This is a genomic window from Nocardia paucivorans NBRC 100373, from assembly GCF_000308675.1.
In the GTDB taxonomy this organism is placed as follows: Bacteria; Actinomycetota; Actinomycetes; order Mycobacteriales; family Mycobacteriaceae; genus Nocardia; species Nocardia paucivorans.
The window spans coordinates 57672-115342 of the sequence record NZ_BAGE01000057.1; the positions used below are offsets into that span (position 1 = coordinate 57672).

59 protein-coding genes (2 of these 59 cut by a window edge) are annotated in these 57671 nt (G+C 65.0%); 21 read left to right on the plus strand and 38 right to left on the minus strand.

The features are described 5' to 3' along the window. On the minus strand, positions 1-146 hold the 5' portion of the coding sequence (locus ON32_RS20825; RefSeq protein WP_217998086.1) for a TetR/AcrR family transcriptional regulator. Its footprint begins 472 nt before the window's first position; only the first 146 of its 618 coding nucleotides appear in the window; the start codon lies at positions 144-146; its stop codon lies beyond the left edge, outside the window. A gap of 62 nt (positions 147-208) precedes the next feature. Between ON32_RS20825 and ON32_RS20830 the strand changes: the two genes are divergently transcribed. After that, complete coding sequence (locus ON32_RS20830; RefSeq protein WP_174361655.1) at positions 209-640, plus strand: hypothetical protein; 432 nt, start codon at positions 209-211, stop codon at positions 638-640. A gap of 120 nt (positions 641-760) precedes the next feature. Here ON32_RS20830 and ON32_RS20835 read toward each other — a convergent pair whose 3' ends face one another. Both ON32_RS20835 and ON32_RS20840 read right to left on the minus strand, forming a co-directional pair. After that, entirely contained in the window at positions 761-1219 is a 459-nt protein-coding gene (locus tag ON32_RS20835) for a hypothetical protein (RefSeq protein WP_157224272.1), read from the minus strand. A gap of 377 nt (positions 1220-1596) precedes the next feature. Then, positions 1597-1812 carry a hypothetical protein gene (locus tag ON32_RS20840; protein WP_040792667.1) on the minus strand — a complete coding sequence of 72 codons (216 nt, stop codon included), beginning with the start codon at positions 1810-1812 and terminating at the stop codon, positions 1597-1599. Positions 1813-2034: 222 nt separating this feature from the next. Here ON32_RS20840 and ON32_RS20845 point away from each other — a divergent pair, with 222 nt between their 5' ends. Next, on the plus strand, positions 2035-2751 hold the full coding sequence (locus tag ON32_RS20845; RefSeq protein ID WP_040792668.1) for a DUF8020 domain-containing protein: 717 nt from the start codon (positions 2035-2037) through the stop codon (positions 2749-2751). Between the two features lie 73 nt (positions 2752-2824). Here ON32_RS20845 and ON32_RS20850 read toward each other — a convergent pair whose 3' ends face one another. Then, positions 2825-3424 (minus strand): sigma-70 family RNA polymerase sigma factor, encoded by a 600-nt coding sequence (locus ON32_RS20850; RefSeq protein WP_245551209.1) that lies wholly within the window; start codon positions 3422-3424, stop codon positions 2825-2827. Positions 3425-3616: 192 nt separating this feature from the next. After that, complete coding sequence (locus ON32_RS27290) at positions 3617-4309, minus strand: hypothetical protein (RefSeq protein ID WP_157224273.1); 693 nt, start codon at positions 4307-4309, stop codon at positions 3617-3619. 557 nt (positions 4310-4866) lie between these two features. Between ON32_RS27290 and rox the strand changes: the two genes are divergently transcribed. Both rox and ON32_RS20870 read left to right on the plus strand, forming a co-directional pair. Then, the gene (gene rox / locus ON32_RS20865; RefSeq protein ID WP_040792670.1) at positions 4867-6297 is read left to right on the plus strand and encodes a rifampin monooxygenase; all 1431 of its coding nucleotides are present in this window, start codon (positions 4867-4869) and stop codon (positions 6295-6297) included. 88 nt (positions 6298-6385) lie between these two features. After that, a complete protein-coding gene (locus ON32_RS20870; RefSeq protein WP_217998087.1) occupies positions 6386-7024 on the plus strand; it encodes a putative DNA-mimic protein in 639 nt (212 codons plus the stop codon). Between the two features lie 99 nt (positions 7025-7123). Here ON32_RS20870 and ON32_RS20875 read toward each other — a convergent pair whose 3' ends face one another. After that, positions 7124-7576: a hypothetical protein gene (locus ON32_RS20875; protein WP_040792672.1), complete on the minus strand. Its 453-nt coding sequence runs from the start codon at positions 7574-7576 to the stop codon at positions 7124-7126. Positions 7577-7917: 341 nt separating this feature from the next. On the opposite strand from ON32_RS20875, the gene ON32_RS29050 reads away from it, so the two are divergent. From ON32_RS29050 to ON32_RS20895, 4 genes are all read left to right on the plus strand, one after another. After that, positions 7918-8631, plus strand: a complete 714-nt coding sequence (locus tag ON32_RS29050) for an IQM protein middle domain-containing protein (RefSeq protein WP_157224274.1) — start codon at positions 7918-7920, stop codon at positions 8629-8631. A gap of 8 nt (positions 8632-8639) precedes the next feature. Then, positions 8640-9239: a hypothetical protein gene (locus ON32_RS20885; RefSeq protein ID WP_040792674.1), complete on the plus strand. Its 600-nt coding sequence runs from the start codon at positions 8640-8642 to the stop codon at positions 9237-9239. 175 nt (positions 9240-9414) lie between these two features. Continuing rightward, positions 9415-10698: a TetR/AcrR family transcriptional regulator gene (locus ON32_RS20890; protein ID WP_040792675.1), complete on the plus strand. Its 1284-nt coding sequence runs from the start codon at positions 9415-9417 to the stop codon at positions 10696-10698. A 13-nt stretch (positions 10699-10711) separates the two neighbouring features. Beyond that, complete coding sequence (locus ON32_RS20895) at positions 10712-10945, plus strand: oxygenase MpaB family protein (protein WP_306307663.1); 234 nt, start codon at positions 10712-10714, stop codon at positions 10943-10945. Positions 10946-10969: 24 nt separating this feature from the next. Here ON32_RS20895 and ON32_RS20900 read toward each other — a convergent pair whose 3' ends face one another. From ON32_RS20900 to mftA, 7 genes are all read right to left on the minus strand, one after another. Further along, a complete protein-coding gene (locus ON32_RS20900) occupies positions 10970-12409 on the minus strand; it encodes an ABC1 kinase family protein (protein ID WP_083874693.1) in 1440 nt (479 codons plus the stop codon). Next, positions 12406-12705, minus strand: coding sequence for an ATP-binding cassette domain-containing protein (locus ON32_RS20905; RefSeq protein ID WP_245551199.1), 300 nt, complete (start codon positions 12703-12705; stop codon positions 12406-12408). Before ON32_RS20905 ends, ON32_RS20900 begins: the two co-directional genes overlap by 4 nt. A 192-nt stretch (positions 12706-12897) precedes the next feature. Beyond that, on the minus strand, positions 12898-13251 hold the full coding sequence (locus ON32_RS20910; RefSeq protein WP_157224275.1) for a beta-ketoacyl synthase N-terminal-like domain-containing protein: 354 nt from the start codon (positions 13249-13251) through the stop codon (positions 12898-12900). Positions 13252-14023: 772 nt separating this feature from the next. Beyond that, positions 14024-15508 carry a mycofactocin dehydrogenase MftG gene (gene mftG / locus ON32_RS20920; RefSeq protein WP_040792680.1) on the minus strand — a complete coding sequence of 495 codons (1485 nt, stop codon included), beginning with the start codon at positions 15506-15508 and terminating at the stop codon, positions 14024-14026. A gap of 16 nt (positions 15509-15524) precedes the next feature. Continuing rightward, positions 15525-16925 carry a mycofactocin biosynthesis glycosyltransferase MftF gene (mftF, locus tag ON32_RS20925; RefSeq protein WP_040792681.1) on the minus strand — a complete coding sequence of 467 codons (1401 nt, stop codon included), beginning with the start codon at positions 16923-16925 and terminating at the stop codon, positions 15525-15527. Between the two features lie 228 nt (positions 16926-17153). Continuing rightward, a complete protein-coding gene (gene mftC / locus ON32_RS20930; protein ID WP_083874694.1) occupies positions 17154-18659 on the minus strand; it encodes a mycofactocin radical SAM maturase in 1506 nt (501 codons plus the stop codon). 13 nt (positions 18660-18672) lie between these two features. After that, entirely contained in the window at positions 18673-18768 is a 96-nt protein-coding gene (gene mftA, locus ON32_RS28140; RefSeq protein ID WP_373284344.1) for a mycofactocin precursor MftA, read from the minus strand. 314 nt (positions 18769-19082) lie between these two features. On the opposite strand from mftA, the gene mftR2 reads away from it, so the two are divergent. The 3 genes from mftR2 (at position 19083) to ON32_RS20945 (ending at position 21827) form a co-directional block, all read left to right on the plus strand. Beyond that, positions 19083-19706, plus strand: a complete 624-nt coding sequence (gene mftR2 / locus ON32_RS20935) for a mycofactocin system transcriptional regulator MftR2 (RefSeq protein WP_051133541.1) — start codon at positions 19083-19085, stop codon at positions 19704-19706. Between the two features lie 58 nt (positions 19707-19764). After that, positions 19765-20820: a ferredoxin--NADP reductase gene (locus tag ON32_RS20940; RefSeq protein ID WP_040792682.1), complete on the plus strand. Its 1056-nt coding sequence runs from the start codon at positions 19765-19767 to the stop codon at positions 20818-20820. 758 nt (positions 20821-21578) lie between these two features. After that, complete coding sequence (locus tag ON32_RS20945) at positions 21579-21827, plus strand: hypothetical protein (RefSeq protein ID WP_157224277.1); 249 nt, start codon at positions 21579-21581, stop codon at positions 21825-21827. Positions 21828-22029: 202 nt separating this feature from the next. Here the strand turns inward: ON32_RS20945 and ON32_RS20950 are convergent, their stop codons facing one another. After that, complete coding sequence (locus tag ON32_RS20950) at positions 22030-22797, minus strand: glutamate racemase (protein WP_040792684.1); 768 nt, start codon at positions 22795-22797, stop codon at positions 22030-22032. A 9-nt stretch (positions 22798-22806) separates the two neighbouring features. Beyond that, positions 22807-24003: an NAD(P)/FAD-dependent oxidoreductase gene (locus tag ON32_RS20955; protein WP_040792787.1), complete on the minus strand. Its 1197-nt coding sequence runs from the start codon at positions 24001-24003 to the stop codon at positions 22807-22809. Positions 24004-24238: 235 nt separating this feature from the next. On the opposite strand from ON32_RS20955, the gene ON32_RS20960 reads away from it, so the two are divergent. From ON32_RS20960 to ON32_RS20970, 3 genes are all read left to right on the plus strand, one after another. Next, positions 24239-24595, plus strand: coding sequence for an SPW repeat domain-containing protein (locus tag ON32_RS20960; RefSeq protein ID WP_040792788.1), 357 nt, complete (start codon positions 24239-24241; stop codon positions 24593-24595). Beyond that, positions 24595-25206, plus strand: coding sequence for a TetR/AcrR family transcriptional regulator (locus ON32_RS20965; RefSeq protein WP_040792685.1), 612 nt, complete (start codon positions 24595-24597; stop codon positions 25204-25206). Before ON32_RS20960 ends, ON32_RS20965 begins: the two co-directional genes overlap by 1 nt. Positions 25207-25335: 129 nt before the next feature. Next, positions 25336-27210, plus strand: a complete 1875-nt coding sequence (locus tag ON32_RS20970; protein WP_040792686.1) for a hypothetical protein — start codon at positions 25336-25338, stop codon at positions 27208-27210. Positions 27211-27318: 108 nt separating this feature from the next. Here the strand turns inward: ON32_RS20970 and tuf are convergent, their stop codons facing one another. The 6 genes from tuf to ON32_RS21000 all read right to left on the minus strand — a co-directional run bounded on the left by tuf (position 27319) and on the right by ON32_RS21000 (position 33228). Then, on the minus strand, positions 27319-28509 hold the full coding sequence (gene tuf / locus ON32_RS20975) for an elongation factor Tu (RefSeq protein ID WP_040792687.1): 1191 nt from the start codon (positions 28507-28509) through the stop codon (positions 27319-27321). A gap of 84 nt (positions 28510-28593) precedes the next feature. Then, positions 28594-30696 (minus strand): elongation factor G, encoded by a 2103-nt coding sequence (gene fusA, locus ON32_RS20980; protein ID WP_040792688.1) that lies wholly within the window; start codon positions 30694-30696, stop codon positions 28594-28596. Positions 30697-30914: 218 nt separating this feature from the next. Next, the gene (rpsG, locus tag ON32_RS20985) at positions 30915-31385 is read right to left on the minus strand and encodes a 30S ribosomal protein S7 (protein WP_040722238.1); all 471 of its coding nucleotides are present in this window, start codon (positions 31383-31385) and stop codon (positions 30915-30917) included. A 1-nt stretch (position 31386) separates the two neighbouring features. Further along, positions 31387-31761 (minus strand): 30S ribosomal protein S12, encoded by a 375-nt coding sequence (gene rpsL / locus ON32_RS20990; RefSeq protein WP_011211612.1) that lies wholly within the window; start codon positions 31759-31761, stop codon positions 31387-31389. 361 nt (positions 31762-32122) lie between these two features. Continuing rightward, on the minus strand, positions 32123-32689 hold the full coding sequence (locus ON32_RS20995) for a DUF3558 domain-containing protein (RefSeq protein ID WP_040792689.1): 567 nt from the start codon (positions 32687-32689) through the stop codon (positions 32123-32125). Between the two features lie 8 nt (positions 32690-32697). Then, positions 32698-33228 carry a DUF3558 domain-containing protein gene (locus ON32_RS21000; RefSeq protein ID WP_051133527.1) on the minus strand — a complete coding sequence of 177 codons (531 nt, stop codon included), beginning with the start codon at positions 33226-33228 and terminating at the stop codon, positions 32698-32700. A 360-nt stretch (positions 33229-33588) separates the two neighbouring features. Between ON32_RS21000 and ON32_RS21005 the strand changes: the two genes are divergently transcribed. Continuing rightward, the gene (locus tag ON32_RS21005) at positions 33589-33816 is read left to right on the plus strand and encodes a hypothetical protein (protein WP_157224278.1); all 228 of its coding nucleotides are present in this window, start codon (positions 33589-33591) and stop codon (positions 33814-33816) included. A 28-nt stretch (positions 33817-33844) separates the two neighbouring features. Here ON32_RS21005 and hppD read toward each other — a convergent pair whose 3' ends face one another. Further along, on the minus strand, positions 33845-35044 hold the full coding sequence (gene hppD, locus ON32_RS21010; RefSeq protein ID WP_040792692.1) for a 4-hydroxyphenylpyruvate dioxygenase: 1200 nt from the start codon (positions 35042-35044) through the stop codon (positions 33845-33847). A 126-nt stretch (positions 35045-35170) separates the two neighbouring features. Between hppD and ON32_RS21015 the strand changes: the two genes are divergently transcribed. Then, the gene (locus tag ON32_RS21015) at positions 35171-35698 is read left to right on the plus strand and encodes an Lrp/AsnC family transcriptional regulator (RefSeq protein WP_040792693.1); all 528 of its coding nucleotides are present in this window, start codon (positions 35171-35173) and stop codon (positions 35696-35698) included. A 29-nt stretch (positions 35699-35727) separates the two neighbouring features. Here ON32_RS21015 and ON32_RS21020 read toward each other — a convergent pair whose 3' ends face one another. Then, a complete protein-coding gene (locus tag ON32_RS21020) occupies positions 35728-36702 on the minus strand; it encodes an NADPH:quinone oxidoreductase family protein (protein ID WP_040792694.1) in 975 nt (324 codons plus the stop codon). Positions 36703-37026: 324 nt separating this feature from the next. Between ON32_RS21020 and ON32_RS21025 the strand changes: the two genes are divergently transcribed. Continuing rightward, positions 37027-37803: an acyl-[acyl-carrier-protein] thioesterase gene (locus ON32_RS21025; protein ID WP_040792695.1), complete on the plus strand. Its 777-nt coding sequence runs from the start codon at positions 37027-37029 to the stop codon at positions 37801-37803. 92 nt (positions 37804-37895) lie between these two features. Here ON32_RS21025 and ON32_RS21030 read toward each other — a convergent pair whose 3' ends face one another. Further along, positions 37896-39572 carry an FAD-dependent oxidoreductase gene (locus ON32_RS21030; protein ID WP_040792696.1) on the minus strand — a complete coding sequence of 559 codons (1677 nt, stop codon included), beginning with the start codon at positions 39570-39572 and terminating at the stop codon, positions 37896-37898. A 174-nt stretch (positions 39573-39746) separates the two neighbouring features. On the opposite strand from ON32_RS21030, the gene ON32_RS21035 reads away from it, so the two are divergent. Continuing rightward, positions 39747-40238, plus strand: a complete 492-nt coding sequence (locus ON32_RS21035; protein WP_040792697.1) for a SixA phosphatase family protein — start codon at positions 39747-39749, stop codon at positions 40236-40238. A 65-nt stretch (positions 40239-40303) separates the two neighbouring features. Here ON32_RS21035 and ON32_RS21040 read toward each other — a convergent pair whose 3' ends face one another. Continuing rightward, the gene (locus ON32_RS21040) at positions 40304-40504 is read right to left on the minus strand and encodes a hypothetical protein (protein ID WP_040792789.1); all 201 of its coding nucleotides are present in this window, start codon (positions 40502-40504) and stop codon (positions 40304-40306) included. Between the two features lie 184 nt (positions 40505-40688). Between ON32_RS21040 and ON32_RS21045 the strand changes: the two genes are divergently transcribed. From ON32_RS21045 to ON32_RS21055, 3 genes are all read left to right on the plus strand, one after another. Continuing rightward, complete coding sequence (locus tag ON32_RS21045) at positions 40689-41144, plus strand: MerR family transcriptional regulator (protein ID WP_245551200.1); 456 nt, start codon at positions 40689-40691, stop codon at positions 41142-41144. 176 nt (positions 41145-41320) lie between these two features. Continuing rightward, positions 41321-41635 carry a GNAT family N-acetyltransferase gene (locus ON32_RS21050; RefSeq protein WP_040792698.1) on the plus strand — a complete coding sequence of 105 codons (315 nt, stop codon included), beginning with the start codon at positions 41321-41323 and terminating at the stop codon, positions 41633-41635. Next, on the plus strand, positions 41628-42605 hold the full coding sequence (locus ON32_RS21055; protein ID WP_040792699.1) for a pirin family protein: 978 nt from the start codon (positions 41628-41630) through the stop codon (positions 42603-42605). The genes ON32_RS21050 and ON32_RS21055 overlap by 8 nt, the downstream gene beginning before the upstream one ends. On the opposite strand, the gene ON32_RS21060 is transcribed toward ON32_RS21055, so the two are convergent. The 13 genes from ON32_RS21060 to nusG form a co-directional block, all read right to left on the minus strand. Continuing rightward, the gene (locus ON32_RS21060) at positions 42602-43075 is read right to left on the minus strand and encodes an SRPBCC family protein (RefSeq protein ID WP_040792700.1); all 474 of its coding nucleotides are present in this window, start codon (positions 43073-43075) and stop codon (positions 42602-42604) included. The two genes, ON32_RS21055 and ON32_RS21060, sit on opposite strands and share 4 nt — an antisense overlap. Beyond that, positions 43072-43404 carry an ArsR/SmtB family transcription factor gene (locus ON32_RS21065; protein ID WP_040792701.1) on the minus strand — a complete coding sequence of 111 codons (333 nt, stop codon included), beginning with the start codon at positions 43402-43404 and terminating at the stop codon, positions 43072-43074. The genes ON32_RS21060 and ON32_RS21065 overlap by 4 nt, the downstream gene beginning before the upstream one ends. 294 nt (positions 43405-43698) lie before the next feature. Then, positions 43699-44427 (minus strand): hypothetical protein, encoded by a 729-nt coding sequence (locus ON32_RS21070; RefSeq protein ID WP_040792702.1) that lies wholly within the window; start codon positions 44425-44427, stop codon positions 43699-43701. A 233-nt stretch (positions 44428-44660) separates the two neighbouring features. Next, positions 44661-48614: a DNA-directed RNA polymerase subunit beta' gene (locus tag ON32_RS21075; protein ID WP_040792703.1), complete on the minus strand. Its 3954-nt coding sequence runs from the start codon at positions 48612-48614 to the stop codon at positions 44661-44663. A gap of 106 nt (positions 48615-48720) precedes the next feature. Further along, positions 48721-52230, minus strand: a complete 3510-nt coding sequence (rpoB, locus tag ON32_RS21080; RefSeq protein WP_040792704.1) for a DNA-directed RNA polymerase subunit beta — start codon at positions 52228-52230, stop codon at positions 48721-48723. A 607-nt stretch (positions 52231-52837) separates the two neighbouring features. Further along, positions 52838-53905: an ABC transporter ATP-binding protein gene (locus tag ON32_RS21085; RefSeq protein ID WP_085995236.1), complete on the minus strand. Its 1068-nt coding sequence runs from the start codon at positions 53903-53905 to the stop codon at positions 52838-52840. Between the two features lie 257 nt (positions 53906-54162). Beyond that, a complete protein-coding gene (gene rplL / locus ON32_RS21090) occupies positions 54163-54549 on the minus strand; it encodes a 50S ribosomal protein L7/L12 (protein WP_040792705.1) in 387 nt (128 codons plus the stop codon). Between the two features lie 66 nt (positions 54550-54615). Further along, positions 54616-55155, minus strand: coding sequence for a 50S ribosomal protein L10 (rplJ, locus tag ON32_RS21095; RefSeq protein WP_040792706.1), 540 nt, complete (start codon positions 55153-55155; stop codon positions 54616-54618). A 419-nt stretch (positions 55156-55574) separates the two neighbouring features. Continuing rightward, positions 55575-55838, minus strand: a complete 264-nt coding sequence (locus ON32_RS30285) for a hypothetical protein (protein WP_245551201.1) — start codon at positions 55836-55838, stop codon at positions 55575-55577. Between the two features lie 17 nt (positions 55839-55855). Continuing rightward, on the minus strand, positions 55856-56173 hold the full coding sequence (locus ON32_RS30290) for a hypothetical protein (protein ID WP_245551202.1): 318 nt from the start codon (positions 56171-56173) through the stop codon (positions 55856-55858). A gap of 46 nt (positions 56174-56219) precedes the next feature. Next, positions 56220-56933 (minus strand): 50S ribosomal protein L1, encoded by a 714-nt coding sequence (gene rplA / locus ON32_RS21105; RefSeq protein WP_040792707.1) that lies wholly within the window; start codon positions 56931-56933, stop codon positions 56220-56222. 111 nt (positions 56934-57044) lie between these two features. After that, positions 57045-57479 carry a 50S ribosomal protein L11 gene (gene rplK / locus ON32_RS21110; protein ID WP_040792708.1) on the minus strand — a complete coding sequence of 145 codons (435 nt, stop codon included), beginning with the start codon at positions 57477-57479 and terminating at the stop codon, positions 57045-57047. Between the two features lie 82 nt (positions 57480-57561). Then, positions 57562-57671, minus strand: the final stretch of a protein-coding gene (gene nusG, locus ON32_RS21115; protein WP_040792709.1) for a transcription termination/antitermination protein NusG. The gene runs 664 nt beyond the window's last position; only the last 110 of its 774 coding nucleotides appear in the window; the start codon falls outside the window, past its right edge; its stop codon occupies positions 57562-57564.

Genomic DNA, 57671 nt, shown 5'->3' on the forward strand with positions numbered 1-57671 from the left:
GAGTAGACGGCACCGGTGGTCATCCCGGCCCGCTCGGCGATCTCATCGAGCCTGGCCCGGTACCCCTCTCGGGAAATCACCTGGAACGCCGCATCCAACAGAGCTCTCCGGTTACGTTTCTTGGTCTCCGCCCTCGTCATTCTCATAATCGAATTATTACCGTAATCTGATTATTAGAACAGTGATGGCGGCATCCAGGAGGAACCACATGACCGAGAACCGGACCGAGACAACGGAATCCCCACTCCGAAGGATGGGGATCCTCGCCGACGGCGTCGTCAAGGTGATACTCGCCGGCGCGTACACCCTCGGTGCCGTACCACTCGGTCATCGACTCGGCGTGGAAACCTGGGCGATGATCGTCTGCGGCGCGGCCCTGCTGGTCGGAGGCGGATTCGAGATCGGATACTTCCGCCACCGCCCACTACGCACCTACACCCGACTCATGACCGCCTACGACAGCGGCTGGGTACTGGCCACGCTCGTCGGCCTGCTGGTGGTGTGGCGGGGTGGTAGCGCCGGGGGCGAGGTGTGGATCGGATACCAGACGGTGGCCCCGCTCGTGACGGCCGCGCTGCTGGTGGCAGCCGCTCCCGCACAGATGACGTCGAACGTTTCGGCTGGGGGCTCCATGCCCTGACACCCTCGGAAGCCGAAGCGATCGGAGCAGCCGGGAAGATGAGTGACCCGGTGGAACCAATCGGGTGACCCGGCGTCGAGAAGCGTTGGCGATGGTGGCGGACCGGCGCGGCGAGGTCGCTCACACGGTGATATCACCCGAGCACACCGGCGCGGGCAGGGCCAGCAGGCCGTGGTTGACGGCGGAGATGGTGAGCCGCACCCGTCCCGGACCGCTGTTCACCTCGTAGAGCTGGTAGCCGTCGGTTTCTTTCAGGCCGTGCCGGTAGCCGACCCGGTGCACCCCGGTACGGCCGTTGTCGAGGTTGCGCCATTCGATCCGCGCATCGGTGGTGTAACCGAATACGCTTCTGCTGTTCGATGTGAAGGTGAACAGCCCCGGGGCGTCCGTTCTCGTCACCACACTGCCGCCACCGTTGTAGGGCAGATCCACCAGATTCGGGCTGACGCCATAACAGTCCATCGCCACGTACTGACTGCGGGCCATCGTCTCCGCCCGCGCGGGCGCAGCCATTGCGGTGGTGGCGCCGACCGCCAACCCGATAAGAGCGATACCGACCATTGCGCGCTGGATGTGCATCGACCGATCCTTCCGCATTCGCTTCGTATGGACTGTCTTCTGGTCCGGCTACCCGGGAAGCGAATGCCCAACCCTTCGAACGATTCCCACCACCGTCAACGACCGAAAAAATAGCGGGTGATCTCGTTCGGTTCGCGCACGCAGAAACTGTGATGACCCCAGCTCTGCCGCGTCAACCCTTGCTGCACGGCCAGACCGTTGTCCGATGCCCGCCGTTAGGCCGCCTCGACGTCGCCACTCTCGATCACCATGAACGCGCCCTGTGGCGGACGCGGGTCGAACATATGCTCCGCATTATCGGCCGTGGGGCGCTCGAGCACCTCGATTCGCCCGGATGCGGCGGCGAAGAGCGTTCCGCGGTCCCCCTCACCCCGGTCTCACGGCTCCACCACAGGGAAAGCCACACCGTCGCGGTAGAAGGCCACCGTCCGTTCGTAGTCCGCGGTGAAGTACGCGAAACGGAATTTGCCTTCCGACATGGCCGACGCTCCCTTCTGCGGTGGACCGCCTCCCACGGTAGAACCTCGAACCGACTTCAGGTCGAGGGCCGGTTCACCGTAGACCTGCTGTGCCGTGCCACCCGAACGAACCATTTCGGAACCTCCGGCAAGGCCATCAGGTGCCGCCGAGAATCCTTTTCGCTGCGGTAGGAACGAAAACTCCTTCGATCCGGAAGGGGGCATCCCCTCGGGACGAACCCGGGCCGTGAGTGACCGGTATCACGACACCGCGGGGAACCACGACGCCCTCGCCACCGACTTGTGGTCGACAGCGAATCCTCGCTGATAACCACACGATCGGAAGTAGGGACACATATGGTCTTCCGTAAGGGAGCCGCGGTAGCGGCGCTGCTCATCTCCGCTCTGGGAATCACCGCGGGCACCGCGGCGGCCGAACCGGCGCAGGACACCCCCGACCTCCGGTTCCGCGGCACCATCGTCGACGGGTCGGTCGTACTCGACATGGAGGCCGGTTCGGTGGCGGTCACCGACGATCACCTGCGGTTCATCGATCGGCACGGCTCCGCTGTCGCCTCGCTGCCCCTCACCTATATTCGTGGCGGCGCGGCGCTGCCGATCACGGCGCGCCTGGACGGCGACGACTCCGTCACCCTCACCGCCATCACCGACCCGGCCGCCGCCCGACCGATCGACCCCGCCATCGCAGCGGAAATCGAGGAGATCACAGACATCGGGGAGATCACGGACGACAGCAAAGACGCGATGAACGACTTCAGCATGGCGCTGATGACGGCCACCAGCGTCGGCAGCCTGCTCGGCACCGCGATCGGTGGGGGGATCGGCTGTGTGGCCGGCGGGATCATCGGCGCGGTCACCGGCACGGTCGTGACCATCGGTCTGCTCGCCATTCCCGGAGCGATCGGTGGCTGCATCGTCACGGGTGCCGCGCTCGCCGCCATAGGCGCGGTCGCGGGCACGGTGCTGATCGGTCTGCCCGCCCTTCTCGCGGCCGGAACCCAGTTCTGGAACGATACGCACCCCCCGGCGGCGCCCGCTCCGCACGAATCCTGACCCGGTGGTCGTGGTGCCGGCGGGCGGGTTCGCCGGCACCACGACCATCCTCACGTCGAGGCGGGCGGGCCGCTCACCGCGCCACCGGCAGTGCCGCGTCCACCCGCGGCAGCACCCGGATGACCTCGGCTCGATGTTCCGCCTCCTGCCACAGTTCCACCAGTGTCTCCCGGGCCCTGGCCACCCGGGAACGGACGGTGCCGATGGGGCAGTCCGCCGCTTCGGCGGCCTCGGCATAGGACAGTCCGAGGATCTGGGTCAGCACGAACGCCTCGCGCCGGTCGTCCGGCAACCGCCGCAACAGTTGACCGATGGCCACCTCCTCGCCGATATCGCTGCGCATTTCCTCCCGACGGCGATCCATCTCGGTCTGCCAATCACCTCGCCGCACGATCGTGGGCCTCGTGGCGGCGGTGCGGATCCGGTCGACGACCGTCCGGCGGGCGATCGATAACAACCAGACCCGCGCCGATGACCGTCCGGCGAACCGCGGCAGGCTGCCCAGCGCACGCAGGAACGTCTCCTGGGCCAGATCGTCGGCCGACTGAACATCGGTGAGGTGAGCGACGAAACGCCACACTTCGTGTTGGGTGCGGCGCACGAATTCCTCCAGGGCGTCCCGATCACCGGCGGCCGCGGCCAACGCCAATGCGGTCACCTGCTCATCGGATATGGATCCGGGGTGGCGCCGAGCGGGGGAACCGGCAATCGATACGGGATTTCCCGGTATGCGGTGCGGGAATCGGGGGCATATCGAATACATAGGGGTCTCTTCGTTCAGGGGATGCGCACAGGCGACATCCCGTCATATCCGCTGCCGGGTATCCCGCGTTCGGGATCGGTCACGGGCCTTCGGTATCGGGGGTCACGGCGCGCTCGCGGCCGGATGTCGACCGGAGACAGCGTCCGTCGACAGCGCACACCACCTGGTACGTGCGAAATGGTAGGTCCGATGGGCGCCGTCCGCCGACGACGAACTCTGCGAGCGAATTCGTAACCGGGGCGGACCCCGCCGCCCCAAGGAATGACGCAGTAGGTCACCGCTTCGAAGTGGAACGCGATCCCGGCCGGTCGGGCACAGCGATACCGACGGGCCCACGGATTGGAAACGAACGCCCGCCCGGAAGAACAGCGGGGCGAAAGTCCACGCGCAGAACAAACTCAGCAGGGTGAAGAAGGCTCGCTCCCCCCGCCACAACCACACCGCGCAGACCAGCGCGGCCAGACCGTGCGCACCCACCATCGCCGGGGTTGCGGGAAGGTCGGACGCGGACACGTGCACCACGCCGCGGCCGTTGGGCGACGGGGTCACCGAGTACCACATGTGCAATACGCCCTGCGTGGCCGGCAACCCGATGCCGATGGCACACAACCCCACCTGCCGGGCGGCGAACACCCAGGCGCCGCCGGCGACCCCGGCCAGGGCGAGCAGCATTGTCGACGGCGACAGAATGTGCCCCGATGCCGCGGCATGGCCGATGGCCGAGAGCAGGACGCAGACCAGCGCGAAAACCGACGCGCGAACCATCCGGGGCGCGGGAGTGTGCTTCGAGGTCATCGCACCACCCATCGTCGCCTCCACATGCCGAACACGATCAAGTATGGGCTACCGGACCACTCTGCTCTCCCGGGACGGCACGGCGGCCGGCGCAGGGTTCGTGTCGGACGCTCCGATATCGCTCGTCCGGGGGCGGTTGTCGAATACCGCGAGCACACCGGCGGCCGAGTCGGGTGGCCGCGGCACGGTTCGATGCGGGCATACACCGATCCGCGACGCCTGAATTCGGCACCGGATGAGCTTCGGATCCCTACCTCGACGCTGTTCGAAAAATAGCCCATTCCGGAGGGCTACGGTGTTTCGCGCAATGGCCGGTCCTCGATTCATCGGCCGATCTCCGCGGAAATCTCACGCGGCGATCCATATATGTGAAAGACGATAAGCGTTGATTTTCCCCTGCCCCTTTCAAGATATAGCCGGTCCGGGGGCTTGCCGCAAGGCCCGGTACCAGCGGCAGAATGGGCGGCTCGACCCACCGGAATCCCGCGTCACGAGGTGTGATCGCCCAGCCCGGGGTCGTTCGCCGAAATACATAATTTCTGGAATCGGAGGTTTTCATGGTCGATGTGATCATCAGCGGGGGCGGGCCGACCGGAATGATGCTGGCAAGCGAGCTACGGCTCCACGATGTGGACGTACTGGTGTTGGAGAAGAACACCGAACCGAGCCGGTTGGTTCGTTCATTGGGGCTGCATTCGCGCAGTATCGAGATCATGGATCAGCGCGGCCTGCTGGACCGATTCCTCGCGCACGGCCGGCGGCACAACGGCCATCACGGCTTCGCCGGGATCGACAAACCGGCCCCGGTGCCCCTGGACACCACACACGATTACGTCCTCGGCATCCCGCAACCGATCACCGATCGACTGTTGACCGAACGCGCCACCGAACTCGGCGCTCGAATCCGCTGGGGTCACGAGGTGACCGGCGTCGAGCAGGACGAAGAGGGGGTCACCGTCGAACTGGCCGACGGCGCGCGGTTGCGCGCACGTCTGCTCGTCGGCTGCGACGGCGGCCACAGCCTGGTTCGCCGACTGGCGGGTATCGGGTTTCCCGGCGATCCCGCGCGGACGGAATGGCTGCTCGGGGAAATGAAGGTGACCACACCGCCCGACGAATTGGCCGCGGTGGTGGCCGAGGTGCGCGGGACGCACAAGGGTTTCGGGGTCGGCCCCGCCGAGGACGGGTGGTATCGCGCCGTCGTGCCCGCTGCGACCGTCACCGAGGATCGCAGCGCACCACCGACCCTGACGGAATTCCGAACGCAGTTGCGGGCCTACGCGGGTACGGATTTCGGCGTCCATTCACCACGCCGACTGACCCGGTTCACCGACGCCACCCGACTGGCCGAGCGATACCGAGTCGGTCGGGTGTTCCTCGCCGGCGACGCGGCGCACATCCATCCCCCGCTGGGCGGGCAAGGACTCAATCTCGGTATCCAGGACGCGTTCAACCTCGGTTGGAAGCTCGCCGCCGCGGTGAACGGCTGGGCGCCGGAAGGATTGCTGGACAGCTATCACACCGAACGCCGGCCGGTCGCCGCCGACGTACTGAACATCACTCGCGCCCAATCCGTGCTGATCTCCCCCGAACCCGGACCCCAGGCGGTGCGGCGGCTGCTGACCGAGCTGATGGAGTTCGCGGAGGTGAACCGATTCCTGCTCGAGAAGATCGCCGGAACCGGGATTCGTTACGACGTCGGCGCCGGTCACGAACTGCTCGGCAAGCGCCTGCGTGATATCCGCCTGCCGCGGGGGCGGCTCTACGAGCTGATGCGCGCGGGCCGCGGGTTGCTGCTCGACCGGACCGGTGCGCTCTCGGTGGCCGGCTGGGTGGGCCGAATCGACCATATCGTCGACGACGGTGACGAACCGGACGTACCCGCCGTATTGCTGCGACCGGATGGTCACGTGGTCTGGGTGGGCGACAACCAGGATGATCTGCTGAACACCCTGCCGCGCTGGTTCGGGACCGCCGACAACGCCTGATCCGGACGGGTCGGCTCGCAAGTATGTTGGCGTCGAGCGGCTTCGGATGTCATACCGTCTCGCTAACCTGCGGCGCATGGGACTTGCGGTGGCAACACATTTATATGCCGAGGCACTGGCGGAGAACGACGATCCCGAGTATCTCGACGAATTGCGTGAGCATCTCCACGCGCTCGACGAACTACTGGTCGCCGAGAAACTCCCCCGGCATCGGGAGGCGACAACTCGCGGTCCCGAATCCTCTCGGGCGCAGGTGGACAGCGTGCCGTACAGTTTCGTGCATTATCTTCGGCGCGCGTACGCGCGGGCGTACCGGAATCCCGCCGAACCGTTGATACCGCTCGCCGACGGGGAGCATCCGACCGATGATCCGGTGCTCCACGGCTTCGGCGACATATGGGATTGTCACCTTCTCTGCCACTCGGATTGCGAGGGCTACTACGTACCGGTCGATTTCACGGAGGTGCTTTTCCCGGAGGACGAACTGGGTCTGCCCGGAGGGATGGTCGGATCGAGTGTGGCGCTGTTGCGCGAACTCGACTATGTCGCACCGCATCTCGGGATAAACCTTGTCGCCGGCGAATTGACCGATGCCGAAATCGACCGGGTCTATACGGAAAACGGCGATGACGAACATCCGCTGTACCGCGAACGGGAGACGTGGGTGCTCCTCTACGAGGCGGCCCGTGTTTCCGTGGCGAACAGCACCGTCATCACCTTCTGCTGAGTGGCTTGGCGATTCCACCCCTGACCGACCGGACACATCCGGACGGTCAGGGGTGCCGAACGGCCCCTCATCGACGGCGGGCCGACTCGGAGCGATCGCTCATACGGTGACCTCACCCGAGCACACCGGCGCGGGCAGGGTCAGCAGACCGTGGTTGACGGCGGAGACGGTGATCTGCACCCGTCCCGGACCGCTGTTCACCTCGTAGAGCTGGTAGCCGCTGGTGTCGTCCAAGGCGTGCCGATAACCGATCTGGTGCACGCCGCTGCGGCCGTTGTCCAGGTTGCGCCATTCGACCCGCGCGTCGGTGGTGTAGCCGAATATGCTCTTGCTGTCCGAGAGGAAGGTGAAAACACCGGGAACCTCCGTCCGCGTCACCACATTGCCGCCCCCGTTGTAGGGCAGGTCGAGGATGTTCGGGCTGACACCGTAACAGTTCATCGCCACATACTGATAACGGGTTTCCGCTTGCGCGGGTGCGGCGACGGCGGTAACGAGGCCCGTTGCCGATGCCGCGAGGGCGATAGCCGCCATAGCACGTCGAATGCGCATCAATCAATCCCTTCGTACTCTTCTGCCGTACCGATCTCCCGGTTCTCCACCCTCGGCACGAGTCCATATCGAACACAAGCGATTTCACCGCATACATATAAGCGATTTCACCGCCATCAACCCTTATCACAACTCCTTGCCCGGGCGATCTTCTGGCCACCGACGCTCCCGTCATCCGGCAGCGACGAGAGACATCGGCGCGGGATGGACGAACGGTCCGTCGACGAATGTCTTCGCAACGACACCGGATCACATGCGGGAACCGATTCGCGATACCTCGACCAGGGGAAACGACTTGGTTATCATGCGGTAATGGCATTACCCCGATACGGTACCAATATATGAGAAAACCTTCCGGGATTCTCGGCGAGGTAGCCCATCGAGTAACGAAATTCTTGCACAGCGGCTCGAGTCTTTCATCCCGCGCCTACAACGAGGGGGCGCGGGAATTACGCCAGGCGGTGCTCACCCACGGCAACCACCGGGGTGAGATACCGATTGATTTCATGTCCCCGCGCGAGCGATCCTCGATCGACTCGCCGACACTGGACTCGGAATTCGGGGTGGAACTGTACAGAAGCTCTCCACCCTTCATTGTCACACCCTTACGCAAGAAGTATTGGGGAGAAAACAAGCTGGGCAACAGGATATGGAATGGCAATGCCGTAAAGTATTACGATGAACAAAATCGACAAAAATTTTCACTTTCTACACATGACGGCAAGATATACGATGCATACGGAAGACCGTTTCATACGGCCGGACTCGGCTACGAAAAGAACGGCCACGTGATATTCGTGATGGACGAGCAGGGTCGTTTCTTCGCGTCCAAATACAACAACGAGGGGGAGTTCCATCATTCGAGCCTCGTCGCCGGAGAGCCCGTTGCCACCGCTGGAACCATACGCGTTACGGATGGAATATTGCAAGAGATAACCAACTTCAGCGGGCACTACAAGCCGAATAAGTCATTTCTCCTGCAAGCTGTACATCATCTGCGTTCCCTGGGGGTCGGGATACAACCCCATCAGGTTCACTTCTACGTCGAAAAGTGAGCGACACAATGGATCCAGCAGCATGGAACGGCCTGGTTACCGCCATCTTGTACCGGGTCGAGTACCGGTCGATATCGGCGAGAATATCGGCCGCGGACATAGCCGGCGATATCATAGAAAATCCTCTTTTGAAGCTGACCGCACAGGAAGAACACGAGATCCTGAGCACCGGCCTGTCCTCCGGCCTTCCTTTACCGAGGATTGTCGAATCCAACCGAAGCGAAAAAGAAGCTCTCGAGTTCCTACAAGAAATCGTGTCGACCATGGACGACCTTCGCCCGTGGCCGACCCCAACTTTCGAGCGATTACCGGAAAATCGTTTGAACGACTTCCGCTCGGTTACCCCACTGGCCTATACGGAAACCCCGGTGAACGATCTGGAAGCTCGACTACGACGGGTATTCGACCACCGACAAGATTATGGAGAATTCCTACTCATTCGTCTTTCTTCCAAGTTGGAGATAGGGCTCCTCCATCCGTTCTCCGCAGAATCGGACAGAACGGCCGTCGTTGCCGTGAACAGGCCCGTGGGGTCATCGGCGCAAGAAGCGATACGCGAACTCACGGAGTCGACCGGTCTGGCACCGGAATCGTTCGTCGTGTGCTGAACCGTCGCCGTCTTCCTCGGGCATCGTATCCGGACTCTCGGAGACGGTGAGCGGGAAGCGATCACCGGCCCCGACGGGGGACCCGAGGTACCGACGTCCGACCAGGAGGCGATAATACGAAGGTGCGTCGGAACACATTGCCAGTTGACCAACCGACCGGCGATACCATGGCCGGATGAGTGTCGACAATCGCCGTTCCGTGCGCGCGAGGAACAGCAAAGACCTCGTGAAGGCCGGCGAACCGGCACCTCGGGAGATTCGCCGTCGGCCGAAGAACCGCCGGGCCCAGATAGCCGCCGCGGCGGCCAATGCCTTCGGATCACTCGGCTACCACGGTGTGAGCATGGAGGATATCGCCTCCGGCCTCGGGATCAGCTCCGCCGCCCTGTACCGGCACTACCCCAGCAAGTACGCGCTGTTCCGGGAGGAACTGTTGCGAGTGGGGCAGGCCATGACCGAATCGGTACGACTACCGGACGGGGCGGAGCAGTGGCTGCCCGAGCGTCGGTTCCGTCACCTGCTCGAGGCCCTGATCACCGCCACGGTGACCAATCGGGCCAGCGTCACCCTCGTCCGCTGGGAGGGCCGTTACCTCGAACCCGATGACGAGCGAACCCTCGTCGAACAGCAGAAAACCGTCTCGATCGCGATCGACACCCAGCTCGCGTTGCTGCGTCCGGAACTCTCGGCCGACGACCGCGGCGTCCTGGTCACCGCTATTCTCTCGGCCATCACCAGCATCGCCGACCACCATGCCTCGCTCCCGGCGAAACCGTTGACCGCGCTGCTGATCGCGGCATGTATGGATCTGGCGGGCACGACGCTGCCGCCACCCGTGGCGGGCGAGCCCGCCCGGCCGGTGGAGATCCCCAAATCCTTCAAACACGAACTGCTGTTGCGCAAGGCGGTCGAACTGTTCCACGCGCGCGGCTACCCGAATGTGAGTGTGGAGGACATCGCCACCGCGGCGGGACTGTCCGCCGCCTCGGCGGTATACCGCTTCTATCGCGGTAAAAGCGATATCCTCACCGCCGCGTTCCGGCGCGCGGCCGACCGGGTGGCCAGCGCCATCGGCCCCGCGGTGGCGGCCGCCGACACGGCGGAAGCGGCGCTGACCTCGCTCATCCGCCAATATGTGGAAGGTTCCTTCGCCGAACGCGAACTCACCTTCGTCTACTACACCGAGTTCCAGCACGTACCCGACGAGGAACGTCTCGCCCTGCGCACCATCCAACGGGTCAGTGTCGAAGAGTGGGCGCGGCTGGTGCGCGAGGTGCGCCCAGACCTGTCCTCGGCCCAGTCCCGGTTTCTGGTGCACGCCGGTTTCGCCCTGGTCGTCGACCTGGGCCGCACATTCGACGCCGCCCCCATCGCATCGCGGGAGCGAGTCGCGCGGCTGGTGCAAACCGTACTGTTCGGGCGCCCGGCACAGAGCCGAGGCGACGGATCAGAGCACTAGAAGTGCGAGTAACTTGTCCGTCAGGCCCCTGGGGTTGAAATTCCTCATCATCGGGCTCCTCGCTCTGCATTTCCGGGAACAACCGAACGTCACCTGGACAGCGGCCGAGCAGCGCCGATTCGAACATCTCTTCCTGTTCGTAGCGTTCGTCAACCGGTTCATCCGACACGGCGGCCGCCATGCGCTGATGGCGGATACCCGGCGCCGGAGCCGGAAGGACAAACCCGTTGATCCGAACCGAGCGTGACCGACCGGCGACGACGCCGGCCGGTCAGAACTCCGGCAACTCGATGCCCTCGCGGCGCGCCGCCGCGGCGACCTCGTCGGGAAACAGGTTGCGCAACAGGAACAGATCCGTCCCGAGCTGCCATCCTGGCGCCAGCGTGATGGCATAACGTTCGAAGTAGCCCAACTGCTTCCCCATGAGGATCAGTTGCTGCGGTCCCGCGACACCGCGACGGGCCCCGAACTCCACCAGCATGGTGGTGACGGTCTTCAGATCCAACCGGGCCAGTTCACCTTTCAGGATGGGTCCGAGCACCATGGCCAGCTGACGCCCGATCGCCATATCGTCGGCGCTCTGTTCCGCAAACAGGTCGAGCTCTCGCAGGGCGGTGACAACGGGGGTGAAATCACCGCCGAACGCGCTCGCGTGGAACAGCGCGCGCACCAGCTCCCGCCACGGCGGCGTCATCGTTCCCACGATGCCGAAATCCAGCATGGCCAGCCGCCCGTCGTCGAGCAGCCACATATTGCCCGCGTGAACATCGCCATGAAACAGCCCGTGCACCACCACACCCTCGAGCCACACCTTCACCAACCGGCGAATGAGCATCTCCGGGTCGGGGTGCGCCGCGGTGATGGCGTCGAACCGGTCCAACGGCACACCGTGCATCCGCTCCATACAGACCACCCGCCGGCTGCACAACTCCCAGTACACCTCGGGCACCGTGACCGCGTCGTTGTCCCCGAACGCGCCGATATTGTCGCGAATCCGGCTCTGGTTGTCCGCCTCGATCAGGAAGTTCAATTCGGTGACCGTCACCTCGTACAGGTCACGCACGACACCCACGGCATTGGCCACCCGTGCGGTCTGCGAACGCCGTTCCAGCAGCCGCGCCAAGACCAGGGCCGCGCGCAGGTCGACGATCATGCGGCGAGCGATACCGGGACGCTGCACCTTCACCACGGCCTCCCGGCCATCGGCGAGCACGCACGCATGCACCTGCGCCACCGATGCCGCGGACAGGGGTGTGTCCTCGAAACTCCTGAACAGGTCCGCGATCGAGCGACCCAGATCCTGTTCGATGATCCGGCGGGCCTGCGCCGCCGGGAAGGGCGGCATATCGTCCAGACACCGCAGACAGGCATCGGACAGTTCGCGTGGGAAGGCGCCGGACGACGAGGCGATCAGCTGGCCCAGTTTGACGAACATCGGGCCGAGCCGTTCGAAGGCATCGACCACCCCCTCGGCGAGCACCTCTCGCATACTCCGTTGTTTCCGGCGACCACGCGATACGACGGTGGTGAGCATATGGCCGATCAACCGGCAGGACATCCGGGTCACCAGCACGAAACCGATGACGACGACCCGGAACGTCTCCGATGATCCGAACGTCTCCAAAGGCGGCCGGTGGACCGTGAATTCCGTTTCCGACGGCCGCTCGCCTCGGGTCGAATCGTCGACGGAGGGACGTGGCGCGACGCTCATAGGGCCACCACCGCCGGATCTGCCACATCCGCCCCGCCCATCGGCTCGGCCGCCACCGTCGTATTGTCCGGCACATATCTCGCGCGTTGCCGCACCTCGACCGCCATCACGGCACCGATGGCATGAACAAGAGTCGTCTTTCCACATCCACTCGGACCGAGCAGACCTGTTACCTCACCCGCTCGGATACCGTACGACAAACCGCGCGAAGCGGTTTGCCCACCTCGTTCGACTACCGGATTCTCGACGACAACGGCTGTGCTCGACATTTCCATCACCATGGGGGTATCGGTCACGGTGGTCAACCTACTCGGCACATATGGTATTGAAACCCGAATCCCTCGAGGAAACGCCCTTCACCCGAAAAAGCGTTGTGGATACCCTAACTCAGAGGGGTGTCACCCGTCTCGATCTGCAGTGTCACCCGGAAATATCGGTCGTCGAAACCGGTACCGGTACCGTCATGAGGGCGTCCTGGACTTTGTCGTTCATTTCGATGGGCCCCGGAAAGAACGCGCATACGACGGCATCGAATATCTGGAACGGATGCGAACGTCCAGCCGGACCCGGCTGTCGGCTCCTGCACCGACCTCCCGCATGGTCGGCGTTATCGCCTTGGCGGCACAGGACCCGTCTGCGCTCGATGCGGTCACGTGGTGAGTGCCGACGACCTGACCGTAACCACAGACCTCGGCGTATACGTGCGCGCCGCGGACATGTGCCGATTCGAGCGGTTCGAGCAGTGGCATCCCCACCCCTCCGCCGAGTACGAACCCGTCCCGATCGGCGGAGAACGATTGCGCCGCCCCGTGCGGATCGTCATTGCGCTTCGCAAAAGGCACACACATCCGCATCCGGCGTCCGAACGGCCCTCTCGGAAACCGAACCCGACGTCCTCATCTCATATGTGCACTGGTATATCGGCACTCGTCGCTTTCATATCGCGGATCGGAAACCGGGTCCGGCAATCCCCCGGGTCCGTCTACACATCCCACGACACCGGCCTGTGCCACAAGGGAAATGGTGAATGCCCGGATCATCCGCGAAGTCACCACTCGATTCCGGACGACAGGATCGGGATACCCCGATGGAACAATGATGGATTCTTGTAAATCATTCGGACGCAACGGTGATGGAAAATTTCCATACCACACCGGAACCGTAGTTGCGCGGTGTTCTGCATCGACTCGGTGGTATCGCGATGCGGGCAGGGCTCTTGACACCGAATGGGCTCGGCACATTCGGATATGGGATAAGCCTCACTCGAAGCCATTATGGCGAACCCTCCGCAACCGGCATCTCCGCTATCCGGCATTCCCGCATCGCGCGTACGCGAACTCGGCGCCACATCGGGTCCCGCGAGAAATCCACGCCGGTGCCGGACCTTCCCCGTGCCCGGCGCCGGCGTGGAACCGGTGATCACGAGTCGCACTTGGGATCTCGTTCACACCGATGTCCAGGGTACTGGCAATCGTCGAGATACCGGGGAGGTCCCACCGGGGTGTCTCGACGTTTTCGGCGCATTTGTGCCGAGAGATATTGGTAGCGCATCGATCACGTTCGGCCGCCGCAGCGCCGAACGACGCCGCGGAAACGCGGGCTGCAAGCCCGTGATCAGCGCAGATACTCCGCAAGCCGTTCTGCGAGCAGCACTGTCGTCGCCTGTGGGCCCCTACTCAGGGCCACCGGCACGACGGAGAGATCGGCCACCGACAATCCGGAGATGCCGTGCACCGCGCCCCGATCGTCGACCACCGCGCGCGGATCACCGGCCGAACCCATACGGCAGGTTCCGGACAAATGTTGCGAAGTACCCAGCGATCGGGTCAACCACTCACCCGGTACGGCGTCCGGAACCGTCCCGTCCCATTGGGGATCGGCGGAATCCACCGGGCGCGCACCCATCCGCCGCAGGAGATCCAGGGCCAGTATCGAGGCATCGCCCAGTCGGGATCGGTCGGATTCCTCGGTGAGATATCGATATTCGATGATCGGCGGCACCAACGGATCGGCCGACCGCAACCGCAGCGATCCGCTGCCGTGTGGGCGCATGAGAGCGATTCCCAACTGCCGCACCCTCGGCGCGAAAACAATCGTGTACGGCCGGATCTCGATATCCGCGAAGGCCAGAATGGATTCCAATGGCACCGTGCGCCCCAGCGCCGCCGGATGACGGTAGGTGATTCCGATTTCGGGATGGTCGACACACCACGCGCCGACCGGGGACGGACACACCACCGGAATTCCCAACGCCCGCAAGTGGTCGGGCGGCCCTATACCGGAACGCAGCAGCAGGGCGGCCGTCTCGATCGCGCCCGCACACAACACCACACGATCGGCCCACAATGTCCGTTCGCGGCCTTCGCTCACACAGTCCACCCCTGTCACGCGATCGGCGCGGAAACGGAGTCGGGTGACAATCGTGTTCCCCGTGAGGGTCAGATTCGGGCGCGACAGGGCCGGCAGCAGGTACGACCGAGCGGTGCCTATCCGCTCCCGACGCCCATCCGCATCGGCGGGACCGATATTGCACGGCACCGGCCCCACCCCGGAATCCGGTCCGCCGGGCACGGCGTTCCAGTCGGTGACCTCGGGAAAGCCGAGCGTCTCGCAAGCCGAGGCGAAATCCTCGGTGAGCTTCGCGGTTCGGGATATCCGTCGCACCGGCACCGGCCCACCACGACCGTGTCCGGGGAGGTCGGCGAAGTCGTGGTCGTGCTCGAGCGCCCGATAATACGGCAGGACCGTCGGAAAATCCCAGGCGGAACTGTCGACCTCGCTACTCCAGGCGGCGAAGTCCTCGGCGGTGGCGCGGATGAAATAGCATCCGTTGATCGAGCCGGAACCGCCCACCACCGCACCACGCACGATATTTCCCGAACGATCGGCGGTGAATTCGACCGGATAGCTCCGTAACCAGGGGGCATCCGCGACGAGCGGAAGACCGGTGCCGTCGCGCAACTCCTCGGGGAACAGGTCGACGGCGGTCCACACCGAACCGGCCTCAACCACACGCACGGTATGCGATGGATCCTCGCTCAGCCTGGCCGCCAGTACACACCCGGAGGTCCCGGCGCCGACGATCAGGGTGTGCACCATTCGCAACGAACCCGGCTCAGCGCGGCGGCAGGGTGGGTCGTAGCGCCTTGGGGCTGCGCGCTCGAATCGCGCCCAACCACAGGCCGGCCCCGTAGCCGATATCGTCGAGTCGCCGGAAGACCAGATAGCGCAGTGGGTCCAATCCACCGGAATCACGATGGGTGTACCAGTCGGCCAGACCGTCGGCCAGCGCCATGGTCAGCGCGATACCTCGGATACGCCGGGAGAACAGCATGGCCAGCAGGGTCACCGGCCAGTAGTGCCGGCACATGGCCGACGCCAACCGCCACACCCCGGCGCAGTATCCGCGGGCCAGATAGATCGCGGCGACCCGGGTGGGATTGTCGACACCGGTGAACACCGGACGCATGCGGCGCAGCGCGGCCAGCAGGGTGATCGCCCCACCCGCGAAACCCCACCGGGTGCGGGTGGCGAAGAGAACCGTCGCCAGCACGGTCCAGATCGGCACCGACAGGGGCGTCACCTTCCCGTCGTGCCGTTCGCTCAGCGGCGCGGCGCCGGTCCCGTAGAAAACCTTGCGGCGAAACCAGTCGCGGAACGACACCCGGTGATCGTGGGCCACCTGAGCGGCGGGTTCGTAGCGCAACCGCCATCCCGCGCGTTCCAGCCGCCAACACAGGTCGACGTCCTCGGCCACTCGCATGGTCTCGTCGAAACCGCCCTCGGCCAGCAGGACATCGCGCCGCACCAGCAGAGCCGCGCTGGGCACGTACGACACCACGCCGCGCGACTGCACCGCCGATTCGCGGCGGCCCAGGTCCAGGGACGAACGGGTGTGTTCGTAGCGGGCCAGGGTATTGGACTCCGGGTCGAGTGCGACGATCCGCGGCGCTACCAGCGCCACCTCCGGATCGCTGAAATGGCCGAGCATCACCTCCAGCCAGCTGCTGCGTGGCACCACATCCGAATCGAGGAAGGCCACGAACTGGGTTGTCGCGGCTCGTAAACCGGTATTGCGGGCCGCGGCCGGGCCGCGTTGCCGTTCATGGCGTAGCACGGTGACCCGGCAGCGCAGCCCCTGCTCGTCGGGCAACCACACCGGTTCGTCCGAACCGTCGTCGACGACGATCACCGTATGGCCGCGCAGTGCGCCCAACAGACGCAACAACCCGGCCTGGTTGTTGTGCAGCGGCACGATGATCGTGACGTCCTGCGGCGAGGGCAGTAACCGGGGCCGGGGGTTGGCCACCCCGGAGTCCAACAGCCGACGGGCCACCACGGCCGACCGGGGGCCGTTCACCTCGAGATATCCGTCCCCGATCATTTCCGCGGCCTCCGGAGCAAGCCGCAGCAACCGAGTGGGCGAACCACCGATCAGGATGCGTCCCCCGGAGTATGCGCGTACCCGCGGGTCGATCCGCACCCCGAATCCATCGGGCAGGCGATCATGGCGCATTCCTGGCATGTTAACTGCAGATTCGACCGCTGACATCAGCACGGTGGGAAAAAGTATCGGGGTACGGAACAACCAGGCGAATCCATAACCGAGTAGGCCATGATCTGCGTCACCCCGTGCGGACGCGCGGGTGAATCCCGGCCCGGAGCAACGGTACAGCAATCACTCGACTGCCGTATCGTCACTCCGGTTCCACTCATCACATAGGCCCCATGAGCCGCAATGGACTCATACCAAGGGGCTTTCGTCACAGGCCCGCTTCGGCCGCCGCGCCGGTGGCAGCAACGTCAGCGGCACCGGTCCCGTCGACCGGGATCGGCGGGGCGCCGAAGTGCGCGAGTGGTCGACGGCCGGGCGGGGGATGACCCGACCGGTATCGGCCAATGCCGCGGCACCGTAACCCTGGACACATTCCGGGTCGGGGCCGTCGGCGGGAAGACCGGTGAAGAACTTCGCCGCCATACACCCACCCCGGCAGGAGTCGTAGTGGGCGCATGAGGAACAGGCCCCGCCGCCGCTGGGCTCCCGCAGTTCGGCGAACAACTCCGATTCTCGCCACACCGCGGCGAAACCGCCGTCGGCGACCACATTTCCGGCATGGAATCGCTCGTGAATGGCGAACGGGCAGGCGTATACATCACCCACCGGATCCACCAGGCACACCACGCGACCCGCACCGCACATATTGAGACCCGGCAGCGACTGTCCATAGGCGGACAGGTGGAAGAACGAGTCTCCGGTGAGCACACCCTCGCCATTGCGCAGCAACCACTCGTAGAGCTCCCGCTGCTGCTCCGGCAGCGGATGCAGCTCGTCCCAGACATCGGCGCCCCGACCGGACGGTCGCAGCCGGGTCAGCCGCAGGGTGGCGCCGTACCGATCGGCGATCTCCCGGAACCGGTCGAGCTGGCCGATATTGTGCCTGGTCGCGACCACCGACAGCTTGGCGTCGGCGAATCCGGCGGCGGCCAGGTTCTCCAGGGCCCGAATCGCCATATCGTAGGAACCGGGCCCGCGCACGGCATCGTTGACCTCGGCGTCGGCGCCGTCCAGCGAGATCTGTACATCCACATAGTCACTGGCGGCCAGCCGCTGCGCGACCTCCGGGGTGATCCGCACACCATTGGTGGAGAACTTCACCCCCACCTGGTGGGCCGTCGCGTAGTCGACGAGTTCCCAGAAGTCCGAGCGCACCGTGGGCTCTCCGCCACCGATATTGACGTAGAACACCTGCATGCGCTGGAACTCGTCGATCAGCGCCTTGCACTGTTCGGTGCTCAGCTCCCGCGGATCCCGCCGCCCCGACGAGGACAGACAGTGCACACAGGACAGATTGCAGGCATAGGTGAGTTCCCAGGTGAGGCAGATGGGCGCCGCCAGCCCGGATTCGAATCGATCCACCAGCCGCACCGCCGGGTCGGCCGGGGCAATATCCACCGGGGGCGGGACGGGCGCCAACTCATCGGTCGGCGGCGCGACGGTGAGCATGTCCGAATCGACGAGTTGGGTCAGCGCCTGCACATAGGGCGCGGCGTTCTCGTCCCGGACACCCGCCGCCCGCAGGGCCGAGCGGGCCGAGTCGTGACCGGGCAGTGAACGCACGATCTCGACGATTCGCGGGTTCTTCAGGAACGACAGTTTCCGGTTGCCGAAGTGGTACAGCAGCGCACCGAACGGCTCCGGCCGCAGCGCCACCCGCGGATGTAGCCGCCAGCGGGTCTCCAGGTCGAGCATTTCGGGCCGCCGGTCAGTAGACGCCGCACATGCCGTCGATGGAAACCTCTTCGATCAGGCTTTCCTCGATGAGCGGGGTGTCCTCGGAGTGCGCCGCGACGGTCCCGATGGGGCCACGGTGATCGGTATCGGCATGTCCGAAGGAACGGTTGTCCGCCATGGGTACCTCCACAGGTTGTGCCACACCATCGCCGTCACGGCCGGGCCGGCGGCGATGCCGACTGCGGCCGCCGACTGCGACCGCCGTCACACCATAACGTCATGGACTGACAAAATGGAACAGTTTTCAGATGACGGCCGCGCCCGATTCCACTTCGCCCTGGCTTTAGACTTCCGAAGGCAAGCAGCTGAATAACGGGCAGCTGAACGGGACGTATCGGGCAATACCGCTCGGCGCGCAGAGGTGGCATGGGAGTCGTGCGTATGCAGACGAACGGGGGCGGCAATACGCTGTCGGAAACCGAGATCGTCGAGGCGGCCCTACGGGTCGTACGCGCGGACGGCGTGGAGAAGCTGTCCATGCGCCGATTGTCCCGCGAACTCGGCGTTTCCCCGATGGCTCCCTACTACTACGTCGCGGATAAGCGGGAGCTGCTGGACCTGGTCGCCTCGGCGGCCCTGGCCGGTGTCCGCAAACCACCGCCGGAGACCGGCCCCTGGCAGCAGCGGTTGCGGGATCTGGTCGACCAGATCGACGAGCGGCTGCGCAAACACCCCGGTCTCGGCGATGTGCTGATCGAGCAGATGCTGGGCAAGCAGCTCGACCTCATCGCGGCCATCATGGAGATCCTCTACGAGGCCGGGTTCGGGGAACGCGATGTGCTGTCCGCCTACGCCACCATTCACACCTACCTCTTCGGCCGACGCCGGGTGAACCCACGAGATCTCGGCACCCCACCCGATGTGGTGATACCCGACAGCGTGCAGCGGGCCATGCGGCATCTGTCCGACCTGCGCGGCGGGTACTCCTACGACTTCGGGATGGAAGTGCTCATCGCCGGGCTGGAGGGTCGGCTTGTTCAGCAGGCCGAGGCCGACGTACGATGAAACTGAAACACGTTCTAGTTTTGTGGCGATAAGCGCCACGTCGGTACGAGAGGACGAGATGACCAGCGTCGAAGTTCCCCATGGCTCGCGCTCGGTAGTGCTGCGGGTCGCCGCGGTCGTCGCCGAAACCGCCGACGCCTGCTCGCTCGTCTTCGACGTACCCGATGAACTGCGGGAACGCTTCGAGTACAAGCCGGGCCAATTCCTCACCCTGCGCATTCCCAGCGAGCTGACCGGGTCGGTGGCCCGCTGCTACTCCCTGGCCAGCTCGCCCTACACCGACGACCGACCCAAGGTCACGGTAAAACGGACCGCGGGCGGCTACGGCTCCAACTGGTTGTGCGACAACGCCCGCCCCGGCCAGGAAATCGAGGTGCTACCACCGTCGGGGGTGTTCACCCCGAAGGATCTCGACGAGGACCTGCTACTCTTCGCCGCCGGCAGCGGTATCACCCCGGTGATGTCCATCCTGAAATCCGCGTTGGCCCGCGGCAGCGGCCGCATCGTGCTCGTCTACGCCAACCGCGACCAGGACTCGGTGATCTTCGCGACGGAACTGCACGAACTCACCCAGAAATACTCCGACCGACTCACCGTCATCCACTGGCTGGAAACCCTCCAGGGCCTGCCCACAGTCTCGGCGCTGACCGGCCTGTCCCGGCCCTACACCGAATACCGGGCCTTCATGTGCGGCCCCCGCGCCTTCATGGACAGCGTGCACGAGGCCCTCGGCGGGCTCGGTGTACCGCGCGACCGCACCCACGCCGAGATCTTCAACTCCCTCGCCGGCGACCCGTTCGCCGACCAGACCCCGGTCGAGATCTCCGAAGAAGAAGTCGCCGATGCGGCCACGGTCGAGGTGGAGCTCGATGGCGAAATCCACGAACTGCGCTGGCCGCGCAAACAGACCCTGGTCGATATCATGCTCGACAAAGGGATCGACGTCCCCTACTCCTGCCAGGAAGGCGAATGCGGGTCCTGCGCCTGCACCGTCCTGGAGGGCAAGGTGGAAATGGACAACGCCGAGATCCTGGATCCGGAGGACATCGAGAACGGATACATCCTCGGCTGCCAGGCGCACCCTGTCACCGATCACCTGCGTATCCAGTTCTGAATGATCGGGCCCGACCACCGTCCCGCGATCCACGAGACGCCGGCTCGGCGGCGCGGCGGTTCGGCCCTTTCCGACCTCCTCCACCGTGTCACCCACCCAGCCCATTCCAATATTTTCGTTCGTAAAAACTCCTGTAGTATCGACGCTCTTCACCACTGCGCTTGCGCTACTTTTTCCTATTCGGCGACTCATCCGGCCTCCGGCCGGGGTTGCTCGGGTGATAGTGAGCGATCTCGTGCGCGAGCGCATTGACGACTTTCTCCGTGATAGTGGCCAGACCGTTCACCTTGATCGGCGTCCACCGCATCGGGACGCGCCGAAGTCGGGCCGCAACCAATCGACCGGGTCGGGAAATACCACGGCAGCATCCTTGATCCTCGTGGTGGCCCGTGGGAGGAGATTGGACAGCCGCCCGACCTTCTCGGCAGCGAGAAACGTTACGGGTACCGTCGATTGATTCTCGCTCGCCACCACTACGTGCCGTACATCATTTGTGCGGCCAGGCCTTTCGTTGGACACAAGTGACGATGCAACCGTAGCGATTTCACCACTGACGGGAAGAAACTACGGTGTGAATGGTGAGTACGAAAAGCATTGATACCCTTGCCACACTTGGGCGCTCACGGAGAATTGGACCGCGAAAGCGCATACGAGCCGCGGTAGGCGCCGCGCTCTGCGCTGCGTTCTCCATCGCCCCGATTCTGGTCGGCACGGGTACGGCGAGCGCCTCCCCTCTGGTGCCCTGTTGGTACGGGCCGGTGGAAAGTCGACTGGAGGTGACCTGCGAGAACCACGACTTCACCCCGGCCACGGTGAAGATCGACGCCTGGTGCACCAATTTCGCCTACATCGGCCGGCAAGAGCGAATGGCGCCGCAGAGCAGCACGCATATCACCGGCGACTGCGGACCGGGCGCCCATCCGATCGTGTGGTTCGTGGGTGGCCGCAGCGATTGGGAGGAACTCAATCGGCGTTTGGACGATCTGGAACGCGACCACGATCGTTAACATCCGCAGCCAGAGCGCGATTTCGAGGGCAGTACTTATGTCCTACCCTCCTTTCGATTCTCTCCGATACAGAGAACCCCTGCTTCGGAGAGAATCGGAGGAAACGACGGCATTCCCCGGCAAACCGACGCGACTCTGAATTCCGTACAGATCGCCCTGCGCACCCGAACGAGACGCACGGCCCTGTTTCACGCAGCCGGGTTCAGGCCGCCGCGGAAGCGCCCAGGACCCGACCCGGTTCGAAAGCGGCCGCCCCCGGCGGCAACTGCCCGGGGCGGCCGCTGAGATACACCCGCACCTCCCCGTTTCCAGTGCTCGGACGTCCGAGTGCGTCCATCCGCCGCAAGGTCTGCGCGGCCACCGCCTGGGCACTGTCGAACAACCGCACCCCATCCGGCAGCGCGGCCGCGATACTGTCCACGACCAGTGGATAGTGCGTGCACCCCAGGACCACGCCCTCGACATCATCCGGGGTGCGAGCGACAGCATCGGCGATACGCTCGCGCACCGCGACCATATCGCCGCGGTCGACGGCCTCGGCCAAACCGTGGCAGGCCACTCCGGTCACCGTCGCGTCCCCACCGAACTTCGCGATGAGATCCGCCTGATACGGACTCGCCGTCGTCGCCGCCGTCGCCCACACCGCCACCGACCGGCACACCGCCGCGGCGGGCTTGATGGCGGGAACCGTACCCACCACCGGAATATCCGGCCCGACCGCGGTCCGGGTATGCTCGAGCGCGGTGACACTCGCCGTATTGCACGGAATCACGATGACATCGGCGCCGAGTTCCACAGCTGTTCGCGCGGTGCCGACAACCCGGTCGATGACCCACTCGCCGGGTTTGGGTCCCCAGGGCGCCCCTTCGGGGTCCAGTTGCAGCAGCAAATCCACATCGGGCCGCAGTTTGCGCAGCCACGCCGCGGTGGGCAGCAGACCGAAACCCGAATCGATGAGCGCAACGATCACGGAATCAGGTTATTGGCCCGCACCGAGCAGTTCGTCCACCGGGGCACCCGCGGCCACCTTCGCCCGCATCTTCATCACCTGACCGGTCATCCCCGCGCCCACCACCGCCGCCAATCGACCGTCGCGAAGGTAATAGGCGAGGAATTTGCGACCGTCGTCGGCGACGATACGCACATCGTCGTCGGGGCGGGGGGCACCGAGCGACTGGATCTTGACGTCGTACTGGTCGCTCCAGAAGTACCGCACTTGCGGCGCGCTCGGCGGTTCCACCCCCAGTAGCGCGCAGGTCAACAACTTCGCCTGCTCGCCCGCATTGGTCCAGTGTTCGACCCGACGCCACTCTCCGGAGGGATACCGCCAGGCGGCGACATCACCGACCGCCCAGACGCCGGCCACACTGGTGCGGCCCACCTCGTCGGTGAGGACACCGCCACCGAGCGCGGGGGCGGCCAACTCGATACCCGAGCCCTCCAGCCAGTCGATCACCGGCCGCGAGCCCACACCCACCACCACCAGATCGGCCCGCACCTCGCTCCCATCGGCGAGCACCGCACCGGCTACTCGACCGCCGTCGTCGGTGAGCAGCTCACGCACCCCCATACCGCAGCGCAGGTCCACCCCCTCGGCGCGATGCATCCGGGCCACCAGCTCTCCCACCTGTTCCCCCAGCGCCGCCAACGGTGTCGGCTGCGGTTCCACCAGCACCACCGCCACCCCCGCGGCACGGAAACTCGCGGCCAGTTCACAGCCGATGAAACCGGCGCCGATCACCAATGCCCGACTCGCCGTCTTCAGCTCCTCGCGCAACGCGGCGGCATCATCGTGGCTGCGCAGGACGTGCACACCGGGGATCGCCTCGGTGCCGGGCAGCCATCGCGGCACCAGTCCGGTCGCGATGATCAGCTGGTCGTAGGCCTGCTCACCGCCATCGGCCAACCGCACCCGCCGGGTGGTGGTGTCCACCCCCACGGCCCGAGTGTTCAGCCGCAGCTCGATCCGCTGTTCGGTGAAGAATCCGCTCGGGCGCAATGTCGTATCGTCGATTTTCCCGCGCACGAACTGTTTGGACAACGGTGGACGGTCGTACGGTGGCCGCGCTTCGGCACCGAGCAACACCAACTCGCCCTCGTATCCGGCCCGACGCAACTCCTCGGCGGTGCGCAGCCCGGCCAGGCCGGCGCCGACGATCACAATCGGTGCGGTCATACCGAACTCCCTTCCGGCAACCGGCTCGACAGCGCCGGCCATGTTACGAATCGCACAATGTAGCTCACCCTAACCTGTATCGACCCGCAATCTTCGTGACGCACATCACGCAATATCGATGCCCGGATCGTCGCCCAATTGTGGCCGCGGCGCTGTCGACCGTCCGGTCAAACCGGTCTATACCGAGGTCGGAGATCTATTTCGGGTTCTGTTCCAGGAGAGGAGGGCCACCGAAATGTTCGCCGAAAGTCGCGCCCAAGATCTGATGGCCATGGTGCTCGGCGTTTTCGTCGCCCTGTCACCGCTATGGGTGGACACCAACAACCGCGCCGCATGGACGATGGTCGTGCTCGGCGCATTGATAGCACTCACTGCCCTGGCGCAGATGTATCGGCCGGAAATGTCCGCGGCCGACTACGCCATGGGCCTGTTCGGGCTACTGCTGTTCCTGGCCCCATGGGTCATGGACTACACCGCGTTCACCGGCGCGTCCTGGACCTCGTGGATCGTCGGGATCGTGACCATATTGGTCGCCGCGGCAGCACTTCCCGCTATCGCCGGGCGGTGGCACCGCGCCGTACCGCACCACTGATGACGTCGCGGCAGCCCGGACGGCGCCGCACTGCGGAAACGACCGGTGCCGCCCGTCTGCTCATCCTGGACGCGGCCGAGCGGTTGTTCGCCGCACAGGGATTCGATGCCACCAGCACCGCCGCCATCGCCGCGGCGGCCGGAGTACCGAAAGGACTGATCTTCTACTACTTCCCCACCAAAGAGGCGATTCTGTCGACACTGATATCCGAGCGGGTGCCGGAGCGGCCGGTCGTCGACATCACCCCGCTGGTCGCCCCCGGCGACCCGGCAACCAGTCTGCTCAATCTGGATACCGCCCTGAACCGGGACCGGCACGGCCCGGTGCTGCGGACGATCATGTGGCGGGAGGCCCGCACCCACCCCGAGATCGGCCGCCGGCTCCGCGGCGTACGAGATCAACTGCTCGATCTGACGGTGCGGGTACTACAGGCCAGCGTCCCGACACCACTGCGGCCGGGCACCCTGCGCGCCGGTGCGGCGGCCTGGGTCTCGGCCATGTTCGGTCTCGTCGACTGGCCGGCCACCCCGGATGGCAGAACACCGGCGAACGGGCCGGAACCACGGCGAGTGGCCCAGGTGATCGCGGCCGGCATGGCCCAGCTCGGGTGAGCCGGCCGCCGATGAACACCCGGTAACATACCGCTGGGAATGTAATTCTGGTCACTCGAGGCCCACACCCCCCGGCAGCGGGCATTCCGGGGGACCACAAATCTGTGTCGGCAGGTAACAATGGGCGGCATGGATGCCGAATACGCCAGCCTCGGAGACGAACTACGCGCCCGTCAGGAGGAATACCGGCGCACCCAGCAGAACTCCGAGTCGGGGGGATGGTCGAGCACGGGGTTGACCGGAGTCACCCCCGCGAACGGCTCCACGGTTCGACCCGAATTCATCTCGGAAAACAACTACGCGTGGACCCCGGCTCCCAGCCATACCGCACCACCGCCCGGGCCGCCGCAGCAGGCCGAATATCCCTCCGGCACATTCGGCAGCTACACCCCGGCCACGTTCAACGGCCAGAACGGGACCTATTCCGCCGGCACCCCGCACCCTCCGAACGGTAGCCAACCCGCCGACTCCGCCCCCACCGCGAACGATTCCTATCCATCGGATTCGTTCAACGGTCGGCACAGCTCGTACCCATCGGGCACGTTCAACGGCCTGATCAGTCCCGAAGGGCTCACGGACGGCGATGGTGACCCGGGTGTCTCCTCAACCGGCGGCTCCTACGCCGCGGCCCCCTTCGACGGGCAGAATGTCCCGACCACCGCCGGTTTCCCCGACCCCTCCGCCACCGGCGGACCCATCCCTGTCCCCGGATTCCCCGACACCGGATCCGCGACGGTGGTGAACGTTCCGAACACTTCCAAGTTCACCGCCCCACCGCAGCAGCCCGACAGCCACACATCGGCATCCGCTCGGCCGAACCAGCCCGGATTACCCGCCCTGCCGAGCGCCTATATCACGCCCACCGCTCAGGGCGACGATTCCCAACCCGCTACGGCGATCCTGCCCAAAACGGATTCCCTGCCCGCCCTGCCGACCCGAACCTCGACCATTCGACAGTCGACCCATCCGGTAGCACAATCGACCGCGGCGGCCCGGCCCACGCCACCCGCCGCGGAGCCCACGACCCACAACGACCGCTCCCCGGAAACGGCCGCATTGCACACCGCCGCGACCGAGACACCGCAATCGCGGACTCCCCCACCGGAAACACCCGCGATACCGGAGACACCCGCCCGGGAACCCAGATCGGCAGAGGCCCTGGCCTCTTTGTTGGCGGAACAGTTGGCATTGGCGGAGAAACTCTCCTCCGCGGCGGCTTCGGGGGAGAATCCCGTCTCGTTGTCTCCGACACGACAGACCCCCGAACCGGAAACGCACGCGGTGGATTCGTCGAACGATCAGGCATCGGACACAGCATCGGCCGCCCCTGCTCCTACACCGAGCCAACCGGCCGTACCGCGGCTCCCCGCCCCCGATGCGGACAACACCGCCTCCGCCCAGGCCGCCGACCATGCCGACTGGTTCTCCACGATCGCGGACGAAAACGCCGGTTCACCGTCCCCGACGCCGGACGGGGGCGATGAGTCGGGCCCTCGCATCACCGACCGGACGAGCGGTCCCGACGAGCTCCCCGACTCCGCCCGAGACGAAACCCACGCCGATCCATCCACTCCCGAGACACCACGGGCGACCACTCGAAGTGACCGCAGACGCAATGGTTCCGCCGAAACGCGTCCGCCGCTCACCGAGCTCCACACCGCACCGGTGCCCTCCGCGACAGTGGAACCCCCCGCCGAAATCGCCGACAGCCGAACCACGGCATCGGCGTCGACCGAAGCCCCGTCCCGACGTTCCCGACGCCGTAGCGCCGACAACTCTGAGATCAATATCCACCTGATCATGCAGTTGCTGCTGGCCAGCGACGAGCTCCACGACGTTGCGACCCGCGCCGAAGCGGGCGAGGCATCGATCGAAGAATTCGTCCACACCGCCCGGCAGGCCCGCGACGCGTCCCTGGCGGTGATCTCCGCGTGGTACGGCGGGACCGATCGGATGGTGAAATTCGCCCAGTCCCTTTTGCACGCGGCCGGCGAAGCGGACTGAACCCGAACGACGCGCCCGGATATCGGTTCCCCGCCCGGGCCGCGCCCGCTTCGATACGACAAAGGGCCGCTCCCTTCCGGGAGCGGCCCTTTTCGGTAGGAGCGAGTCCTACTTGATGATCTTCGTGACGCGACCGGCGCCGACGGTGCGGCCACCCTCGCGGATCGCGAAGCGCAGACCCTCGTCCATGGCGACCGGCTGGATCAGCTTCACGCTCATTTCCGTGTTGTCGCCGGGCATAACCATTTCGGTGCCCTCGGGCAGGGTCACAACGCCCGTCACGTCAGTGGTACGGAAGTAGAACTGCGGACGGTAGTTGTTGAAGAACGGGGTGTGGCGGCCACCCTCGTCCTTCGACAGGATGTAGGCCTGACCCTCGAACTCGGTGTGCGGGGTGGTGGTGCCCGGCTTGACGACGACCTGGCCGCGCTCGACATCCTCACGCTTGACACCGCGGATCAGCAGACCGGCGTTGTCACCGGCCTGAGCCGAGTCCAGCATCTTGCGGAACATCTCGATACCGGTGATGGTGGTCTTGGTCTTCTCCGGACGGATACCGACGATCTCGACCTCTTCGTTGAGGTTGATCACGCCGCGCTCCACACGACCGGTGACAACGGTGCCACGGCCGGTGATGGTGAAGACGTCCTCGATCGGCATCAGGAACGGCTTGTCGGTCTCACGCACCGGGTCCGGGATGGACTCGTCGACCGCGTTCATCAGCTCGAGCACCGACTCGGTCCACTTCGGGTCGCCCTCGAGCGCCTTCAGACCGGAGACGCGCACGACCGGGGCGTCCTCGTCGAACTCCTGCGAGGCCAGCAGCTCACGGACCTCCATCTCGACGAGCTCGAGGATCTCCTCGTCGTCGACCATGTCCGCCTTGTTCAGCGCGACCAGGATGTAGGGCACGCCGACCTGACGGGCGAGCAGCACGTGCTCACGGGTCTGCGGCATCGGGCCGTCGGTGGCAGCGACCACCAGGATGGCGCCGTCCATCTGGGCCGCACCGGTGATCATGTTCTTGATGTAGTCGGCGTGACCGGGGGCGTCGACGTGCGCGTAGTGGCGCTTCTCGGTCTGGTACTCGACGTGGGAGATGTTGATCGTGATACCACGCGCCTTCTCTTCCGGCGCCTTGTCGATCTGATCGAAGGCAAAGCTTTCGTTCAGATCCGGGTACTTGTCCGCCAGCACCTTGGTGATCGCTGCGGTCAGCGTGGTCTTGCCGTGGTCGACGTGACCGATGGTGCCGATGTTGACGTGCGGCTTCGTCCGCTCGAACTTCGCCTTCGCCACTGTGGTGTCCTCCTGGACTTGTTGGTGCTTGCTAGTTGCAGCAGTGCGGATTATTTACAGGGGGTCGTACTGACGACCCGGGGATCACTCCCCGGTCGCCTTGGCGATGATCTCCTTCGACACGTTGGCCGGAACCTCCGCGTACGAATCGAACACCATGGAGTAGTTCGCCCGGCCCTGAGTCTTCGACCGCAGGTCGCCGATGTAACCGAACATCTCCGAGAGCGGAACCAGCGCCTTGACGACACGGGCACCACTGCGTTCCTCCATGGCCTGAATCTGACCACGGCGGGAGTTCAGGTCGCCGATCACATCGCCCATGTAGTCCTCGGGCGTGGTGACCTCGACCGCCATCATGGGCTCGAGAATAACCGGACCGGCCTTGCGGGCCGCTTCCTTCAGCGCCTGCGCACCGGCGATCTTGAACGCCATCTCGGAGGAGTCGACGTCGTGATACGCACCGTCGAGCAGAGTCACCTTCAGGTTGACCAGCGGGTACCCGGCCAGCACACCGTACTGCATGGCGTCCTGGGCACCGGCATCCACCGAAGGGATGTATTCCTTCGGCACGCGACCACCGGTGACCTTGTTCTCGAACTCGTAGTGGGCGCCGTCCTCGCCGACGAACGGCTCCACCGAGATGATGACCTTCGCGAACTGGCCCGAACCACCCGTCTGCTTCTTGTGGGTGTACTCGAGCTTCTCCACCTTCTTGGTGATGGTTTCCCGGTAGGCCACCTGCGGCTTACCGACATTCGCCTCGACCTTGAACTCGCGCTTCATCCGGTCGACCAGGATGTCCAGGTGCAGCTCACCCATACCGCCGATAACGGTCTGGCCGGTTTCGGCATCCAGCTTCACCGAGAAGGTGGGGTCCTCTTCGGCGAGCTTCTGGATGGCGGTCGCCAACTTCTCCTGGTCGGACTTGGTCTTGGGCTCGATGGAGACCTCGATGACCGGGTCCGGGAAGGTCATGGACTCCAGCACGATCTGGTTGTTCGGATCGCACAGGGTGTCACCGGTGGTGGTGTCCTTGAGGCCGATCACCGCGTAGATGTGGCCGGCGGTCACCGACGGAACCGGGTTCTCCTTGTTGGCGTGCATCTGGAACAGCTTGCCCAGCCGTTCCTTCTTGCCCTTGGTCGCGTTGATGACCTGCGCCCCGGAGTCGACCTTGCCGGAGTAGACCCGGACATAGGTCAGCTTGCCGAAGAACGGGTGCACCGCGATCTTGAACGCCAGCGCGGCGAACGGCTCGTCGGCGCTCGGCTTGCGGCTGAGCACCTCGTTCTCGTTGCCGGGGACGGTGCCCTGTACCGACTCCACGTCCAGCGGCGAGGGCAGGTAGTCGACCACGGCGTCGAGCATGGGCTGCACGCCCTTGTTCTTGAACGCCGAACCGCACAGCACGGGGTAGACCTCGGAAGCGACCGTCATCTTGCGGATCGCGCCCTTGATCTCCTCGATGGTGAGTTCCTCGCCGCCGAAGAACTTGTCCAGCAGCTCCTCGTCGGACTCGGCGACCGTCTCCAGCAGCTCCTGCCGATACTGTTCGGCCTTCTCCGCCAGTTCGGCCGGGATCTCCCGAACCTCGTACTTCTCACCGAGCTTGGTCTCGCCGGTCCACACCTTGGCGTTCATCTCGACCAGGTCGACGATGCCCTCGAAGGTGTCCTCCGCGCCGATCGGCAGCTGGATGACCAGCGGTTTGGCGCCCAGGCGGTCCTTGATGGTCTGCACGGTGAAGTAGAAGTCCGCACCGAGCTTGTCCATCTTGTTGACGAAGCAGATCCGGGGCACGTCGTACTTGTCGGCCTGGCGCCACACCTGCTCGGACTGCGGCTCGACGCCTTCCTTGCCGTCGAACACGGCCACCGCACCGTCGAGCACGCGCAGCGAGCGTTCCACCTCGACGGTGAAGTCGACGTGGCCCGGCGTGTCGATGATGTTGATCTGGTTCTTGTTCCAGAAGCAGGTCACCGCGGCGGAGGTGATGGTGATGCCGCGCTCCTGTTCCTGCTCCATCCAGTCGGTGGTCGACGCGCCCTCGTGGGTCTCACCGATCTTGTAGTTGACGCCGGTGTAGTAGAGGATGCGTTCGGTTGTCGTCGTCTTGCCCGCATCGATGTGGGCCATGATGCCGATGTTGCGGACCTTGTTCAGGTCGGTGAGCACGTCCTGTGCCACGGAAATCTTCCCCGCTCGTAGCTAGTTGGGATTCTCGGCGACGACCCGGTGCGGCCGTCTTCATATCAAGGCCGGAAGCGAAATCTCGGTGCCACTTCCGACGCTGGGTGCGATACGGCGTATTCGCAAGTTCTGCCCGGTGACGACCGATCGCCGTCACCGGGCCCGAACGAATATGCCGTCTGCCTCCCGACCCCACAGCCTGGGCCGGGTAGACGTCACCAGCGGTAGTGCGCGAAGGCCCGGTTGGACTCGGCCATCTTGTGGGTGTCCTCACGGCGCTTCACCGACGCACCCAGGCCGTTGCTGGCGTCGAGCAGCTCGTTGGCCAGACGCTCGACCATGGTCTTCTCCCGACGCTGCCGAGAGAAGTTCACCAGCCAGCGCAGGGCCAGGGTGTTGGCGCGGCCCGGACGAACCTCGACCGGAACCTGGTAGGTGGCGCCACCGACGCGGCGCGGCTTGACCTCGAGGGAGGGCTTGACATTGTCCAGCGCCCGCTTGAGGGTCACGACCGGGTCGGTGCCGGTCTTCTCACGCGCCTGCTCCAGCGCACCGTAGACGATGCGTTCGGCAGTGGACTTCTTGCCGTCGAGCAGGATCTTGTTGACCAGCTGAGTGACCAGCGGCGACCCGTAGACCGGGTCGTTGATCAACGGACGCTTGGGTGCGGGGCCCTTGCGCGGCATATCAGCTCTTCTCCTTCTTGGCGCCGTAACGGCTGCGGGCCTGCTTGCGGTTCTTCACGCCCTGAGTGTCGAGGGATCCACGGATGATCTTGTAACGAACACCGGGAAGGTCCTTCACACGACCGCCGCGGACGAGCACCATGGAGTGCTCCTGCAGGTTGTGGCCCTCACCCGGGATGTAGGCCGTGACCTCGACCTGGCTGGTCAGGCGAACACGCGCAACCTTACGCAGGGCGGAGTTCGGCTTCTTCGGGGTCGTGGTGTAGACGCGGGTGCACACGCCACGACGCTGCGGGCTCCCCTTGAGCGCCGCCGTCTTCGTCTTCGCGACCTTGTCGCGGCGACCCTTGCGGACCAGCTGGTTGATGGTTGGCATAGACCGGCTTTCCTTATTGGTTATTGCGGTGTGGTGTAGGTCTGTCTGTATTCAGTTGCGGCGCTCACGCACCCTCGTTGGTCGCGAGCTCCCCGTGGGCCCGACGTTCGCGCCGCCTGTTTTCGAGCTTCAACCCGCACGTCCAACCACGTTTCTCGCGTCCCGAGGTCGGGCGTGTCGCGCGCAGTTCGGTTCCCACTTTCCGGGCACGCCGAATCCGTCGGCCGCTCTCGCTGGCCTACGGTACTGCGCTCGAACTTGCCCGCATGCTTCCGGGCACAGCGATCCACTGTACTCGGGCGTAGGAAGAAGGGTCAAAGTGGGGGTCACCGAGGGCTCGGAAACCGCCGAAATCGAGCGATCACCGTGCCAGATTCACGGTGAGTTCGACCAATTTCTTGGCCGCCCCGCACGGGTCCGGGTGGGCGCTTCCCGGTTGGTAGTTGACCCACCAACCGACCACGCCGGCGTCCGCGGCGCGCGCGCTCACCCCACACGAATCGGGATCGTTCGGCCGGCGGATCTCCAATGCCAGCGTGCCCTGGACCGTGGTGTTCGTCGTGGTGTAGCCGAGTTTGTCGTTGGTCGACCGCTCGTTGCGCAGATTGCCGTTCTCGTACCAGTTGAGCGTGGCCATTCCCGCACCACCCGGCGCGCCCTCCAGATCCCACATACAGACCGCCCCGTGAAACGAAGGCCTCGGATAACCGCCACCGACGGCGTCCGCGATCTGCTGCTCGGTCACCACGTGGCATTCACGCAGCAGCTTGTCGAAGTTCATATTGGCGTTCATATCGGCGTTCATATCGGCCTGGGTGCCGGCCCCGACCGGATTCGCGGAACCGGGAACGGTCTGCCCGCATGCCACCCCGGCACCACCCACCAGCGCCACGAGCGCGACCACCCCCACGGCGCCACGTACCCTCATGCCGGTCCTCATTTCAATCGCTGGATGGTCAGCTCGGCGAGTTTGCGGTTCTTCGCGCACGGATCGGCCTCTCTGCTTCCGAAGATCCCCGCGCTGCTGGACCATTCGAAGAAGTCGTCGTCGAGTTGGACCGCGAAGTCACAGATACCACCGTCCAGCGTGGCGTCCTGGAAACCGGGATGGCCCATGACCTCGATCCGCTGCGGATTACGCCCCTGCGCGGTGACCCAGGCCAACTCACGGTCGATCGGACTGCCGCGATACCACGCGAAGGTCACGCTGGGCGAACCGATCCCTGCCGCCTGCCAATTGCATCCCACGGCGTTCTTGAAGGCCTGGGCCGACGGTCCCAGCCCCGCGATCGTGCTCACCTCCTCATCGGTGACATGGCCGCATTCACCCGCGAACGGCCCCAGTGGGACGACCTTCGGCGGCGGCCGCAGCGACCCGGCCGAATCATCCGAATCACCCTCCGCCCCGCAGGCCGACACCAGCAAGGCCAGGGCCAGCCCGCCGATGATCATTCGCGCCATCCGCATGCCCACGACTCTACCGAGCACCATCCGTTCCGACGGCCCGAGACGACGAACCCATCGCGATGATCCGACCGAACCGACCCCGGCCGAAAAGAACGCCCTTGCTTCCCGACCATCACCTCCCTAGACTGACACTCGTTCCAAAATATTTGTTTTCCAACAACTTTGGGACAACGGGGGCGGTTCGATCATCTATCGGGAGGGGGTTCGTTCTTCTTCGTCATGACCGAGGTCGTCCATGGGAGGCCGCTCGATCGGCCGGCATGAGAGCTCGATGTCGTGCACCGAATACACGCCCCATCGATTTGCTCGCACGAACACTGCTCGCACGAACACTGCTTGCACAAGACGCATGGAGCTCACATGAAAAACGCTATGCGAACGGCCCTGATCACTGCGTTCATCGGCATCACACTGACCGTGTCCTCGGGAATCGCGACGGCGACGAACGCCATTATCGGCTATTACCCGGACCAGCGGACCTGCATGAGGACCGGGGAGAAAATGTTCGGCCCCTGGCACGGCCAGTTCTGGTGCGACCCCATGGAGAACGGCACATGGCGATTGCGTCACGGTTCCGCGGAGCCGTGATACGTCCCGAGCGCGCCCACCACACCGCTCACAGGTTTCCCCGGGCGTTCTGTTCTCGCTCTATCGCCTGAAAGAGCGCCTTGAAATTACCTTTGCCGAAGCCCGGGGAACCGTGACGTTCGATCAGCTCGAAGAACACCGTGGGCCGATCGGTCAGCGGTTTGCAGAAGATCTGCAGCAGATAACCGTCCTCATCACGATCGACCAGAATGCCACGGCACTGCAATTCCTCGATGGGAACGCGAACCTCACCGATGCGGGCGCGTAGTTCCGGATCGCGGTAATAGGCATCGGGGGTGGACAGGAATTCCACGCCCTCGCGGCGCAGGTGATCGACGCAGGCCAGGATATCGGAGGTGGCCAAGGCCACATGCTGGACACCGGGTCCACGATAGAACTCCAGATATTCGTCGATCTGGGAACGCTTGGGACCGACGGCCGGTTCGTTGAGCGGGAATTTCACCCGGTGATTGCCATTGGCGACCACCTTGCTCATCAAGGCCGAGTATTCGGTGGCGATATCGTCGCCGATGAATTCGGCCATATTGGTGAAACCCATAACCCGCCGGTAGAAGTCGACCCATTCGTCCATCCATCCCAATTCGACATTGCCCACCACATGATCGATCTCCTGGAACAGTCGAGCGGGGGCATCGGGCCGGGGGCGGTAGGTCGAGGTGCGCGCAACATAACCGGGTAGATACGGACCGGTATAGCGGGAGCGATCCACGAGGGTGTGGCGGGTTTCGCCGTAGGTCGCCAGGGCGGCGCTGCGAACGGTGCCGAATTCGTCGCTCTCGTCGTACGGTTCGACCAGTACGGTGGCCCCGTGGTCTCGGGCCCAACGCACACAGCGGTCCACATCGGCGACCTCGAGCGCGATATCGACGACGCCGTCACCGTGCCGGCGGTGATGCGCGATGAGCGGACTGTCCGGGTCGACGGCCCCCCGCACCACGAAACGCACCCCACCGCTGCACAGCACGAACGCCTTGTGATCCCGGTTGCCGGTCTCCGGCCCGGAATACGCCACCAGCCGCATCCCGAACGCCGATTCCAGGAAGTGCGCGGTCTGCGTGGCATTGCCGACCACCCATACCAGGGCGTCCCAGCCGATTACCGGAAAAGGATCGGTGGTGATGTCGTGATCGACCAGGCCGACGAGTTCGCGCAACCCGCCGACGGCGGGGGTGGGCCGCCAAGCCTCCGAAGCGGGCGCGATGGTCATACAACCAGGAAATCTCCACTCCGGTGAGTAGGCAACACCACGCCCGAACGGTGAACACTCTGGTGAATCGGCCCAGTGATCGCCCGGAAATGCTGGACAATTCGACCAGCAGAACGGAGGGCAGCCATGTCTCGTACACCGGCGAAACTGGACGAGCTCGATCTCGCCATCCTGACCGCCATGCACCGGTACCAGAGGGCCGGGGTGCTCGAGTTGTCCCGGCGCACCCGAGTGGCGCGGGCGACCGTGCAATCCCGGATCAACCGCATGGAAGAGGCCGGCATCATCGCCTCCTACGATCCGCAGATCGACATCGCCGCCGCAGGTTTCGACGTACAGGCATTCGTCACCCTGGAGATAGCCCAGGGCGCGCTGGACGTGCTGGCAGGCGAATTGGCGGCGATCCCCGGGGTCCTCGAGGCATACGCGACGACCGGGAGCGGCGATGTGCTGTGCCGGATCGGGGCCGACTCCCATGCGGGGTTGCAGGAGGTGCTGCTCAGCATCGACCGGACGAGCTCGGTGGTCCGGTCGCACAGTGTCATCGTGCTGTCCACCGTGGTCCCCCGCCGGGTTCTACCGCTACTGAGCACCCGGATCGCCACCGGCGCCACCAAGGCCCCCGCCTATCGGAATACCCGCGCGCCCGACTAGTGGTGTTCACCCGACCCGGGCGGTCACATTCAGCGCAGTGTGACGACAACCTTTCCGGCGGCAGTGCGGTTCTCCAGCGAGGCCACCGCTTCGGCGGCCTTGTCCAGCGGGAACAACACCGGCTGCGGCGGCGCGATCGCCCCGGAGGCCAGCAGGGGCTCCACCTCGGCCCACTGTTCGGCCAGATAGCCCGGATGCGACATCATCCAGGCACCCCACCCTGCGCCGACCACCTCGACATTGTTGAGCAGCAGCCGGTTCACCTTGACGGTAGGGATTTCCCCGCCGGTGAAACCCACCACCAGCAAGCGGCCCGCCGGCGCCAGCGAACGGATGCTGTCGGTGAACCGGTCCCCGCCCACCGGGTCGAGCACGATATCCACGCCCCGGTTGTCGGTCAACTCCTTGACCTGGGCCAACCAGCCGTCGGTGAGTACCACGTCGGTGGCCCCATTGGCCCGCGCGACCTGCGCCTTCTCTTCGGTGCTGACCACGGCGATCACCCGCCCCGCCCCGAGGGCCGCGGCCATCCGCAGCGTCGAGGTGCCGATACCGCCCGCGGCCCCGTGAACCAGCACGCTCTCGCCCCCGGCCAGCCGACCACGCGTGCGGAGGCTGAAATGCACGGTGAGGTCGTTGAACAGAATTCCCGCGCCGGCCTCCATCGAGATGTTGTCCGGTAGTCGGAACACCATCTCCGTGGGAACCACCGTCACCTCGGCCATGGCATTGCCGATCATGGTGAGAGCGACCACCCGATCGCCCGGTTTCACATGCGCGCCCTCGGGAGCCGTACGGACCACGCCCGCGACCTCGCCACCGACGATATAGGGCATCTCGGGCTTCATCTGGTACAGCCCGCGCGTCATCAGCACGTCAGGGAAGGCCACTCCGGCCGCGTGTACCTCGATGACCACCCCGCCCGGAAAGGTCTGCGGTTCCGGGACGTCGACGATCTCGATCGCTTCCGGTCCGTCGAGCCTGCTGACCTGAGCTGCGCGCATGTGCCGACCTCTCTGTCCGTGCCGTCGACGCTGTCCATCGCGTCGAATGGTCCTCCGCATCCACCTAACCGTCTCATCTGGGCTGCTGTCCAGATACTCGGACCCGCCGAACGACACCGCTCCGATACGGCGGGAGGTCGCGACTCGCCCGATATCACCCCCGGCGAGGTGGGGACCACCACGACACCGACCACCGATCGGCCGTCGGTACCAGGTCCGACGATCGGGCGGCTCACCGCAAGAATATGACGCACGCCCCGTAAAGTCGTCTCATAAGAGCACCGCAGGAGTACCGCGGCACACCGTGCAGCGCGAGGAGCACAAGTGTCACTCGACCAGCCACTCGCCCCGCTTCCCCAGGAGGGCAGGGGCTTCGCTTCCACGTGGCCCGTCCGGGCCGGCGATGTGGATCCGTACAACCGGGTGCGGCTCGACAGTATCGCCCGCTACCTGCAAGACATCGCGTGGGAAGAGCTGCAGCAGTCGATGCTGGAGCGCACCGATCCCGCCTGGATCGTCCGCCGCACGGTCATCGATGTGGTCCGCCCCATCCTGTGGCCGGACCGGGTGCATCTACTGCGCTGGTGCTCGGCCATGTCCACCCGCTGGACCAATATGCGGGTTCGGATAACCAGTGAAAGCGGCGGCCTGGTCGAAACCGAGGGTTTCTGGATCAATATCAACGAGTCGAACAATATGCCGGCTCGTATCAGCGACGAGGGGCTGGCATATCTGGCGCGCACCACCCAGGACCAGCGGCTGCGCTGGCGGCCCTGGCTCGTCGACACCACCCCGCCGGAATCGGACACCGATCTGCCGTTCCCGCTGCGCGCCACCGATATCGACCAGTACAACCACGTCAACAATGCGAGCTACTGGCAGGCCGTGGAACAGTTCCTGGTGGACTATCCCAAACTGGTGAGCAACCCCCATCGCGCCGTTATCGAATACATGGCGCCGGTGCTGGCCCGCCAACACATAAGCATCCGCAGCCGGTACGAATCCGGTGACCGCGCCGAGGGCCGGCCCACCCTGCGCCTCTGGTTCGTCGTCGACGGAACCACGACCACCGCCGTCCGAATCATGCCCCTCCCGCACTGACCCGACAGCGGTGCGCAGCCACAAAGATCCCGGATCACCGCCACGCGGGATCGCGCCGGCGAGACCGGCGCGATCGCACACGGTGGCGATGCTCAGGCGCCGCCCTTGGCGGCCTGCAGCAAATCGGGCCGGGTGGTGAACTTGACCCGCGGTCGTCCCGCGGACTTACCGGCGCTGCGTTCGGCCTGGTCGATGGCCTTCCAGCCGACCCGGTCGACCAGATCCGGTTGCCGCTGCTCGACCAGGGCTCGCAATGCCGCGCGGTCCCAGCTCGGGGCGGGAAGTTTGCCCGCGATGAAATCGGCGATCAACGCCTCCACCGTTTCCTCGGCGTCGACCCGGTTGGAGCCGATCACCCCGCGTGGCCCGCGTTTGATCCAGCCGCTCACATACACCCCCGTCAGCGGGCCGCCGTCCGCGCCGATGACCCGTCCATGCTCGTTCGGCACCACGGCGCGGCTTTCGTCGAAGGGCAGGTCCGGCACCGGTTCGCCGCGATAGCCGATCGAGCGCAGCACCAACGAGGTGGGCAGGCTGCCGGTGCGCTCGGTTGCCCGGGCGATCGATTGCCCGTCCTGTTCGACCAATTCGTTGTGCACGTATTCCAGCCCCTCGACCCGGTCGGTGCCGGTGATCGCGGTCGGCGAGACCAGATAGCGGAAGACGATGCGCTTGTTGGCCTCGTCGCGGGGGGCTGCGGCGAATTCCTGGGCCAGTGTGTATTTCAGGTGCAGCGACGGTTCCACGTCCGAACTGTCGATCAATGCCCGCCCGGACGGATCGAGTTCCAGTTCGGCCGGATCGATCACCACATCGACGCCCTGCAGATGCGCCAGCGCCAAGAATTCCGGTGAGGTGTAGGCGGCCTGCAACGGGCCCCGCCGGCCCAGGATGACCACTTCGCGGATCTTGCTCTGGCGCAAGGCTTCCAGGGCATGGTCGGCGATATCGGTTTTGGCCAGTTCGTCCGGGTCTACGGTGAGCACCCGCGCGACGTCGAGAGCGACATTGCCGTTGCCGACGATCACGGCCCGCTCACCGGACAGATCGAAGGTCCGGTCGGCGTAATCGGGGTGGCCGTTGTACCAGGCCACGAATTCGGTGGCGGAGTGGCTGCCGGGCAGGTCCTCACCGGGTACGCCCATCTGCCGGTCGGAGGCCGCGCCGACAGCGTAGATGACGGCATGATGGTGCGCGAGCAGTTCCTCGTGCGTGATGTGCGTGCCGACCTCGACATTCAGGTAGTACTGCAGGGTGTCGCGGCGGAACGCCGATTCGAACATGCTCGCCACCGATTTGGTGCCCGGGTGGTCGGGGGCAACCCCCGCGCGGACCAGCCCCCAGGGTGTCGGCAGTCGGTCGAATAGTTCGACCTGTACATCGGCGCGGCGCAACAGTTCGTCGGCCGCGTAGCAGGCGGCCGGGCCGGCGCCGACAATGGCGACCCGTAGGGTGCCCAGATCCTTCGGCGGACGCACCGGACTGGTCAGCGGATCCAGGTTCGATTCCAATGGGTGCCGCTTGAACCAGGCGGCATTGATATCCCGGAACCGGGCCAGCGACGCGCTCAGATCGTCTTCGGAGAAGATGGCCTCCACGGGGCACGCGTCCACGCAGGCGCCGCAGTCGATGCAGGTGTCGGGGTCGATGTAGAGCATCTCGGTCGTGGCGAATTCCGGCTGGTCCGGAGTCGGACGGATGCAGTCGACCGGGCACTCGGAAACGCAGCTCGCGTCGTTGCAACAACGCTGCGTGATTACGTAGGCCATTTGTGCAGATCCTCGAAGACTTATGTGCGGGTTGTGGCCGCGCCGGGTTGCGACGGGCGGTTGCGTCCGGCGGGTACGCGCTCGGGATCGCCGAGACACCATTACTGTGACGCAGCATTCAGTGTGCCTCGAGTGTGGCGGGCGTCTCCTCTCGGGAGGACCTACGGTAGCCCCATGACACGCACCCTGATCCTGATGCGGCACGGTAAATCGGCATATCCACCCGGTGTCGACGACCACGACCGCCCGTTGACATCACGCGGCCGGCGGGAGGCGGGACTGGCCGGACAGTGGTTGCGTGATACCCAGCCGCCGATCGACGCGGTGCGCTGTTCCACGGCGGTCCGCACCCGGGAAACCCTCACAGCCACCGGGATCACGGCGCCGGTCGTCTTCGATCGGGATATCTACGAGGCATCCGAGGAAACGCTGATCGAGCTGGTCCGACTGTGTGATCCGGAGGTGGCGACCCTACTCGTGATCGGCCACGCGCCGGGCATGCCGCGGACCGCGTGGGAGCTGGCGGCCGATCACGACACCGACGACGCCATCCGACTCGCCCGCAAGTTCTCCACCTCGGCACTGGCGGTGCTCCGGTTCGACCGTCCCTGGGATCGAATCGACTCCGGCACCGCGGAGCTGGTGAGCTTTCATATTCCGCGCTGATCTTCCGCGCTGATCCGTATGATCTCCGCGCCCCGGCACGGAGACGATATATCGGCCCGGTGGGATCAGCGCAGCAGTTTGCCGCCGAACACCACGATGCCGCCGAGCAGCACCAGTAGTACGAAGGCGGCGAAACCCCCGAATGCCCACCAGACCACACCGAGCGCCACCACAAACGGCGCGACCGCGATGGCGGCGATCACCGGGTTCTCTTTGACCGTCGCCCAGGCCGCGCGGCTCCGGACCCGATCTATCTCTTTACCCATGAGATCAGGGTAGGCCGAGTTCACGCGGCCGGGGCGGATGTCGAGGCCACCGACCGATAATCGAACTTGCTTGGAGTTCACTCCAGGTGGCTAGCGTTGTCAACCGAACCGGTTCGACGAAACGAACCGCGCTCGGCCGGGCAGAACCCGGTCGAAAACCGGAAATCGGTGGGAGGGCGATCAGGTGGGTATTCCCGTACCTACGCGGAGCAGCGACCCGAGCCGGGAGCAACCGCGTTATTCGATCGGCGAGGTGGCCCAGCGCTGTGGGCTGAGCCGGGACACACTGCGCTGGTACGAACGGATCGGTCTACTGTCCTATATCGGCCGGGACCATACCGGCCGACGCCGGTTCAGCGAGCATGACCTGGAGTGGCTCACCCTCATCACCCACCTGCGCTCGACCGGTATGTCGGTGGCGGATATGGTCCGCTACGCGGAACTGGTGCGGGCCGGTGAAGGCACCTGCCCCGAGCGGCTCGCCATGTTCCGGAAAACCCGCACCGATACGCTCGCCCGGATCGCCGAACTACAACAAACCGTGGCGATTCTGGACAGCAAGATCGCCCTGTACGAGAAGCGTGTTTCCGAGCTCGGCGATACCGATCGAGCAGCACGACGAAGGGATACACCGGCATAACCGCCTCGCCTCGCACCACCCGAGCCGGGTTCCCCGGGGGACACTCGCCCCACACTTCGGCCGCCTCGCTGGGTACGCTGACGTGGACGGCAGTGTCCACCCAGGACACGGTCCCGGGATGGAGAGGACGACGGCCGACGCCCCACCTGTCCCGGACACGGAAGGAGATCGGATCCATGACCGAATCAACCGTGCAGAGCAGGGTGACCCGCAACGACGACCGGCGGCGCTACGAGATCTTCTACGGCGACAACCTGGCCGGATTCGCCGAATACGTCGAGCGTCCCGAGCAAACCGTCTTCACCCACACCGAGGTGGATTCGGCATTCGGTGGTAAGGGTCTGGGCAGCAAGCTCGCCGAATACGCCGTGCGCGACACGATCGAACGCGGTCGAACGATCGTGCCCCGGTGCGAGTTCATCAAGGCGTACCTCGACAAGCACCCCGAGTACGGCGCCCACATTGCCGATGAGGACACCGGCGGTGAGTAACCTGGAGCCGCATCCCGAGGCAACATTGTGCGAACCGGCGCCGGGCCCCGGCCCGGTTGCGGTGTTGTACCCGGCGCGCGAAGTGCCATTGGGTGGGGTGCGCGGCGTATACGTCGAGCGAACCCTGCCGCAACGCGAACTACCGACCGTCGGGGCGTGGTGTTTTCTCGACTATTTCGGCGCCCCGTCACTCACCTCCACCACCGACAGCCCACCCGATATCGACCCCCATCCGCATATCGGGCTGCAAACCGTCACCTGGCCGCTGGAAGGCATGATCCGACATCGCGATTCGGTGGGCTCGGATGTGCGGATCGAGCCCGGCCAACTCAATCTGATGACCTCCGGTCACGGTATCGCCCACTCCGAATACACGGTCCCGCATGCTCCCGCCGGACGCGGCCTACAGTTCTGGGTCGCGCTGCCCGGCGACCGCCGCAATATCGCTCCCCACTTCGAACAGCACCGTGAACTGCCCACCTACGAGGTGCCGGGACTGACGGCCACCGTGCTGCTCGGCGAACTGGCCAGGGTGACCTCGCCGGCGACCGTCTACACCCCGCTGGTCGGCGCCGATATCCGAATCGCCCCGCACACCACCGCGACGGTCCCATTGCGCCCCGAGTTCGAACACGCCCTGCTCGCGATTCGGGGTGAGCTGACCGCGGCCGAAACCGAGCTACACCCCGGACCACTGCTGTACTTGGGTTCCGACCGGAGCGAATTGACCTTGAACACCTCCGAGGGTGCTCGGTTCATGCTGATCGGCGGCACTCCGTTCGGCGAGGAGTTGGTGATGTGGTGGAACTTCGTGGGCCGCGACCACGAAGAGATCGCCGCCGCCCGCCGGGACTGGGCCAACCACGACACCACACGGTTCCCGGATATCGCCGGACACTCTCCACAGGAACGAATTCCGGCGCCGCCCATGCCCGCCCTACATCTCAAACCCCGCAAGCGCGGGTTCTAGTTCGCGAGCAACTCGTCCAGGGCTCGGTAGCTCTGCTCCAGGCCCTCGGCCATTCCCGAGCCGAGCATGCCGTCACGTTCGGCCGGAGTGTGGAATTGACTGACCGTGACCACTTTGGTTCGCCCGTCGCCGAGGTCGATGAAGGTCGCGCTCTCGATCGAGACATGGGCGGGCATACCGTCCCATTCGAAGGACTGCATGATCCGCTCCTGCGGCACGATCTCCCGGAAGCGCCCTTCGAAGCCATTGGTTTCGCCATCGGCGTGTTCGACGAAACGCCAGTGTCCGCCCTTGCGGAACTCCCACCGCTCGATATCGATCCGATTGCCCCGACCCCACCACTGGGCCAGCTGTTCGATCCGGCTGTAGGCATTCCACACCCGCTCGCGAGAGGCGTTGAAGATCCGCTCGACCCGAATCTCCCGATCCCCTTCGGCGGTTACAGTGGCGTTGTTGACGGCTGTGGTCATCTGTCCTGCTCCGTTCGTTCGAGGAATTCACCAAGACGGTCCATCCGGGCTTCCAGCATGCGCCGGTAGCTCTGCATCCAGGCCACCTCCCGTTCGAATACATCGGGTCCGATCCGGCAGTACCGGACCCGGCCCCGTTTCTCCGTGATCACCATCCCCGCGTCCTCGAGTAGCCGGATGTGCTTCTTGATGCCGGTGAGGGTCATCGAGAAACTTTCCGCCAGCTCACTGACGGTGGCGGGGCCACGGCCGAGCCGCTCGAGGATGCCCCGCCTGGTGGGGTCCGCGAGCGCCCCGAAGGAGGCGTCCAAGAAATCATACTGAACCATCTAGTTCAGTATTGGCACTCGCGACGTCTCTGTCAAGCCGACCGAGCCGCCAGATTTCCGGAGGTAACCGATCCCTTGCCCTGGCGGCCTCGGCGAGAATCGAACCCGCGTGGTTCCGAGTGAGAGTCGGAGCGCCCATACCAGCAGAGCAACTGCGCCGTGTGCGCAAAAGCGCGTCCCGCGATATGCCGACCGTAGGAGACGAGGGGCACGCGTCAGGACACGCCCGATTCTCGACGCCGAGCACGCCTGCTCATGCGCGGCACCGAAGATCCACTCGCACCGCTGCAGCGGTCACCGCTCGTAGACGGTATTGCTGAATCGACCGAAATCGCGCGCCGTAATCCTCATCGGATACAACCCGTGACCCTCCATCGCCGGAAGCGCGGATGCCGACAAGGTGCCGGATGGCGGAACGAAGGCACCGGAGAAATTATTGAGATCGGGCACCTCATAGTTACCCGCGCGGCCTCTGATCCGCACCTCACCGGCAGCACTCACCGTATCGCCCGGCCCGAGAACCAGCGCAGCGTGATTGAATCGCCGATCGTCGATACGCTCGGGAAGGATCGGCAGGGTTCCATCCGAGCGAACGACATAGATGAACAGATCGGAATCGGACTTCTCGATCATCCGGTCGAATTCGGGCGTTCCCGGCCGCGGGAGGTTCGCCAAATCATCGGACAAACCGGACTCTCGCAGCCGGGCACGAGTATTCGCCACCATGTTGTCGTGATGCCTGTACACCTCTTGCAACGACCGCTTACCCGACAGGTAGGACTGCCACCAACTCGTGTGCAGCTCGTAATGCACCGGATCGGGTAACTCCCGGAAGGGAGGCGGAACCACGATTTCGGAACGGCCCCCCGAAAGCTCGGCACGCGGACCGCTGCGCGCGAGCAGGTCCACCCCTTCCTGCTGCGCCTGTTGCATCCGGTGCAGTAGTTCACCGATCGGTTTGCTCGTGAGCTCCCGGAAAATCGCCTGATTGTTCGCGGCGAGGACGAGGAGATCATCGGTCAACCGATCGGCAAGTTGCTGTAGTCGAGCAGCAAGTCGTGCATACAAGTGACCGGACCATCTCCCACGTGCCCCATGTTCCGGCTCCAACAATACGAAGTCGATACCGCACACAGCGCCCGATCGGAGCAAAGGGCAGACCGGGCCACATCACCACCGCACAAACAGACCGCCGAATGCGATTCGGCCCCGCACCGAGAACGGTACGGGGCCGAATCCTGCCTGCGATCAATACGTCAGCGGTAGTCGCTGAATCCGTAGTCGTCGAGCGGAACCGCGGCACCGGTGGTCTGACCGAAACCCTCCGGGCTGTAGTAGGTGTCGTCGTAGGACGGCACCGCGTACGCCGCGGCACGAGCCTCCTCGGTCGGCTGAACCTGGATATTGCGGTACCGGTTGATACCGGTACCGGCCGGGATCAACTTACCGATGATCACGTTCTCCTTGAGACCGATGAGCTTGTCGGAGCGGCAGTTGATGGCCGCATCCGTCAGGACTCGGGTGGTCTCCTGGAAGGACGCCGCCGACAGCCACGAATCGGTGGCCAGCGACGCCTTGGTGATACCCATCAGCACCGGGCGACCCGCGGCCGGCTCACCACCCTCGGCGACGACCCGACGGTTGGCCGCCTCGAACTCCGCCCGCTCGGTGAGCGAACCGGGCAGGAACTCGGTGGAGCCGGAGTCGATGATCGTCACGCGACGCAGCATCTGCCGGACGATGACCTCGATGTGCTTGTCGTGGATGGACACACCCTGGCTCCGGTAGACCTCCTGGACCTCGTGGACCAGGTGGATCTGCACCTGCCGGGGACCCATCACCCGCAGCACCTCGTGCGGGTCCGCCGCACCTTCCAGCAGCTGCTGGCCGACCTCGACGTGGTCGCCGTCGGACAGCAGACGCTCGGTGCCGTCGTCGTGCTTGAACACGCGCAGCCGCTGACGCTTGGACAGCTTGTCGTAGACCACTTCGTCACCACCGTCGTCCGGGATGATGGTGATCTTGTAGAAGCGGTCGTCGTCCTCCAGCCGCACTCGGCCCGAAACCTCGGCGATCGGCGCCTTGCCCTTGGGCACACGGGCCTCGAAGAGCTCCTGCACACGCGGCAGACCACCGGTGATGTCGTCACCGGCGACACCACCCTGGTGGAAGGTACGCATGGTCAGCTGGGTACCGGGCTCACCGATGGACTGGGCGGCGACGATACCGACGGCCTCACCGATATCCACCAGCTTGCCGGTCGCCATGGAGCGGCCGTAGCAGGTGGCGCAGACACCGGTGCCGGTGCCGCAGGTCAGCACGGAGCGGACCTTCACCTCGGTGATACCGGCCTCCAGCAGCGCCTCGATCGCCGGATCGCCCAGATCGGCGCCCTTGGCGACGATGACGTTGCCGTTCTCGTCGAGCGCGTCGGCGGCCAGCGTGCGGGCGTAGGCGGAGGTCTCCACGTGCGGATCACGGATGAGAGTGCCATCGGGCATCTTCTCCGCGATGTGCACCGTGATACCGCGCTCGGTACCGCAATCGTGCTCGCGCACGATGACATCCTGCGAAACGTCCACCAGACGACGGGTCAGGTAACCCGAGTCGGCGGTGCGCAGCGCGGTGTCGGCCAGACCCTTACGCGCACCGTGGGTGTTGATGAAGTACTCCAACACCGTCAGACCCTCACGGAAGGAGGACTTGATCGGCCGCGGGATGAACTCACCCTTCGGGTTGGTCACCAGACCCTTCATACCGGCCAGGGTTCGGGTCTGGGTGAAGTTACCGGTGGCGCCCGAGTCGACGATCGTGATGATCGGGTTGTCGGCCGGGTAGTGCGCCCGCAGCGCCTTACCGACCTCTTCGGTGGCCTCCTGCCAGATCTTGACCAGGGCGTTGTTGCGCTCGGTGTGGTCGAGCGCACCACGCTGGTACTTCTTCTCGATCTGGTCGGACTGCGCCTCGTAGCGCTCCATGATCTCGGTCTTCTCCGGCGGAACCAGAACGTCCGACATGGAGACGGTGACCCCGGAGCGGGTGGCCCAGTAGAAGCCCGCGTCCTTGAGCTTGTCCACGGTCTGCGCGACCACGATCATCGGGTAGCGCTCGGCGAGATCGTTGATGATCGTCGCCTGCCGCTTCTTCGGCATCTGCTCGTTGACGAACGGGTAGTCCCCGGGCAGCAGCTCGTTGAACAGCACCCGACCCAGCGTGGTCATGGTGGTCCAGGCATCGCCGGGACGCCAGCCGTTCGGGAACAGCTCCGCCTCGACATCCTTCGGCGGACGCTGGTCCTTCAACCGCACCTTGATCAGCGAACGCACGGTCAGCTCACCACGGTCGACCGCCATCTGGGCCTCGGCGGGCGAGGAGTACACGCCCCGCTCGGGACCGTTCTCGTCGGCCGGCCGGTACTCGCCCTTGGCGCCTTCCTCGTGCCGGGTCAGGTAGTACAGACCGGTCACCATGTCCAGACGGGGCATGGCCAGCGGTCGACCCGATGCGGGCGAGAGGATGTTGTTCGACGACAGCATCAGGATGCGCGCCTCTGCCTGCGCCTCCGCCGACAGCGGCAGGTGCACGGCCATCTGGTCACCGTCGAAGTCGGCGTTGAACGCCTCACACACCAGCGGGTGCAACTGGATGGCCTTACCTTCCACCAGCTGCGGCTCGAAGGCCTGGATGCCCAGACGGTGCAGGGTGGGCGCACGGTTGAGCAGCACCGGGTGTTCGGCGATGACCTCTTCGAGGACATCCCACACCTGCGGCCGCTGCCGCTCCACCATCCGCTTGGCGGACTTGATGTTCTGCGCGTGGTTCAGATCGACCAGGCGCTTCATCACGAACGGCTTGAACAGCTCCAGCGCCATCAGCTTGGGCAGACCACACTGGTGCAGTTTCAGCTGCGGACCGACGACGATAACCGAACGGCCGGAGTAGTCGACGCGCTTACCGAGCAGGTTCTGCCGGAACCGGCCCTGCTTACCCTTGAGCAGATCCGACAGCGACTTCAGCGGGCGGTTACCCGGCCCGGTGACCGGACGACCGCGGCGGCCGTTGTCGAACAGGGCGTCCACGGACTCCTGCAGCATCCGCTTCTCGTTGTTGACGATGATCTCGGGGGCGCCGAGGTCGATCAGTCGCTTGAGGCGGTTGTTGCGGTTGATGACACGCCGATACAGGTCGTTCAGGTCGGAGGTGGCGAAACGGCCACCGTCGAGCTGCACCATCGGGCGCAGCTCCGGCGGAATCACCGGAACGGCGTCGAGCACCATGCCCATGGGCGAGTTGTTGTTCGCCTGGAACGCCGCGACGACCTTGAGCCGCTTGAGCGCGCGCAGCTTCTTCTGGCCCTTACCGGTGCGGATGGTTTCCCGCAGCGCCTCGGCCTCGGCGTCGATGTCGAAGTTCTCCATCAGCTTCTGGATGGACTCCGCGCCCATCGCGCCGGTGAAGTACTCGCCGTAACGGTCCTGCAGCTCGCGGTAGAGCACCTCGTCCACGATCAGCTGCTTGGGCGCGAGCTTGACGAAGGTGTTCCAGATCTCATCGAGCCGGTCCAGCTCACGCTGGGCGCGGTCGCGGATCTGCTTCATCTCGCGCTCGCCACCGTCCTTGACCTTGCGGCGCACATCGGACTTGGCGCCCTCGGCCTCCAGCTCGGCCAGGTCGGCCTCCAGCTTCTGGGCGCGGGCCTCGAGGTCGGCATCGCGCTGATCGGCGACGGCCTTCTTCTCGACCTCCATCTCCGCCTCGAGGGTGGACAGCTCGTTGTGCCGCATCTCCTCGTCGACGCTGGTGATGACGTAGGCGGCGAAGTAGATGATCTTCTCCAGATCCTTCGGCGCCAGGTCGAGCAGGTAGCCGAGCCGGCTCGGCACGCCCTTGAAGTACCAGATGTGGGTGACCGGGGCGGCAAGTTCGATATGCCCCATCCGCTCACGCCGCACCTTGGCGCGGGTCACCTCGACACCACACCGCTCACAGATGATGCCCTTGAAGCGGACACGCTTGTACTTACCGCAGTAGCACTCCCAGTCCCGGGTGGGACCGAAGATCTTCTCGCAGAACAGGCCGTCCTTCTCCGGCTTGAGCGTGCGGTAGTTGATGGTCTCCGGTTTCTTCACCTCGCCGTAGGACCACTGGCGAATGTCGTCGGCGGTGGCCAGACCGATCCGGAGTTCATCGAAGAAGTTGACGTCTAGCACGTAACTTCCTTTCCCCTGTGCGGGTCGAATACGAGCAAAAGTTCTCTAGTTGTCGAGCACGACGGCCGGATACCGATCCTTGCGGTCACGGCATCCGGCCCTCGCCTCAGTTCGCCAGATCGTCGACGGTGGCCGATTCGTTCCGGGACAGGTTGATGCCCAGATTGGCCGCCGCACGCTCCAGATCCTCGTCGTCCCCGTCGCGCATCTCGATGGCGGCACCCTCGGCCGACAGCACCTCGACATTGAGGCACAGGGACTGCAGCTCCTTGAGCAACACCTTGAACGATTCGGGGATACCGGGTTCGGGGATGTTCTCGCCCTTGACGATGGCCTCGTAGACCTTGACTCGGCCGACCACGTCGTCGGACTTGATGGTGAGCAGCTCCTGCAGGGTGTAGGCGGCGCCGTAGGCCTGCATGGCCCAACATTCCATCTCACCGAAACGCTGACCACCGAACTGGGCCTTACCACCCAGCGGCTGCTGGGTGATCATCGAGTACGGGCCGGTCGAGCGGGCGTGGATCTTGTCGTCCACCAGGTGGTGCAGCTTCAGGATGTACATGTAGCCGACCGCCACCGGGTACGGGAACGGCTCACCGGAACGCCCATCGAACAACACGGCCTTACCGTCGGCGTCGACCATGCGCTCACCGTCGCGGTTGGGCAGCGTCGAGGCCAGCAGTCCGGCCAGCTCCTCCTCGCGGGCGCCGTCGAACACCGGGGTGGCGATATTGGAGTTCGGTGGCGCCTCCCACATCTGCTCGGGCAGCTTCTGCGCCCACTCGGGATCGCCCTCCACCTTCCAACCGGCCTTACCGATCCAGCCCAGATGGGTCTCCAGGATCTGACCGATGTTCATACGCCGCGGCACACCGTGGGTGTTCAAGATGATGTCGACCGGAGTGCCGTCCGGCAGGAACGGCATGTCCTCGGTCGGCAGGATCTTGCCGATAACACCCTTGTTGCCGTGGCGACCGGCCAGCTTGTCGCCGTCCTGGATCTTGCGCTTCTGCGCCACGTACACCCGGACCAGCTCGTTGACACCCGGGGGCAGATCGTCCTCGTCCTCCCGCGAGAAGACCCGGATCCCGATCACCTTGCCGGACTCACCATGGGGCACCTTCAACGAGGTATCGCGCACCTCGCGGGCCTTTTCGCCGAAGATCGCCCGCAGCAGCCGCTCCTCCGGCGTCAGCTCCGTCTCACCCTTCGGGGTGACCTTGCCGACCAGGATGTCGCCGTCACGCACCTCGGCACCGATACGCACGATGCCCCGCTCGTCCAGATCGGCGAGCACCTCGTCGGACACGTTCGGGATATCGCGGGTGATCTCCTCGGCGCCCAGCTTGGTGTCGCGAGCATCGATCTCGTGCTCCTCGATGTGAATCGAGGTCAACACATCCTCTTCCACCAACCGCTGCGACAGGATGATGGCGTCCTCGTAGTTGTGTCCCTCCCACGGCATGATGGCCACCAGCAGGTTCTTGCCCAGCGCCATCTCGCCGTTCTCGGTGCAGGGCCCATCGGCGAGCACCTGACCGGCCTCGACCCGCTGACCCTCGTCCACGATCGGCCGCTGGTTGGCACATGTGCCCTGGTTCGACCGCGCGAACTTGCGCATCCGGTACGACCGACGGGTTCCGTCGTCGGCGGCCACGGTCACGTAGTCGGCGGAGACCTCCTCCACCACACCGGCCTTCTCGTTGACCACCACGTCACCGGCGTCCACCGCGGCCCGCAGCTCCATACCGGTACCCACGATCGGAGCCTCCGACCGGATCAACGGCACCGCCTGACGCTGCATATTCGCGCCCATCAGCGCACGGTTGGCGTCGTCGTGCTCGAGGAACGGAATCATGGCGGTCGCCACCGACACCATCTGCCGCGGCGATACGTCCATGTAGTCGACCTCGGTGGCCGCGACGTACTCCATCTCCTCGTTACCGCGGCGGCACAGCACCCGGTCCTCGACGAAGTAGCCGTCGGCGTCCACCGGCGAGTTGGCCTGGGCCCGAACGTGCCGGTCCTCCTCGTCGGCGGTCAGGTACACGACCTCGTCGGTGACCCGACCGTTGACCACCTTGCGATACGGGGTCTCGATGAAACCGAAGGGGTTCACCCGCGCGTACACCGACAGCGAACCGATCAGGCCGATGTTCGGGCCTTCCGGGGTCTCGATCGGGCACATACGGCCGTAGTGCGAGGGGTGCACGTCACGCACCTCGAGGCCGGCGCGCTCACGGGACAGACCACCCGGACCCAGCGCCGACAGACGACGCTTGTGGGTCAGGCCCGACAGGGGGTTGTTCTGGTCCATGAACTGCGACAGCTGCGAAGTCCCGAAGAACTCCTTGATCGCCGCCACGACCGGACGGATGTTGATCAGGGTCTGCGGGGTGATGGCCTCCACGTCCTGGGTGGTCATCCGCTCGCGGACCACCCGCTCCATGCGGGACAGACCCACCCGGATCTGGTTCTGGATCAGCTCGCCGACGGTGCGCAGACGACGGTTGCCGAAGTGGTCGATATCGTCGACCTCGACCGGCACCTCGACACCGCCCGGGGCGGTCATCGTCTTGTCACCGGCGTGCAGGCGCACCAGGTACTCGATGGTGGCGACGATGTCCTCACGGGTGAGCACCGAACCGGTGATCGGCTCGCCCGGGTGCAGGCCGAGCTTCTTGTTGACCTTGTAGCGGCCGACCCGCGCCAGGTCGTAGCGCTTCTCCTTGAAGAACAGATTCTCCAACAGGGTCTGCGCCGACTCCTTGGTCGGCGGCTCGCCCGGACGCAGCTTGCGGTAGATATCGAGTAGCGCCTCGTCCTGACCCGCGGTGTTGTCCTTCTCCAGGGTGGACATCATGATCTCGGAGAAGCCGAACCGCTCGACGATCTGCTCATTGGTCCAGCCCAGAGCCTTGAGCAGCACGGTGACGGGCTGACGGCGCTTGCGGTCGATACGCACGCCGACGGTGTCACGCTTGTCGACGTCGAATTCCAACCACGCACCGCGACTGGGGATGATCCGAACGCTGTGCAGGTCCTTTTCGGTGCCCTTGTCGACGGAGTGGTCGAAGTACACACCCGGCGAACGGACCAGCTGGGAGACCACCACGCGTTCGGTGCCGTTGATGATGAAGGTGCCCTTGTCGGTCATCATCGGGAAATCACCCATGAAGACCGTCTGGCTCTTGATCTCACCGGTGTTGTTGTTGATGAACTCCGCGGTGACGAACAACGGCGCCGCGTAGGTCATGTCCTTGTCCTTGCACTCCTCGATGGAGGCCTTGACCTCCTCGAAGCGCGGATCCGAGAAGGACAGGGACATGGATCCGGAGAAGTCCTCGATGGGCGAGAGCTCCTCGAGCACCTCTTCGAGTCCGCCGAGCATCCCGCCGTCGCCGCGAGCGGCGGCACGCTCGCGCCATTCCGGCGAGCCGATCAGCCAGGCGAACGATTCGGTTTGTAGGTCGAGAAGACCGGGCACCTCCAGCGGTTCTCGGATCTTCGCGAATGACACCCGCAACGGGGCGCCGGGGATACCCCCGGCAACAGCCGGCTTCGAATTGGCGCTTGTCTGGGTGGAGACTGCCAAGATGCGTCCTTCCAGCACCTCACGCGTGTCGCGTGGCGGTTCGCGACCGTCGCTTGTCTGCTACATGGTTGTTGAGATTCTCGCTGGTTACACCCCGAACGAGACTCGAGCAGCCAACAACGGAAGTAACACCGGAAGGTGAACTTACGTGTGCAAATCGAGGTATGGACAGGAGGCAGCCAGCGCAACGTCCAAACCTACACCTACCTACACGGAGGTGTCAAAGTACCACCGGCGCGGAATCCTCCACGGCCGGCACGCCGGGCAGGCCCTTCGCTGGCTGCGTCGGAGCCGGCCACATCACACCTCGGTCGCCGATATCCATCGGTAGCGATCCACGCGATGACCGTCGGTGCCTCGACGACGACCACCATTGCTCCCAATAGCGTGACTGGTCCGGCGAAGCTCGTCAAGTGGCCACTCCTACCTGGGGCCGGCCAGATCTCCTGCCGCACTACAAGATCACCTTTTCGACCCGGAACGATCGCGCCGACCCGGCCGACGGATGGGCCGCGCCGGGAGGGGTCACAACGCACAGGGCGGGCCGGGGATACCGACGCGCCCTGTGCGACTCGAGGACCTGCGGCCGGCCTTACGGACGGACCACGCCTCACAGTGGTGCAAATCACATAGTGGGAGAGATCCGCTCGGTCGGCGGGTCGTACGACACTCCCTTGTCGAGAGCGGAGTTGTAGGCCATCACCTGGGTGTCGTCGTTCTCTTCGAGCGATTCCTGAATCGCCGCCTGCGCCGCGGGGGGCAGGGTGTGCATGATCTGGCGGACCCGTTCCTTGCGCCGCTGTACCGCCTGCCGCACCGGCATACCCGGGGTGGCTCGCATCTGCGGGATGATGCCCTCGATCTCCTCGGCACCGCCGTGGTGATGACCGGCATCGACGAGCGCCTGCTCGCGCGCCATCTGCGCCTCGTCCTTCTCCTCGGACATACCGATCGGACCGATCATGCGACCGTTGAGGAACTGCTTGACCACCGGCTCGTCACTGGTCAGCAGCACCTCGCGGGGACCGAACATCACCAGCTGGCGGCGGAACAGCATGCCGATGTTGTCGGGGACCGTACGGGCCAGGTTGATGTTGTGCGTCACGATCAGGATCGTGGCGTCGATCTGGGCATTGATATCGATCAGCAGCTGGCTCAGATACGTGGTGCGCACCGGGTCCAATCCGGAGTCCGGCTCGTCGACCAGGATGATCTGCGGATCCAACACCAGAGCGCGGGCCAGGCCGGCACGTTTGCGCATACCACCGGAGATCTCACCGGGCAGCTTGTTCTCGGCCCCGAGCAGACCGGTCAGCTCCAGCTTCTCCATGACGATCTTGCGAATTTCGCTCTCCGACTTCTTCGTGTGCTCACGAAGCGGGAATGCCACATTGTCGAAGAGGTTCATCGAACCGAACAGCGCGCCGTCCTGGAACAGCACGCCGAAAAGTTTTCGGATCTCGTACAGCTCCTTGTTGGAGCAGGTGGTGATATCGGTGTCGCCGATATAGATGGAACCGCGTTCCGGACGCAGCAGACCGATCAACGACTTCAGGAATACGGATTTACCGGTACCGGAGGGACCGAGCAGCGCGCTCACCTCACCGGCCGGCAGAGTAAGGGAAACGTCCTGCCAAATCCGCTGTGAACCGAACGATTTGGTTACACCCTCGGTCCTGACCTCGACGCCCACGCCAACCTCCACAATTCTCAGCGAGCAGCCCACCCGCGAATACACACACGCCGATAGTGGTGCGTCACGTCACAGTGGGTTCGGCCACTGTATCGCATGGAGACCACCCACGTACATCTCCATCCGACCGAATGGTAAGCATGGTTTTCGGCCGAAAAGCGATCCGAATCACCCTCTTCGCCGATCGACTCGCCACCGTGACCAAAGAAAATGGGCGGCCCCGCAGAGCCGCCCATTTTCGATGAATTCGGTCGTAATTATTTGACCGTAACCTTGGCGCCGGCGCCTTCCAGCTTCTCCTTGGCAGCGTCGGCGGCCTCCTTGGCGACCTTCTCCAGGATCGGCTTCGGAGCACCCTCGACGAGGTCCTTGGCCTCCTTCAGGCCCAGGCCGGAGACGATCTCGCGGACCACCTTGATGACCTGGATCTTCTTGTCGCCGGCAGCCTCGAGGATGACGTCGAACTCGTCCTGCTCCTCGGCGGCGGCGGCCTCGCCACCGGCCGCGGGGACACCGGCGGCCGCGACGGCGACCGGAGCGGCAGCGGTGACCTCGAACTTCTCCTCGAACTTCTTCACGAAGTCGGCGAGCTCGAGCAGGGTCATGTTGCCGAAGGTTTCGAGCAGCTCGTCAACGTTGGCCATTGGTATTTCCTTTCGGTCGTTTCTGTGCAAGCGCGGTGGACACCACGCCGCGGGTAGGGATGCGGATCACTCCGCGGCGTCGGCCCCGCCTTCGGCCTGCTTCTTCTCCTGCAGCGCGGCGGCCAGGCGGGCCACCTGCGAGGCGGGAGCGTTGAACAGACCCGCGGCCTTGGCCAGGTTGCCCTTCATGGCACCGGCCAGCTTGGCCAGCAGCACCTCGCGGGAATCCAGGTCGGCGATCCGCTCGACCTCGGCCACGGACAGCGGCGCGCCGTCCATGTAGCCGCCCTTGATCACGAGCTGCTTGTTCTCCTTGGCGAAGGTCTTGAGCGCCTTGGCGGCATTGACCGGTTCGCCTTCGATGAACGTGATCGCGGTGGGCCCAACGAACAGATCGTCCAGGCCTTCCACGCCCGCTTCGGCCGCAGCACGCTTCACCAGGGTGTTCTTGGCGACGGAGTACGTGGCCTCGGCACCGAGCTCACGGCGCAGCCGGGTGAGATCACCCACGGACAGGCCACGGTATTCCGTGACGACGGTGGCCGTCGAGCTCTTGAACTTCTCGACGATCTCCGCGACCGCGGCGACCTTTTCGGGTTTCGCCATACTTCGCCTCCTCTCTGATGGTCGGTTCGGGTGCACTACCGATCAGAGGGCCGGCAAAAGAACAAGCGCCCCGAACGCAGAGCGTCCCGGGGCGCACAGGAAACACCGAATCATGACGAAAAAGCCATGCTATGGAGTCCCAGCCTCGGTTCTCCCTGCGTGGGCCGCCGGCACTTTCGCCGGACCTTCGACCGACCCCATACGGAATCAGCGACCAACGGTCTTCGGTAGAACGGATTGGGTAGCGGTCGAACACGTCGACAGCCATCGCCCAGAGTACCGCGACACCATCCCATCTGCCAAAACGGGGTGGTTCAACAGGTGGTTCCAGCCCTCGATTCCACCCGGCCGCGGGGGCGCGCTCCGAGTATTCGCTCCGAGTATTCAGGCCCCGAACGACCGTTCCTCCGGTACCTCGATCATCGCGGTATGTGTGCGGACCGAACACACAGCCCGGTCAGCGCCGCTCGTGCCCCTGTCCGGAACGACTCGTTCGTAACGAGACCGTCCGCGCCGATATCGTCGGAGAGCACCGGAAGTCGAGGGCAGAGCGCCGGATCGACATCGGCGCCCACATACGTCAACACACCCGCCAATGTCGCGACCGCACCGTCACCGCGTCCCGGCGGCGCGATGGTGATCCAGGCAGCGGGTTTGCCGTGCAGGTCGGCGGTGCCGACCATCCAGCCCAACAGATTCTTCAGGCTGCCCGGGCAGTGTGCCCGCGTATTCCGGCGTGCAGAACAACACGGCGTCCGCGCGCGAGTTCGACGCGCAGTTCACGCACCGCGGCCGACTCCGGCACCCCGTCACCGGGAACGAAAGCGGGCAGTTCGGTCAGGCCGCCGTACCAGCGGGCCTCGATTTCCGTCGGGGCAATGGTCTGCACCGTGCGCAGCACCGCCGTATTAGTCGAACCCGCGCGCGTGCTTCCCGAGATGAGCAGAACAACCGACACGAAACCGGGCAATGCTCCCGCGCGCGGAAGTAGTTCGGATACGACCAGGGGCGGGAACACGGTTCGCGTTCCCGCCCCTGGGGCTCGTGCTATCTGCTCGCGCTACCTATGCGTCCTCGTCGAGGAGGTTGCGGGTGCGGTTCGGGTCCACCGGGATGCCCGGTCCGGTGTTCGTCGAAATCGTCACCTTCTTGAGGTAACGCCCCTTCGCGGTCGACGGCTTGGCACGCAGGATCTCGTCCAGCGCGGCACCGTAGTTCTCCACCAGTTTGGTGTCGTCGAACGACGCCTTACCGATGACGAAGTGCAGGTTGGCCTGCTTGTCGACCCGGAAGTTGATCTTGCCGCCCTTGATGTCGTTGACCGCCTTGGCCACATCGGTGGTGACCGTACCGGTCTTCGGGTTCGGCATCAGGCCGCGCGGGCCCAGCACGCGGGCGATCCGACCCACCTTGGCCATCTGGTCGGGGGTGGCGATGGCGGCGTCGAAGTCCAGCCAGCCGCCCTGGATCCGCTCGATCAGGTCCTCGGCACCGACGGCATCCGCACCGGCGGCCTCGGCCTCGGCGGCCTTCTCACCGGCCGCGAACACGATGACGCGGGCGGTTTTACCGGTGCCGTGCGGCAGGTTCACGGTGCCGCGAACCATCTGGTCGGCCTTACGAGGGTCCACCCCGAGCCGGATGGCGACCTCGACGGTGGCATCGGTCTTGGTGGTGGCGGTCTCCTTGGCCAGCCGCGCGGCGGCGAGCGGGGAGTAGAGCGTGCTGCGGTCGACCTTGGCGGCCGCGGCGAGATATGCCTTGCTTCGTTTTGCCATGTTTCGTCTGTCCTGTTCGTGGTTCAGCTGTGGTTGTTCGGGCCTGGCCGGCCCTCCCACCTATGACGCTCGGCCCCGGCGTTCATCCGAGGGCTTCGCTGAGCGAAATGCTCAGCCCTCGATGGTGATACCCATCGAACGCGCGGTACCGGCGATGATCTTGGCCGCCTGCTCGAGATCGTTGGCGTTCAGATCTTCCTGCTTGGTCTTGGCGATCTCACGCACCTGATCCATGGTCACCTTGGCGACCTTGTTGCGGTGCGGCTCGGCCGAGCCCTTCTGCACACCGGCGGCCTTGAGCAGCAGCTTGGCGGCAGGCGGAGTCTTCAGCTTGAAGTCGAAGGACCGGTCCTCGTAGACCGAGATCTCGACCGGGACGACATTGCCGCGCTGCGATTCGGTCGCGGCGTTGTACGCCTTGCAGAACTCCATGATGTTGACGCCGTGCTGACCGAGCGCCGGACCCACCGGAGGGGCGGGGTTCGCCTGGCCGGCCTGGATCTGAAGCTTGATGATCCCGGCGAGCTTCTTCTTCTTGGGGGGCATCTTTCTTTCCTAGTTGTGTGGGTTCCTTGCTCTTTGCAAGTTCCGGACCGGGACCGTTCGTCCCGGGAGGCGCGGGCGCCGCCTAGATCTTGGCGACCTTGGTGAATTCCAGTTCGACCGGGGTTTCGCGTCCGAAGATCGAGACCAGAACCTTGAGCTTCTGCTGTTCGGCATTGACCTCGGAGATGGTGG

Excerpts from the sequence above, each read along its gene's own strand:
- ON32_RS20830 (WP_174361655.1), top strand. The coding sequence starts at position 209 with ATGACCGAGAACCGGACCGAGACAACGGAATCCCCACTCCGAAGGATG.
- ON32_RS20835 (WP_157224272.1), bottom strand. The coding sequence starts at position 1,219 with ATGCACATCCAGCGCGCAATGGTCGGTATCGCTCTTATCGGGTTGGCG.
- ON32_RS20840 (WP_040792667.1), bottom strand. The coding sequence starts at position 1,812 with ATGGTTCGTTCGGGTGGCACGGCACAGCAGGTCTACGGTGAACCGGCC.
- ON32_RS20845 (WP_040792668.1), top strand. The coding sequence starts at position 2,035 with ATGGTCTTCCGTAAGGGAGCCGCGGTAGCGGCGCTGCTCATCTCCGCT.
- ON32_RS27290 (WP_157224273.1), bottom strand. The coding sequence starts at position 4,309 with ATGACCTCGAAGCACACTCCCGCGCCCCGGATGGTTCGCGCGTCGGTT.
- rox (WP_040792670.1), top strand. The coding sequence starts at position 4,867 with ATGGTCGATGTGATCATCAGCGGGGGCGGGCCGACCGGAATGATGCTG.
- ON32_RS20875 (WP_040792672.1), bottom strand. The coding sequence starts at position 7,576 with ATGCGCATTCGACGTGCTATGGCGGCTATCGCCCTCGCGGCATCGGCA.
- ON32_RS29050 (WP_157224274.1), top strand. The coding sequence starts at position 7,918 with ATGAGAAAACCTTCCGGGATTCTCGGCGAGGTAGCCCATCGAGTAACG.
- ON32_RS20885 (WP_040792674.1), top strand. The coding sequence starts at position 8,640 with ATGGATCCAGCAGCATGGAACGGCCTGGTTACCGCCATCTTGTACCGG.
- ON32_RS20890 (WP_040792675.1), top strand. The coding sequence starts at position 9,415 with ATGAGTGTCGACAATCGCCGTTCCGTGCGCGCGAGGAACAGCAAAGAC.
- ON32_RS20900 (WP_083874693.1), bottom strand. The coding sequence starts at position 12,409 with ATGAGCGTCGCGCCACGTCCCTCCGTCGACGATTCGACCCGAGGCGAG.
- mftG (WP_040792680.1), bottom strand. The coding sequence starts at position 15,508 with ATGGTGCACACCCTGATCGTCGGCGCCGGGACCTCCGGGTGTGTACTG.
- mftF (WP_040792681.1), bottom strand. The coding sequence starts at position 16,925 with ATGCGCCATGATCGCCTGCCCGATGGATTCGGGGTGCGGATCGACCCG.
- mftC (WP_083874694.1), bottom strand. The coding sequence starts at position 18,659 with ATGCTCGACCTGGAGACCCGCTGGCGGCTACATCCGCGGGTGGCGCTG.
- mftR2 (WP_051133541.1), top strand. The coding sequence starts at position 19,083 with ATGCAGACGAACGGGGGCGGCAATACGCTGTCGGAAACCGAGATCGTC.
- ON32_RS20940 (WP_040792682.1), top strand. The coding sequence starts at position 19,765 with ATGACCAGCGTCGAAGTTCCCCATGGCTCGCGCTCGGTAGTGCTGCGG.
- ON32_RS20955 (WP_040792787.1), bottom strand. The coding sequence starts at position 24,003 with ATGACCGCACCGATTGTGATCGTCGGCGCCGGCCTGGCCGGGCTGCGC.
- ON32_RS20960 (WP_040792788.1), top strand. The coding sequence starts at position 24,239 with ATGTTCGCCGAAAGTCGCGCCCAAGATCTGATGGCCATGGTGCTCGGC.
- ON32_RS20965 (WP_040792685.1), top strand. The coding sequence starts at position 24,595 with ATGACGTCGCGGCAGCCCGGACGGCGCCGCACTGCGGAAACGACCGGT.
- ON32_RS20970 (WP_040792686.1), top strand. The coding sequence starts at position 25,336 with ATGGATGCCGAATACGCCAGCCTCGGAGACGAACTACGCGCCCGTCAG.
- rpsG (WP_040722238.1), bottom strand. The coding sequence starts at position 31,385 with ATGCCGCGCAAGGGCCCCGCACCCAAGCGTCCGTTGATCAACGACCCG.
- rpsL (WP_011211612.1), bottom strand. The coding sequence starts at position 31,761 with ATGCCAACCATCAACCAGCTGGTCCGCAAGGGTCGCCGCGACAAGGTC.
- ON32_RS20995 (WP_040792689.1), bottom strand. The coding sequence starts at position 32,689 with ATGAGGGTACGTGGCGCCGTGGGGGTGGTCGCGCTCGTGGCGCTGGTG.
- ON32_RS21000 (WP_051133527.1), bottom strand. The coding sequence starts at position 33,228 with ATGCGGATGGCGCGAATGATCATCGGCGGGCTGGCCCTGGCCTTGCTG.
- ON32_RS21005 (WP_157224278.1), top strand. The coding sequence starts at position 33,589 with ATGAAAAACGCTATGCGAACGGCCCTGATCACTGCGTTCATCGGCATC.
- hppD (WP_040792692.1), bottom strand. The coding sequence starts at position 35,044 with ATGACCATCGCGCCCGCTTCGGAGGCTTGGCGGCCCACCCCCGCCGTC.
- ON32_RS21015 (WP_040792693.1), top strand. The coding sequence starts at position 35,171 with ATGTCTCGTACACCGGCGAAACTGGACGAGCTCGATCTCGCCATCCTG.
- ON32_RS21020 (WP_040792694.1), bottom strand. The coding sequence starts at position 36,702 with ATGCGCGCAGCTCAGGTCAGCAGGCTCGACGGACCGGAAGCGATCGAG.
- ON32_RS21030 (WP_040792696.1), bottom strand. The coding sequence starts at position 39,572 with ATGGCCTACGTAATCACGCAGCGTTGTTGCAACGACGCGAGCTGCGTT.
- ON32_RS21035 (WP_040792697.1), top strand. The coding sequence starts at position 39,747 with ATGACACGCACCCTGATCCTGATGCGGCACGGTAAATCGGCATATCCA.
- ON32_RS21040 (WP_040792789.1), bottom strand. The coding sequence starts at position 40,504 with ATGGGTAAAGAGATAGATCGGGTCCGGAGCCGCGCGGCCTGGGCGACG.
- ON32_RS21050 (WP_040792698.1), top strand. The coding sequence starts at position 41,321 with ATGACCGAATCAACCGTGCAGAGCAGGGTGACCCGCAACGACGACCGG.
- ON32_RS21060 (WP_040792700.1), bottom strand. The coding sequence starts at position 43,075 with ATGACCACAGCCGTCAACAACGCCACTGTAACCGCCGAAGGGGATCGG.
- ON32_RS21065 (WP_040792701.1), bottom strand. The coding sequence starts at position 43,404 with ATGGTTCAGTATGATTTCTTGGACGCCTCCTTCGGGGCGCTCGCGGAC.
- rplL (WP_040792705.1), bottom strand. The coding sequence starts at position 54,549 with ATGGCCAACGTTGACGAGCTGCTCGAAACCTTCGGCAACATGACCCTG.
- rplJ (WP_040792706.1), bottom strand. The coding sequence starts at position 55,155 with ATGGCGAAACCCGAAAAGGTCGCCGCGGTCGCGGAGATCGTCGAGAAG.
- ON32_RS30285 (WP_245551201.1), bottom strand. The coding sequence starts at position 55,838 with ATGGTCGGCACCGCCGACCTGCACGGCAAACCCGCTGCCTGGATCACC.
- rplA (WP_040792707.1), bottom strand. The coding sequence starts at position 56,933 with ATGGCAAAACGAAGCAAGGCATATCTCGCCGCGGCCGCCAAGGTCGAC.
- rplK (WP_040792708.1), bottom strand. The coding sequence starts at position 57,479 with ATGCCCCCCAAGAAGAAGAAGCTCGCCGGGATCATCAAGCTTCAGATC.